Below are 57,671 nucleotides of genomic sequence, written 5' to 3'. Positions count from 1 at the left end.
GGAAGCAATTCAGAAATCTGCACATGTGATCAGCCGTCATTTTGAAACACCCTGGACAGAGCATGCGTTTCTGGAACCGGAATGCGCAGTTGCCTATATGGAAGACGATGGCTTTGTAAAAATTATCTCGACTGATCAGTCTGCCTACTGTACGAAGAACGAATGCAGTATGGTGCTTGGCACAGACGATGTGAGATGTGAAAATGCCCTGGTCGGCGGAGGGTTCGGCGGGAAAGAAGATATGACCGTACAGCATCATGCGGCGCTGCTGGCTTATCATACCAGAAGACCGGTAAAGGTACGCCTCACCAGAGCAGAATCCATTCTGATCCATCCCAAGAGACACCATTTTGAGATGGACTTTACCATGGGCTGTGATGAGAATGGAAAAATCATGGGAGTAAAAGCAAAAGTACTTTCCGATACAGGTGCATTTGCGTCTCTCGGGGGACCTGTACTGGAACGCGCCTGTACCCACGCAGCAGGACCGTATGCTTATGAAAATTTTGAAATAGAAGGAATTTCCTATTATACGAACAATCCGCCTGCCGGAGCGTTCCGTGGCTTTGGTGTAACACAGACCTGTTTTGCCACAGAGACGCTTCTGGATATGATGGCAGATGAAATCGGGATCAGTCCGTGGGAAATCCGATGGAGAAATGCGATCAGACCGGGAGGCGTTCTGCCGAATGGACAGATTGTTGATGAATCCACAGGACTTGCCGAAACTCTTCTGGCAGTCAGAGATGAATATGACAGTGCCACAAAAGCCGGAAAACCGGTGGGCATTGCCTGTGCTATGAAAAACGCAGGTGTAGGTGTTGGAATCCCTGACTGGGGGCGCGTAAGGCTGCTGGTGGAAGAAGACAGAAAATTACATATCTATTCCGGTGCCTCCTGTATCGGACAGGGACTTGGGACGGTTCTTGTGCAGATGGTGGTCACGAATACGGATCTGAAAAGAGAAGAAGTGGTTTATGAACGAAGCAATACCTGGCTTGCCCCGGATTCCGGAACGACTTCCGGTTCCAGACAGACTCTGGTCACTGGTGAAGCCTGCAGACGGGCCTGTGAAAAGTTTATGGAAGCAAGAATAGAAGGAAAAACTCTGGAAGACCTGGTCGGAACAGAATTCAGAGGCGAATATCTTGCAAAAACAGATCCTCTGGGTGCGGATGTGCCGAATCCGGTTTCTCATGTTGCTTACGGATATGCAACGCAGATGTGTGTCCTGGATCCGAAGACAGGAAAAATTGAGAAAATGGTTGCTGCGCATGATGTGGGAAAAGCAATCAATCCCCTGTCTTGTGAAGGGCAGATTGAAGGCGGCGTTGTGATGTCCATGGGATATGCATTGCGGGAACGGTATCCGATTGATGATAATTTGAAACCAACAGAAAAATACGGTGTTCTTGGTCTGTTCCGTTCTCATGAGATTCCGGAAATCAAAGCAATCGTGGTCGACAAACCGGGACTGAATGTGGCCTGCGGTGCAATCGGGATTGGAGAAATTACTTCCATCCCAACAGCGCCTGCCATTGCGGATGCTTATTTCCGGCTGGATGGTCAGCGCAGAACCAGTCTTCCGATTCACGGTACACCCTATGAAAGAAAGGGGGAGTGAGCATGGCGAAGAAGAAATTCCCTTTTCGGGCAGCCGTAGTGGCATGTAATGGAGGATGCCGTGTAAAAGAATCTTCCGGATGTGAGTATGGATGTATCGGATGCGAGAAATGCCAGGAGGCCTGCAGACTGCATGCTGTTCATATCAATGAGATTGGTGTGGCAGAAATCGATGAAAATATCTGTATTGCCTGCGGGAAATGTGTGAAGGTCTGTCCGAGACAGGTGATCAGGATTCATGACTGTGCGAATTACATGGTAGTGAAATGTTCCAATAAAAAACCGGGAAAAGAAGCGGGAAAGCAGTGTGCGGTCAGTTGTATCGGCTGCGGAATCTGCAAAAAAATCTGTACGGCGGAAGCAGTTACAGTCCGGGAAAATCTTGCTGTGATTGACGAAACCCTCTGTCTGAGCTGCGGGATGTGTGCAGTGAAATGCCCTCGTCATGTAATTATTGACCAGAGAGGGATTCTGACTGCGAAATATTGAAAGAGAAGGTGGGTATATGGTTGGAAAAAGTGTTCCAAGAGTTGACGCATATGACAAGGTCACGGGACGTGCAAAATTTACCGATGACCTGATTCCTGACAAATGTCTGACAGCAAAAGTTTATCATGCAAAGATCGGAAACGGGATTGTGAAATCCATTGATACAACGGAAGCAGAAGCTCTGGACGGGGTTGTAAAAGTAGTGACTTTTAAAGATGTACCGGATCATTGTTATCCTACTCCCGGACACCCCTGGTCAGTGGAACTGGCGCATCAGGATATTGCAGACCGAAATCTTCTGACAGGAAGAATCCGCTATTACGGCGATGATATTGCGGCAGTCGTGGCAGAGGATGAAGTGACTGCCTCCCGTGCGCTGAAACTGATCAAAGTAGAGTATGAAGAATACCCGGTGGAGATTCATCCAAGAAAATCCATGTACGGAAGCCGCCCGCCGATTCATTTTGACAAAAAAGATAATGTTCTGGCGCGAAGCAATTATTTTATCGGAAATGTAGAAGAAGGGCTGAAGCAGTCAGATACGGTGGTAAAACGCAGTTATAAGACTCCGATCGTTCAGCACTGTCATATTGAAAATCCCATTTCCTATGCCTATATGGAAAAGGGAAGAATTGTAGTAGTTACCTCCACTCAGATTCCTCACATTGTACGGCGGGTCATCGGTCAGGCTCTGGGCATCCCATGGGGAAAAATCCGGGTCATTAAGCCATACATCGGAGGAGGTTTCGGCAATAAGCAGGATGTTCTTTATGAGCCTTTGAATGCATTTTTGACAACACAGGTAGGCGGGCGTCCTGTAAAACTGGATGTCAGCAGAGAAGAGACGTTCTGCAATACGCGGACCCGTCATTCCATTGAATATGACCTGACTGCAGGTGTCGATCAAGAAGGGCACCTTCTGGCAAAAGATATGATGGCCTATTCCAATCAGGGTGCCTATGCATCCCACGGTCATGCGATTGCGGCAAATGGTCTGACTGCATGGCGGCTTCAGTATGCATGTCCCAATATCCGGGGAGAAGCATACACGGTTTATACCAATACTCCTGTTGGCGGTGCAATGAGAGCTTATGGAATTCCACAGGCTGCGTTTGCCATAGAATGCTTTATGGATGATATTGCCGCAGAGATTCATATGGATCCGCTGGAATTCCGGCGAAGGAATCTGATCGAGGGATATTATGAAGATGCTTATCTGAAACCGATTGCAGCGAATACCAATGGTATTTTTGAATGTCTGAAAAAAGGTGCGGATTACATTCACTGGGATGAAAAGCGAAAGGAATATGCCAATCAGACAGGATTTATCCGCAGAGGAGTCGGAATGTCTCTGTTTTGTTATAAAACCGGAGTTTGGCCGATCTCTCTGGAAATTGCAGGCGCCCGTCTGGTACTCAATCAGGATGGAAGCATGCAGCTTCAGCTTGGTGCAACAGAAATCGGACAGGGAGCAGATACGGTATTTTCCCAGATGGCGGCAGAAACACTGCATATGGATGTGGAAGATATTCATATCCAGTCTTTCCAGGATACCGATGTTACACCGTTTGATACTGGTGCTTATGCTTCCAGGCAGTCCTTTGTGACAGGTACTGCGGTCCGTCAGTGTGCGGAACTGATGTATCAGAAAATCCTGGATTATGCCAGAACACTTCTGCCAAATGAAAAAAGAGCACTTTCTCTGGATCACGGTTATATTTATGCGGAGAAGGAACCGGTGATCTCGCTGGAGGAAGTGGCACTGGAGAGTTACTACAGTCTCACAAATTCTTCCGCGATCACAGCAGAGGTTTCCACGCAGGTGAAAAAAAACACAATCGCCACAGGCTGCTGTTTTGCCGAAGTGGAAGTGGATATCAAGCTCGGTAAGATCAGGATTCTGAATATTATCAATGTGCATGACAGCGGAAAGCTGATCAATCCGCAGCTTGCCGAGATGCAGGTTCATGGAGGAATGTCCATGGGAATGGGCTATGGACTCAGTGAACAGCTTCTTCTTGACGAAAAAACAGGAAGACCGTTAAACGGAACACTTCTGGATTATAAATTGATGACTGCCCTGGATACACCGGATCTGAAGTCGGATTTTGTGGAACTGGAGGATCCGATGGGACCTTATGGAAACAAAGCGCTTGGAGAACCACCTGCTATTCCGTGTGCACCGGCAATCCGAAATGCAGTTCTACATGCAACCGGAGTTGCATTTTCTGAAATTCCGCTGACTCCGCAGAGACTGATCGAAGGATTTCAGAAAGCCGGATTACTGTAGAGAGGAGGAAGTTTTCATGTATGATATCGAAAATTACTATAATGCAGGGACCATTGCAGAAGCAGTGGAACTTCTGAAAGAGCATCCGGATGCCAGAATTATTTCCGGTGGAAGTGATGTACTCATAAAGATCCGTGAAGGAAAATTTGCCGGGACTTCTCTCGTATGTATCCGTGATATCAGGGAAATCAAAGGTATCGAACGGATGGAATCCGGGGATATTTATATTGGAGCAGGAACCGTCTTTTCTCACATTACGAATGATCCTGTTATTCAGAGATGGATTCCTGTACTTGGTGAAGCAGTAGATCAGGTAGGCGGTCCGCAGGTGCGCAATATCGGGACGCTTGGAGGAAATATCTGTAATGGAGCAGTGAGTGCAGACAGTGTGCCGACTCTTTTCTCTCTGAACGCTATGCTTCGTCTGTCTGACGGAAAAGGGGGAAGAACCGTTCCGATCAGACAGTTTTATCTCGGACCGGGCAGAGTAGACCTTCAGCCGGGTGAGATTCTGACGCATATTGTGATCCCTGAACGGGAATATATGGGATATTATGGGCATTACATCAAGTATTCCATGAGAAACGCCATGGATATTGCTGCATTGAGCTGCAGTGTTGTGAGTAAAACAGATGTTTCTCAGGGAATTCTGGAAGATATCCGGATTACGTTCGGTGTGGCGGCTCCGGTTCCTTTCCGCTGTGAAAAAACAGAGGCTGCTTTGAAGGGAATGCCTGTTGGAGAAGAACTGTATGACACAATTGAAAAAATGGTACGTGAGGAAATCCATCCGAGAGATTCCTGGAGAGCATCCAGAGAATTCCGCCTTCAGATTGGCGGAGAAATCGCCAGACGTGCGCTGATTCGTACCATAGAACTTGCAGGAGGTGATCCGTCATGAAAAAGCAGATGCAGCTGGTACAATGTACCGTTAATGGAAAAGAAGTGGCAGAGTATGTGGATGTGAGGGAATCTCTTCTGGAAATGCTGCGCAATCGTCTGGGCCTGACATCCGTAAAAAAAGGCTGTGAAGTCGGGGAATGCGGCGCATGTACAGTCATTGTTGACGGGGAAACTATAGATTCCTGCATTTATCTTGCTGTCTGGGCAGAGGGAAAAAATATCAGAACGCTGGAAGGGCTGGAAAAAAACGGAGAATTAACGAGAATTCAGGAAGCTTTTATTGAAGAAGGCGCCATTCAGTGTGGATTTTGTACGCCTGGTTTTGTAATGTCTGCGACGGTTCTTCTTGAAAGAGGAGAAAAACTGTCCAGAGAAGCAATAAAAAAACAGATGTCCGGTAATTTATGCCGCTGCACCGGATACCATAATATTATCAATGCAGTGGAAAAAGTGATGGATGAAAACTTTGAGAAAAAGGATGAAACATAAAAATGGAAGGGACAGAGGTATGAGACAGCAGAATCTGGTAATTGTCCGCGGCGGCGGAGACCTGGCCAGTGGAGTAATTTATAAATTATATCAGTGTGGTTACCGTATACTGATTCTGGAATGTGAAAAACCAAGTGCGATCCGACGTGAGGTCGCCTTTTGCGATGCTGTGTATGACGGAATAAAAGAGGTAGAAGGAGTTGTCTGCCGGAGAATCTCAGGCACGGAAGAATGTGAAAAAATATGGGAGCAGGGAGAAATCCCATTGCTTGTCGATGAAGATGCTTCTGTCATTCCGGCTCTTCATCCGGCAGTTGTGATTGATGCGATTCTTGCCAAAAAAAATCTGGGAACTTCAAGAGAAATGGCTCCATTGACCATTGCGCTGGGGCCGGGATTTGAAGCAGGGAAGGATGTCGATTTTGTCGTGGAGACAAAACGAGGACATCAGCTGGGGCGAATAATTCGAAACGGTGCTGCAATTCCCAATACCGGAATCCCGGGAATCATAGGAGGCTACGGGAAAGAGAGGGTGATACATGCTCCGGTTTCCGGCAGAATCCGGAATCTTTCAAACATTGCGGATCTGGTGGAAAAAGGACAGACGATTGCCATGATCGGAAATACTCCCGTTGCTGCTTCTCTTACAGGCGTTCTTCGGGGAATCATTCATGATGGTTATGAAGTGTTTCAGGGCATGAAAATTGCAGATATTGATCCGCGAAAGGAAGAAAAACAAAACTGTTATACGATATCTGACAAGGCACGCTGTATTGCCGGCGGAGTGCTGGAAATTATCATTTCTAAGGGGGTGCTGCCCGGATGAAACATCTGGAGAGTTTTCTGGAACTATTGCAGTTAGATGTTGACAGATACCCTGTGATTGCTGTCGTAGGAGGCGGAGGAAAGACCAGCCTGATTTTTCGGCTGACTGAAGAACTGACAGAACAGGGCAAAACGGTCATTGTTTCTACAACGACTCATATGGCTTATGAACCTCATCGTCCTTTTGCTCCGGATGGTGTTTCGGAAACTGTTCGTGAAAATCTTGAAAAATACGGATACACGGTTGCTGCGCACAGAGAGGAAAACGGTAAGATCAGCAGTCTTTCGGAAAATAAATTGATGGAGTTGAAGCAATTCTGTAATGTGATGCTCATTGAAGCAGATGGCGCAAAACATATGCCGATCAAGGTTCCTGAGGAATGGGAACCGGTCATTCCGGAATTCGCAGATGTTGTGATCAGTGTGGTAGGGTTGGATTGTCTTGGGAAACCCATTCGTGAGACAGCTCACCGGATGGAACGTACGGCGGAATTTCTCCGAAAAAGTATGGAGGCACCCATTACGCAGGAGGATATCGTGAAGATTACTTCCTCTATCTGCGGACTTTTGAAGAATGTGGAAGATCGTGTTTACCGGGTGTATCTGAACAAAGCAGACATTCTTGATAACCCGGAGATGGCAGAGGACATTCTGGAAGAACTGGAGCAGAAAAAGATTGTTGCATCCTGTGGAAGTATTGAGGAGGCAGAGGAATGAATATTGCACTGATTATGCTGGCTGCAGGAAACAGCCGACGTTTTGGATCGAATAAATTGCTGTTTCCTGTGGATGGAAGACCGATGTATCAGATTACGCTGGATCGTCTGAAACAGATAAAAGCTGATCTTTCACAGGAGTTTGAATGTAAGGTGATTGTTGTGACACAGTATGAAGAAATCCGGAAATATGCGTCGGAGGAAGAAATTCAGGTACTCATCAATCCACATCCTGAGGAAGGAATATCCTCTTCCATACAAATCGGACTGAGAGAAAACCAGGATGCAGATGCCTGTCTGTTTGCGGTTTCGGATCAGCCATGGATGACAGCCCGGACCATAGAAAACATGATCCGGGCATTTTTCCGTTCAGGAAAAGGAATTGGCTGTCCTGCTTCTGGACAGGAAGGACAAACAGGAAATCCCTGTATATTCAGGAAGACATATTATCGGGAACTGATGGAGCTTGAAGGAGACACAGGAGGAAAAAAAGTGATCAGACAGCATTTGGATGATACCTTTGTTTATGAATTAAAGGACGAAAAACAACTGGAAGATGTAGATGTTCCGCTCATGGAAAAAGGCTGTTATGAACGGAATGGACAATAACAATATGTCCGTGTATTTTTTTATATTACAGGAAAGTGCTCCGCATTTTCCTGTAATATAAAAAAATAATGAATGAAAAAATGGAAAACAAATGAAATAAAAATTTTTGTACAATAAATAAATGCGAAAACAGATTGACAATATAAAAAATCATGATATAATAAAAACAAACATATGAATACATGTTCATATAAACACGAAGGGAGAACAAGAATCATGAAAAAAACTTACAAAATTGAGGTAGACTGTGCGAACTGCGCGAACAAAATGGAAGAAGCAGCAAAGAAAACAGCAGGTGTAAAAAATGCAACGGTGAATTTTATGACTCTGAAAATGATTGTAGAATTTGAGGAAGGTCAGGAGCCCAAGACAGTTATGCAGGAAGTTCTGAAAAACTGTAAAAAAGTAGAGGATGACTGTGAAATCTTCCTGTAAGAATCTGTACAGGGAATGCCTTACGATCTGACGTGCATTCTTTTCTGTACCATTACACGATAGAAAGCCCTGCCATGCAGGAGAGAAGGTGTTACTGTGAATAAGAAACAGAAAAAAGTTTTGATACGCATTATTGCGGCAGCATTTTTTGTGGTCGTATTCTCAATGCTTCCAGTTGATGGATATCTGAAATTCGGTTTGTTTATGATACCGTATTTCGTCATCAGTTACGATATACTGAAAAAAGCAATCAAAGGAATCCGAAACAGACAGGTATTTGATGAGAATTTCCTGATGGCAGTAGCTACTGTCGGTGCGATACTTCTTGGTGATTATAAAGAAGGCGTTGCGGTTATGCTGTTTTATCAGATCGGAGAACTGTTCCAGAGTTATGCGGTGGGAAAGAGCCGGAAGAATATCAGCGAACTGATGGATATCCGCCCTGATTATGCCAATATTGAGAGAGAGGGACATCTGGAGAAAGTGGACCCGGATGAAGTAGAAATTGGAAGTATGATTGTGGTACAGCCTGGCGAAAAGATTCCGATTGACGGAGTTGTGACAGAGGGAAGAACGACTCTGAATACAAGTGCTCTGACAGGAGAAAGTCTTCCGCGTGATGCAGAGCCGGGAGATGAGGTTATCAGCGGCTGTATTAATATGACAGGAGTGCTCAAGATCAGAACAACAAAAGAATTTGGCGAATCTGCAGTATCGAAGATTCTCGATCTGGTTGAAAATTCCAGTTCCAAAAAATCAAAATCTGAGAATTTTATTTCCAAATTTGCCAGATATTATACACCGGCTGTCTGCTGCAGCGCACTGGCACTGGCTGTCCTGCCTCCTTTGGCAAGGCTGTTCCTCGGAGCTTCTCCGCAATGGGGGGACTGGGTTTACAGAGCCCTGACATTTCTTGTAATCAGTTGTCCATGTGCCCTTGTGATCAGTATTCCTCTCAGCTTTTTTGCAGGAATCGGAGGTGCCAGCCATGCCGGGATTCTGGTGAAGGGTTCCAATTATCTGGAGACACTTGCCAGAACCAAATATGTAGTATTTGATAAAACAGGAACCCTGACCAGGGGAATTTTTGAGGTGAGCGGTATTCATCATAATACCATGGAACAGGAAAAGATTCTGGAATTTGCCGCACTCACGGAAAGCTTCTCCAGTCATCCGATCAGCAGAAGTCTGAAACAGGCTTATGGAAAGGATCTGGATTCATCCCGTGTGTCGGATGTGGAAGAGCTTGCCGGAAAAGGAGTAACAGCAAAAGTTGACGGGATCTCTGTTGCTGTTGGAAATACCAGATTAATGGAATATCTGAATCTGTCCTGTAAAGAATGCCATCAGGCAGGAACAGTGGTGCATGTAGCTATTGACGGAGCCTACGCAGGACATATTCTTATTTCGGATGCAGTAAAAGCAAATTCAGAAGAAGCAATCAGGCAGCTGAAAAAATCCGGTATCAAAAAGACAGTGATGCTGACCGGAGATGCAGACAGAGCAGCACAGCAGGTTGCTGCTGATCTTGGAGTGGATATGGTATACAGTGAACTTTTGCCGGCAGACAAAGTCACAAAGGTAGAAGAATTACTGAACAGCAAAAGTGACAAAGAAAAACTGGCTTTTGTGGGTGACGGAATCAATGATGCGCCGGTTCTTTCCAGAGCAGATATCGGCATCGCCATGGGTGCTCTTGGGTCGGATGCAGCAATTGAAGCAGCAGATATTGTTCTGATGGACGATGATCCGCTGAAAATCGTAAAGGCAATCCGAATTGCAAGAAAATGTCTTCGAATCGTATACGAAAATATTTATTTTGCAATTGGAATCAAAGTAATCTGTTTGATCCTCGGAGCTTTGGGAATTGCCAATATGTGGGTGGCGATTTTTGCGGATGTAGGTGTTATGGTCATTGCGGTTCTGAATGCCATTCGTACATTGTTTGTAAAGAAGCTGTGATAGTCAGCAGGTATGAATCCATTCATTTTTATATTTCAGGAAAGCAGGTATCAGATTGACAGAGATAACAAAAACAAACGGAAAAGAAACGATGTGCTGTGATACGCTGGAAGTTCATGAAGAACTTCTGAAAGTTGTCAATGAAACCATGCCGGAGGAAACGGAGCTATATGATCTGGCAGAATTATTTAAGGTGTTTGGTGATTCGACAAGAATCCGGATACTTTTTGTACTGTTTGAGGCAGAGGTCTGTGTCTGTGACCTGGCGAATGTGCTGAATATGACACAGTCTGCCATTTCCCATCAGCTGCGTATTCTGAAGCAGAATAAGCTTGTGAAAAGCCGCAGAGACGGAAAATCTATTTTTTATTCCCTTGCAGATGATCATGTACGCACGATTATTGCACAGGGACGTGAGCATATAGAAGAATAGGATTGTATCACCCACAGGAAATCGCCTTTCTTTTTCAGGAATGGTATTTTCTGTGGGTGAATTTGTCATGAACACGAAGGAGAAAAGATATGATATACAGCGGATATGAAATTTTGTGGCTCTTTTTTGTCTGCTCATTTCTTGGGTGGGTTCTGGAAACCGTGGCAGGAGCTCTGAAACAAAAGCATTTTGTCAACAGAGGTCTGGTGAATGCGCCATTTTGTGTGATTTATGGAACCGGTGCGGTGCTGATTACGATCGTCTGTCAGGAATTGACCGGATTCTGGCTGTTTGTTTATGCCGTCATACTGACAACGGTGCTGGAATGGACGGCAGGGCACCTGATTGAAAAAATGTATCATGAACGATGGTGGGATTACTCAGATCTGCCGTTAAATATAGACGGTTATGTTTGTGCGCCGGCTTCAGCAATCTGGGGTGTTCTTTCCCTGCTTATGATGAAATGGGGAAATGAACTGTTAATAAAGCTTTTTCATTTGATGCCGGATTTACCGGGAATAATTCTGATCTGGATTCTTGTGGCAATACTTGGCCTTGACATGGCGGCGACCCTGATCATTATGTCCGGTCGAAGCAGACGGATGGAACAGTGGGAGGCGGTAGATGAATGGCTGAGCGGAATCAGCTCCACCCTTGGAAGAAAGATTTATTCGAAGGTGGATGCCCGTATTCGCAAAGCTTATCCGGAAGCACATATTACGAAAAAAGAGGAAGCAAAACCGGATGTTTTTGCGTATGGATGCAGCTTTGAAAAAATCATCTGGCTCTTTGTGATCGGGGCTTTTCTCGGGGATATTACGGAAACGATTTTCTGCAGGGCAACGATGGGAGTCTGGATGAGCCGCAGCAGTGTCGTGTGGGGACCTTTCAGTATTGTCTGGGGTCTTGCGATTGCTGCCGCCACGCTGCTTCTTTATAAGTACCGGAATCGTCCGGACAGTTTTTTGTTTATTGCAGGAACTCTGTTAGGAGGTGCTTACGAATATCTCTGCAGTGTGTTTACGGAAATCGTCTTTGGAAAAGTATTCTGGGATTACAGCAAGATTCCATTTAATCTGGGAGGAAGAATCAATCTGCTGTATTGTTTTTTCTGGGGCATTGCAGCGGTGGTATGGATCAAACTGCTGTATCCACGTTTTTCTTTCCTGATTGAGAAAATTCCGGTAAAATGCGGAAAAATCCTGACGTGGATCCTGATTGTCTTTATGTGCTGTAATGTGATCGTTTCCTGTATGGCTCTGGTGCGGAGTGATCAGCGTACGCAGGGAGTGGAGGCACAGAGCGGATGGCAGAAGACGATGGATGAGCGGTTTGATGATGAACGCCTGCAGAAAATTTATCCAAATGCCATTAATGCAGGATAATCATGCGAAGCCGTCAACTCCCATTGTTACAGAAGGAAATACTGATACTGTTTCCAATAACAGGCAGAATGCGATGGAGTCAATTCTTCAGGAGGAACTTGACAATTTCATAGATAAGAGATATACTCTCATTTGATAAAACCTATTTACCCAATAGGAATAAAGGGAAGGAATGCAGAGTATCCTGCAGATGAGAAATTCTATGAAAAAAGCTTTGATTGCAATGAGCGGAGGCGTGGATAGTTCGGTAGCGGCTCTGCTTACGAAAGAATCCGGTGACGACTGTATTGGTGCCACGATGAAATTGTTCCATAATGAAGATGTGGGGATGGAAAGGGAAAAAAGCTGCTGTTCTCTGGATGACGTGGAAGATGCCAGAAGCGTCTGCTATCGGATCGGAATACGCTATTATGTGTTTAACTTTTCGGAACGATTCAGAGAAGACGTGATGGAGCGGTTTGTACAGGCGTATGAACATGGCTGTACGCCCAATCCATGTATTGACTGTAACCGGTATCTGAAATTTGAACAGTTTTATCAGCGAATGCAGGAACTGGGAATGGATTATATGGTGACAGGACACTATGCCCGGGTGGAATATGACGGGGAAAAGAAGCGTTATCTGCTGAAAAAAGCCATGGACAGCAATAAGGATCAGAGCTATGTTCTTTACACCTTGACACAGGAGCAGCTGGCACATGTATCCTTTCCTCTTGGAAACCTGACCAAAGATCAGGTACGGGATATTGCTGAGAAACACGGATTTGTCAATGCGCACAAGCATGACAGCCAGGATATCTGTTTTGTTCCGGATGGAGATTATGCCGGGTTTATCGAATCGTATACGGGACACCGGGCAGTTCCGGGAGATTTTGTGGATACATCCGGTCATATCATGGGGAAGCATAAAGGAATTATTCATTATACCCTTGGACAGCGAAGAGGACTTGGCATACCGGCAGACACACGCCTGTATGTATGTAGGATATCACCGGAAACCAATCGGGTGATCCTGGGAAAAGAAGAGGAGCTTTACTGTCAGGAACTGACAGCCGGTGAAGTAAATCTGATTTCCTGTGATTCCATGCCGGAACCTGTCCGTGTCAGAGCAAAGATCCGCTATCGTCATACAGAAGAGCCTGCCGCTGCATGGCAAACCCCGGACGGCAAACTTCATGTAAAGTTTGACCAGCCGCAGAGAGCCGTAACAAGAGGGCAGGCAGTGGTTTTATATGATGGCGATGTTGTAGTTGGAGGCGGAATTATTGAATGATTCCGCAATCGTGATTATTTCAGGAAAAAATGAATCAGTTTGTCGTTGAATTTCTTATATGGCTGGTATCTCATTGGCAGATCCAGCCATGTTTTTTTATCTACCATACTTTTTTCATGGGAGAAGGTGCAAAAACCGTCTCTGCCGTGATAAGAGCCCATACCGCTTTCTCCGAATCCGCCGAAGCCCATTTCGCTGGTTGCGAGATGGATAATGGTATCATTGATACAGCCGCCGCCGTATCCGCATCGGGAAGTGACTTTCTGAATATTCGCCTGATCCTTTGTAAACAGATAAAGGGCGAGCGGATGAGGCATGGAATTGATTTTTTCGATAGCTTCGTCCAGATTTCCATAGGTGAGTACAGGAAGAACGGGACCGAAAATTTCCTGTTGCATGACAGCATCCTCAAAGGTTACAGCATCCATGACCGTTGGCTCGATTTTCAGGGAATCCAGGCTGCTCTTTCCGCCGTATACGATTTTTTGCGGATCCATAAGCCCGGTGAGCCGTTCGAAGTGTTTTTGGTTAATGATTTTTCCGTAATCATCACTGGTCAGCGGAGAAGGTCCGAATTGTTTAGCAATCTGGATTTTGATTTCTTCAATCAGCTGCTCTTTGATTGAAGCATCACAGTAGATATAGTCGGGAGCCACACAGGTCTGCCCGCAGTTCAGATATTTGCCGAATACGATTCGTTTGGCTGCCAGTTTCAGATTCGCGGTTTTGTCCACGATACAGGGGCTTTTGCCTCCAAGCTCCAGTGTGACGGGAGTGAGGTATTCCGATGCATGCCGCATAACTTCACGTCCGACTGCCTGGCTTCCTGTAAAGAAGATATAGTCAAAATGTTCATTAAGAAGGCAGGTATTTTCTGCTCTGCCGCCCGTGACCACAGCTATATATTCTTCGGAAAAACATTCGGAAATGATACATCGGATCATCTCGCTGGTATGAGGAGAATAGGCACTGGGTTTGAGCACTGCCGTATTTCCTGCAGCGATGGCATCAACGAGTGGCTCAATGGTAAGAAGAAACGGATAATTCCACGGACTCATGATCAAAACGGTTCCGTAGGGAGAAGGTTTTTTGTAGCTTCTGGAATGAAACTGCGCCAGTGGGGTGTAAACAGTTTTTTCACGCGAAAAAGATCTGGTATGGCGGAGCATATAGGTGATTTCGCTGAGTACGATTCCTGTTTCGCACATATAGCTTTCGAAAGCACTTTTCCCAAGATCCTCCCGGATAGCCTGACTGATTTCATCCTGATGTTTCCGGATGGAAGCCTGTAAGCGTTTCAGTGCCGCCAGACGGTAGGATACGGGCAAGGTCGTTCCGGTATAAAAGAAGGAACGCTGTCGGGATACGATTTGTCTGATTTCCGATTCATTCATAGCTGTTTTCCTTTCTGTTCAGTAGGTAATGATGCCGGAACCAAAAGTCTTCTATAAAACTGCTCCAGTTCAGAAGCATCCATGAGAACCGGGACAGGGTAAAGCGGATTGGCTACTTTATCTGCATAATGAGCCAGCTTGGGAATATCTTCTTCCCGGATTTCCTTTACCGTATCTCCGATGTGAAACCGCTGTTTCATTTCTTTGACAGCCTGGATAAAAATCTGTGCCCCTTCTTCCGGAGAGGTGTTTCTGTCTGCAAGACCGGCTTCGATGGCAAGACGGAGAAGTTTTTTATGGATTGTTTTGCCGTAAGCCTCCAGTACAAACGGAAGGAGAATGGCATTGGCCAGTCCGTGAGGAACATTATATTCACCGCCGAGAGAATGTGCTACTGCGTGTACACATCCCACATAAGATTTTGTCCAGATTGTTCCGGCAGATGCCTTGAAAACACACTGTTTTTATTTTATACAAATTAGTTTGAAAATCAAGATAATTTTACACAATTTTAAAAATTCTCTTCCATCCATGTTTCCAGCATATCCAGATTATTGTCGGAATGCTCCACCTCTCTTGCAAAGCGCCATGCAATCTCTGTAATGTCAGAAAAGGAGAGGGAATGGCCCTGATCCAGCCAGCGGTACATGCAGAATTCCTGGATCCACAGTGTGGAAAAGAGGGCAAGTCCCATTTTTGTGCTGACCATATCATCATAAACAGAACCACAAAAATAGGTATACACAAAAAACATCATAAGCTGTTCCCCGATACATTCCCATTGTTCCCGCAAAGGACTGTCATAGCCGCAGGCAGTCTGGAAATCATGGCAGATCTTGAGATACGCATCTTCTCCTTTGGCATAAAGAAGGCTTCTGGTATTGGCGAGAATTATATTCCATTCCGGACGAAGCCGTTCCAGATGTTCCAGAAGAGCAATGGATTCCAGATGCCAGTGATAGGATGAGATTTTTTGCCTGGCAGACACGGATGGGAGAAGATCATCATCTCCGCACAGTATTTGCACAAAAGTATGATCGGAATTTTTTATCAGATTTGGAAGAAGATTTCCTGCATTTGCTTCTTCGTATCTGGCCAGTATGGTATCTATTTCAAAGGAAGTCTGATGGTCAATACAATCCTGAAATTTATCTGCAAGTGCACAGACAGACGCCATTCTGATTCGAAGATCAGTGCTGCGGTTCTGAAGGATATGAAAAATCACGTCCCGTGCATCTTCCAGCTGAGAGAACATGAGAAAATCAAAATCTTCAAAATCATCTTCTTCATCCGTAAACGACTCCTCAAAAATTACCTTTTCCTGACATCCGAGAATCATTTCTGCGGCAGTCGGGCAGGAAAGACTGAGAGAAAGTTCTCGAAGCCCATCATATTCTTCCACATGTCTGGGATACATACGACAGGTATCGCAAAGACTGTCCGGTCCAAGCTCCTGAATAAGATCACAGAGATTCTGTTCATTCAAAAAAGAACATCGTCTGTCATACTGGCAGAACACTCCTTCTTCCCAGTCAATGGAATTTTTCAGTCTGCTTCCAAAAGCACCGTTTACAGCGGCATACTTCTCAAGTGATTCCTCATCAATCACAATCTGCCATCCCGCACAACAGGTATCCGGGCATTTGTCTGCCGAACAGACGAAACGGTCATAATAATGTGGTTTTAAATAACGCATGGTATTCCTCCTTTACAGCTGGGGTAATCATAGCACAGAAGAAAGAGACTGGCAAGAAATGAGAAGAAATCCGGTACATCGAATAACAAATTCTGATTGTGAAAAAACATTTTCTGGAGAAATGAAATCAGAATTACTGATAATAAGGTTCTATGAGATTACTTAAAAATCGGGTTTTCCATGCGGAATTATTATCGTATAATGAAACTTACAATAACAAATAAAATGGTCATTTTCACATACAGACAATTCTGACGGAAAAATGAGAAAAGAGGAATGATATGGATATCATGATAAAAGAACTTTTTCAATTGCAGGATAAAGATTATCAGGCATTTCACTCAAAACTGATCCCGAATGTAGAATCAGACCGTGTGATCGGTGTACGGACACCGGTTCTTCGGAAGTATGCAAAAGAACTGGCAAAAAGACCGGAGGCAGCAGGATTTCTGAAAGAGCTGCCTCATTACTATTATGAGGAAAACAATCTTCATGGTATTCTGCTGACTTTATTATACAAAAATGTTCCGGAACTGCTGGAACAGCTGGAGGTATTTCTGCCCTGTGTAGATAACTGGGCCACCTGTGATCTGCTGTCACCAAAAGTGTTTAAAAAAGACCTGCCGCTTGTTTATGAGAGCGTAAAAAAGTGGCTGAAGAGTCCGTATACCTATGAAGTGCGTTTTGGAATTGTGACTCTTCTGGGATTTTATCTGGATGATGCTTTTGAGCCGGAGATGCTGGAACTTGTAACAGAGGTAAAATCAGAAGAATATTACATAAAGATGGCGGTGGCCTGGTATTTCAGTATTGCTCTGGTCAAGCAATATGATACCGCGATTGGCTATATCGAAAACCACCGCCTGGAAGTATGGACCCATAATAAAGCAATCCAGAAAGCCATAGAAAGTTATCGGATCGATGATGATAAGAAACAATATCTTCGAGGTTTAAAGATAACGCATAAATAAATCACAAATGCAGCATAAATCTCCCATAAATGTGACGCACATCTGTCGGAAAGTAATTTCAAACACGCTCTATAGCACAAACGAAGCGGCAAATGCCACAAGCGGAATCGTGACAATCGACAATACAGTCGTAAATGAAAAAATTTCTGAAGCATAAGTGTAGTTATCATTCAGTCGAATGCACATCATAGTGGTTGTAGCGGAAACCGGACAGGCAGCAGCAATGAGAGTGGTATATGCAACCGTATAGTCGAGATGAAAGAATCCCAAAAAAATCAGTACTGCAAAAGGAACTGCCAGTAATTTGACAAAGCTTACCCAGTACAGACGCACATGGGTGAATGTTTTTTTCAGATCTGTCTGCGCAAGGGAAAAACCGGCGATCATCATGGCAACCGGAGTATTCATATCTGCAACATAGGTCATGGAATCCAGCAGTACATCCGGGATTCTGATCTGAGCGAAAAACAGTGCCATAGCAGCAAGAGTCGCCAGCACAATGGGGGACAGAATACCTTCTTTCAGACATTTGGGATCGAATTTTTTGGTAAGAAGGGTAAGTCCGTGTGTCCATGCAAGGATATTAAAGACTGTCATATAAGCAGTCAGATAAAAAACTCCTTCGCTTCCCAGTACACTGTTGATCAGTGGAATTCCGATAAATCCGCAGTTGGAATATACAGCAGCAAACCGTTCAATGGCATAATTCCGGTTGTCTTTTGCACGGATCAATACCCGTGCAATCGCAATCGCAAGGATATGAGCAATGACTGCAGCGGCAAAGGAGATCAGAAGACCTTTGACCAGACGCGGTTCATAATCCGTCTGATACACCGTAAGAATCACACAGGGATTGATCACCATCAAAAGCAGATTGGAAAGATTCCGGTTGCCTTCCTGATTGATCAGTCCGATTTTGAAGCAGATCACTGCAAGAAGCATGATAAAAAGCATTTTTAACAGTTGGTTGAAAATCAGCAAAAACATGATGCAAGTCCTTTCTATAGATGGTTTTATGACGGATGGCAGGACAAAAAGAACCACTGCGTGTTTTCTGTAAAATACGCAGTGGCTGGTGTTCCTTTTTCGTACATCGTAAATAAAATGCCTGATGCATCTTATTCATTATTTATTTTTCGATGCACCTAAGCAATTTTCAAACACACTTTAGTTAAACTTGTGCTTCGCAGCATCCTCTTCCACAAGACGTACGGTCTCGCCGGAAGGATTGGAGATGACTGCGGCTGCGATAACCTCACATGGCGGATTCTGACGGATACTGTCAACTGCGGCAGTTACCGCTGCAACGTCTCCGCTTAAAAATACGGTGGCATGTCCGCCGCACTTGGTATTCCAGGTACGGAAGGATACATCTGAGGTCTTCAGCATCTGATCCACAACAAGAATAGCATTGCTGCTTCCGAGAACCTCCACTAATCCAAAAGCTCCATAAGTCATAGTTATTTCCTCACTTTGTCCTAAGATTTGGTGTGCCGATGAACATCAGCAGCAATTATTTGTTGATCGTCATATTCAGCGCGATTTCCGTATCTTCTGTCGGAGATGCGATGACTGTATGATGGACGATTTTTGCCAGCGGTCTGGCTGTTTCCAATGCGACTTCCATTGCTGCATTGACGTCAGAAACAGAACCTCTCATTTTTACACAGGCACCGCTCTTGAGACGGTTACGTTCCACACTCTGGATTTTTACATTTGCCGCCTTGGATGCGGCATCAAGTGCTACAAAGCAGGCAACCAGATTATCCAGTTCAAAAACACCTACTGCCATACCATTATAATTCTCTGCCATAATACCTCCCAATTACACATTCGTGCAAATCTTTATTTCTTTCAGTATAACTGCTTTGCTGCAGAAAAACAAGAAAATATCTAAAATCCGCCCTATAAAATTTGTAAAAAACGTCAAATAAAAAACTCGCAAAAAAAAATAGAGGTGCTATAATAAAGAAGATTGGAAAAAGATTGGATGGAGAAAAGAAATGAGAGTACATAAAACAGATTTTTCAACAGGAAGTGTTTATAAAAATATCCTGGAAGTTGCAGTTCCGATGATGATCGCACAACTTCTGAATCTTTTGTACAATATCGTTGACCGCATGTACATTGGAAGAATTCCCGAGGTGGGGACGCTGGCTCTGACAGGAGTGGGACTTTGCTTCCCTATTATTACGCTTGTCACGGCTTTTACCCTTCTGTTCGGGAATGGCGGCGGACCTTTGTGCGCCATGGAACTGGGACGCGGCAATGAAGAAGAAGCAGAAAAATTAATGGGTAATACCTTTTCTATGCTGATAGGTACAGGCATTATTCTGATGGGAATCGGATTTACGTTTTATAAACCGATCCTTTATCTTTTCGGAGCAAGTGACGTAACATTTCCCTATGCAGGTGCGTATATCCGGATTTATCTTCTGGGAACGATTTTTGTGATGATCTCACTTGGCATGAATCCGTTCATCAATAATCAGGGCTTTGGCAATATGGGAATGCTGACTGTCCTGATCGGAGCTGTGCTGAATATCTTGCTGGATCCGCTTTTTATTTTTGTATTTCATATGGGTGTAAGAGGTGCTGCAGTGGCTACGATTATTTCACAGTTTTTTTCGGCAGTATGGGTGCTGAAGTTTCTTACCGGGCCGAAGGTTTCGCTGCGTTTGAAACGAAGTGCCATGAAGATTCAGTGGAAGAAAGTTCAGAGCATTATGGCACTTGGTGTTTCCGGGTTTATCATGGCATTTACCAACAGTCTTGTACAGGTGGTCTGCAATGCCACTCTGCAGGTGTATGGCGGTGATCTGTATGTGGGAGTAATGACAGTTTTGAACTCTGTTCGGGAGATTTTTACCATGCCTGTGAACGGACTGACCAACGGAGCCTCTCCGGTGATGAGTTTTAATTATGGTGAAAAGGCATTCGGCAGGGTCAAAAAAGCCATTGGTTTTGTGACTGTCGTATGTGTCAGCTATACGATCCTTGCGTGGGGGATACTGAAGGTCATTCCGGAAGTCTTTATCAGGCTGTTTAACAGTGAACCGGGACTGATCGCAAAAGGAATTCCGGCACTGCATATTTATTTCTTTGGATTTTGCTTTATGGCACTTCAGTTTACAGGACAGTGCGTATTTGTTGCACTTGGAAAATCCAGAAAAGCCACGTTTTTTTCTCTGTTTCGAAAAGCAATCATTGTGACGCCCCTTACCATTTTGCTGCCGCGGATACCTGCGCTGGGCGTAGACGGTGTTTTCTGGGCGGAACCAATCTCCAATCTGATCGGCGGGTGCGCCTGCTTTATTACCATGCTTCTGACGGTGCTTCCTGAATTGAAAGAAACGGATGGAATAACCGTCCGTGTAACTGAAAAAAATAAGTAATCCGAAAAGTTATCAGTAAAGTTTGCTTATTATTCTTGTGGCAGAGTAAATGAAATACATGATTGAAGCAGAGTGAATGAAATCTTGCGGTTAAAAAAAGAATATGCTAAAATGAAAATGTTTTTTGGAAAAGATCTGTAGAAACAGATACCGATGAGAGGAGAAAATTATGGCAGTTTTTCAAGCATTTTGTGCATTAAGACCAACTCCGGAAATGGCAGAAAAAGTTGCTGCGCTTCCCTATGATGTGGTGAACAGGGAAGAAGCCAGGGCAATTGGGGAGGAAAATCCGTATTCCTTTCTTCATGTAGATCGGGCAGAAATGGATTTAAGCCCTGAAATAGATCTTTATGATGCACAGGTTTACGAAAAAGCCCGTGAAAACCTGCAGAAGATGGAAGCGGACGGCATTATGACACAGGATGAGGAGTCCTGTTATTATATTTATGAGCTCACCAGAAAGGGAAAAACACAGACAGGGATTGTCGGCTGCAGTTCTATTGACGATTATCTGAACGGAATCGTCAAAAAACATGAACTGACAAGAGAAGATAAGGAACAGGACCGCATCCGCCATGTGGATGTCTGCGATGCGAACACAGGTCCGATCTACCTTGCCTGCAGATATCCTGATACGCTGCTGGAGCTTCTGGCATCATGGAAACAGGATCATGCACCGGTTTATGATTTTATCGCTGATGACGGCATCGGACACCGGGTATGGGTGATCGATGATGCGGACAGAATCGCAGCAATTCATCAGGAGTTTGAAGGAATTTCGTCTATTTACATTGCGGATGGTCATCACAGAGCAGCTTCCGCTGTCAAAGTGGGCCTGAAAAGAAGAGCAGAACATCCGGATTATACCGGAAAAGAAGAGTTCAATTATTTTCTTTCCGTGGTATTTCCTTTTGATCAGCTGACAATTCTGCCATATAACCGTGTGGTTCATGATCTGAACGGACTTACGGAAAAGGCTTTCCTTGGAAGTCTGAAATTTAATTTTGAGCTGATGCTGATGCCGGGCTTTCCATGCAAGCCTGTAGAAAAACACTGTATGGGAATGTATGTGGGCGGAGAATGGTATCACCTGAAAACCTGGCCGGATGTGTATGAGAAAGAAGATGTTGTCGGCCAGCTGGATGTATCTGTTCTTCAGAAAAAAGTATTATCTACCGTTCTGGGAATTGAGGATCCGAGAACCGACCAGAGAATCAGCTTTGTAGGTGGAAGCCATAAACTGCAGGAGCTTGCGGAAATGGCGGACAAAACAGGCGGCGTGGCATTTGCCATGTATCCTACTTCCATGGAAGACCTGATGAAAATAGCGGATGAGAACAAACTGATGCCGCCAAAATCCACCTGGTTTGAACCAAAGCTTCGAAGCGGACTATTTATACATAAACTTTCCTGAGATAGCCAGAAAGAATAAAAAAATCCCGGGTTCCTGTTTTACTGTATGGCGCAGTAAAAAAAGAACCGGGATTTTTTCGTCTATTATGTATTTGATTTCTCTGGTATTGTGAAAAGTAATGGAACGGACTTCCGTCAGGAAAAATCCGCAAACTTTTTATACTTCTACAATATGTCCTGTTTCCTGATCATAACGGCAGAATTTTCCGTTGGAAGAAATGAACGGCTGATAACTGTCGTTTCTGACATCTTTAACATAAACAATTCCGGTACCGATCATCTGAACCAGAGAAAAACGTTCGCTCAGACTGGAAATCCAGGAAAATGTTTTGTTTTTGGGAGAATCTGCCATGATAAGGTTGTACCCGTCTTCGCATCTGGAAAGAGAAAAATACACTTTTTCCGCTTTTCCGGGAGCATCGAATACCTGACTTGTGATATAGGAAGAGAAGTTTTTCTTCACAAATTCATAAAATGTTTCGTTGGTATAGGTGATGCCGGACACTTCATCGGTGATTCTGTCCCCTCTGTCGAGACGTGTCCTGATGATACGAAGTACGTCAACGGACCAGTTGATAAAAGAAATGCTGTTGTATTCCATGCATTCCAGAAGTGTGCTGATCAATTGTCTGGACAGCACGTTTGACTGCGTTGCTTCATTGTACAGTTCCTGATTCATAATATCCCTCCGCTTATATAATTTAGCTGTAATGTAAAAAACCTATCTCCGATTTACGGATGTATTTTATAATCCTATTATAGTTCCCGCATCCGTTATTTGCAAGGAAAATAAAGACGGAATAAAGCCGGAGGATTGCTTGAAAAAAATGTCAGGATATTGTATGCTTTTCATAGTGTATTTTACAGATTAACTCGGGAGGAAGAAAAGATGGAGATTCAGGAAGAATTTATTTCCGGTTTCTGCCGTACATGCAACGGGACACAGACGGTGTACTGCGAGTATGAGGAGAAAGACGGATACAAAATATTACAGTTTATGGATTGTGCGCATGATCAGTGCCTGCACCATGCTGCATGTGAAATCTATAAAGAAGCCCACAGGATAGAAAGAAAGGACAGAGATATATGAGCGGAGAGGAGCGCAGAAAGGAAATCGTCAAATTTATTACCGGAAGCAGTCAACCGGTTTCCGGCTCAAAACTGGCAGATTATTTTTGTGTAAGCAGGCAGGTGATTGTGCAGGATATCGCCCTGATCCGTGCAGAGGGTACAGAAGTGTTTTCTACCAATCGCGGATATATCTGCAGGATGCATGACAGAGTAAAAGGAGTTTTTTACGTTCATCATGACAACAGCAGAATCCAGGAGGAACTGAATTTGATCGTGGATAATGGCGGGAGCGCGGAGGATGTCTTTGTGCATCATGAAATTTATGGAGAACTGCGCGCTGAACTTAAAGTCGATTCGAGGAAGAAGGCATCAGAATTTATAAAAGAAATTGCTTCCGGGAAATCCAGCCCTCTGAATACGATTACATCAGGATATCATTATCACACAGTAACTGCTGAATCGGAGGATATTCTGGATGCAATTGAAGCAGAACTGAAAGAAAAAGGATTTCTGATCGGATAAAAATCCGAAAAAAGAGCCATTTTTGCAGAAAATCAGGAGGATTACTCTGCAAAAATGGCTCTTTTGTACTGTTACGGAGTTATTTATTGACATCAATATAACTGTAAAGTGTATATTTGGAAATTCCAAAATAATTGGCAACTTTGTCTCCGGATTTGGTGATCAGGAACGCACCGGAGTCATTGAGAAACTGAATGGCTGTCACTTTGTCTTCTTTGTTCATCAATGCAACCGGTTTCCCAACCAGAGCTACAGATTCTTCAATCAATTGTTCCAGCAGATCATTGACACTGTGAGTGATCTCCTTGGGTTTTTCTTTTTTGTCCAGCGGAGTAACGAGAGCATGAAGAGCACCTTCAATCATAGTGAGACGTGTAATATCATAATTGATACCAAAAACATAATGCAGAGAACCGTCATCATCATGGATATAGGACGTGCTGCATTTCAGAATTTTCCCATCGGATGTTTTCATCAGGTATCCGGCACGGTCTTTGATATCCTCGGGATTTTTATTCGTTTTTCGAATGGCGTCGAATACGGCATCCGACGGACCATCACCTTCAGAACGGTTGGTGACATGACCGTTTTCAATGTGTACGATCGAATGTTCGGGATCCTGTGTTTTCAGATCATGAATGACAATTTCACAGTCCGGACCGAACTGGGCTGCCAGAGCGTGTGCAATCTGCTTTAAAATATCGAGTCGTTTCATGGAACTCCTCCTTGTCAGTATTGGAAATCTTCTATATCTGTTCTTTGCTGGATATATTTGACAGATAGGTCTGTTATTAATATAGCATATTTGGAAACAGAGAAAAAGTTTTTTTTACAAAAAAAATATGCGATACTAAATTAATTTCTGAAAAATGGAAACATACCGTTGTGAGAAAAGAAAATAGGTGCTATATTGATAAATAGAAAAGAAAACGGTGTGAGAGGTTTCACAAAAGAAAGGAGGAGCCTGTGAAATATTTATTAAAAAACGGTACGGTCGTTTCAGGAGAAAAAACAGAAAAGCTGGATGTTCTGATAGAAGGGGAAAAGATCATCGATGTGGGAGTGAATCTTCCGGAAGAGGATGCCCGGATTCTGGATATGACCGGCAAATTACTGTTTCCGGGGTTTATTGATGCCCATACGCATTTTGATCTGGAGGTTGCGGGAACCGTAACTGCTGATGATTTTGAAAGCGGTACAAAAGCTGCCATTCTTGGAGGAACGACACTGGTGATCGATTATGCTTCTCAGGATAAGGGAGGCGGTACTTTGAAACAAGGTCTGGATAAATGGCATAAAAAAGCAGATCAGCGGTGTTCCTGCGATTATGCATTTCATATGTCCATTGTAGAATGGAACGAAGAAACAGAGCGTGAGATTCCGGAAATGATCCACGAGGGAATCACCAGCTTCAAACTTTATATGACTTATCCGGCAATGATGGTAAATGACTGTGATTTATATAAAATCATAAAAACACTCAGGGAATATGACTGCTTTGCAGGGGTGCACTGTGAAAATTCCGGAGTCATCGATGCTCTGATCGCAGAAGCCAAAAAAGCCGGAAGAATAGGACCGGAAAATCATCCTCTGGTAAGGCCGGATGATATGGAGGCGGAAGCGGTCCATCGTCTTCTTGTCATTGCACGTCAGGCGGAGGCCCCTGTGATGATCGTGCATCTGACAAATGAAAAAGCATACCGGGAAGTCCTTCAGGCCAGAGAAGCGGGACAGACCGTGTATGCAGAAACCTGTCCGCAGTATCTTCTTCTGGATGACAGCGTTTATGCAAAACCGGATTTTGAAGGGGCCAAATTTGTCTGCGCACCGCCGATCCGAAAGAAAAAAGATCAGGAATGTTTATGGAACGCATTGTCAGAAGACCGGATACAGACAGTGGCAACAGATCAGTGCAGTTTTACTATGGCACAGAAGGAACTTGGAAAAGATGACTTTACAAAAATCCCTGGAGGATTGCCGGGAGTGGAGACACGCGGAACACTTCTCTATACCTATGGCGTGAGGGAAGGCAGGATCACACTGGAACAGATGTGCCGGCTGCTCAGTGAAAATGCAGCAAAGCTTTATGGTGTATATCCGCAGAAAGGGGCAATCCTTCCCGGAAGTGATGCTGATATCACAGTCCTTGATCCTCAGAAGGAGAGTGTGATTTCTGCAAAAACCCATGCGTATCGGACAGATTATAATCCGTTTGAAGGTTTTTCGATTCACGGGGGAATTGATCAGGTATTTTTAAGAGGTAATCTGGTTGTTGATCAGGGAAAACTTGTTATGGAAAAACAGGGAAAATATATTTTCCGTGGAAAGAAACAGATGTAACTGACAGATTTTTTGTAAGTGTAATAGCAGGGGTGCCCGTATATGCGGACACCCCTGATGTATTGCAGGAAAGAATCCTGCAGAGCTGCATTCTCCTCTTGTTGTATATTTTTTCAGCCAAAGAATTTTTTCGATATTATAAATTCACATTGATTTTCTGCTCTGCAATTTTGTGTTTTTTGGCGTAACCGGTCAGAATCAAAGTAAGTGCACCGTCACCTGTTACATTGCAGGCTGTACCAAAGCTGTCCTGAAGAGCAAAAATGGTAAGCATAAGAGCAGTACCTGCATCGTCAAATAACAGAATACCTGTAATAATACCAAGAGAAGCCATTACCGTGCCGCCGGGAACTCCAGGCGCTCCAATTGCAAAAATACCCAGGAGTACGCAGAAAAGAATCATGGTTCCCGGTGATGGAATGGAGCCATACAGGATTTTGGAAATGGTCATGCAGAAGAACACTTCTGTTAATACAGAACCGCAAAGATGAATATTGGCAAACAGCGGAATACCGAACTGTACCATATCTTTGCGAAGTGGTTTCGCTTTTCCGGCACACTGGAGAGCAACCGCAAGAGTTGCCGCGGAAGACATGGTTCCTACAGCAGTAAGGTATGCGGGACCATAGTGCTTCACAATCTCAAGAGGATTTTCTCCGGAATAAATGCCTGCAATTACATAAAGCAGGGTCATCCAGATAAAATGTCCGATAAGAACGATCACGATTACCTGAAGGAATACCGGAAGCTGTCTGGTAATGGAGCCTTCGTATGCGAGAGCACAGAAGGTAAAGCCAATAAATACCGGAAGAATCGGAATGATGATTCTTGTTACAAGCTCCAGCACGATTTTCTGGAATTCATCCAGAAGACTGGTGATGACTTTTGCCTTGGTCCAGGTAGCTGCGAGCCCGATCATAGCGGAAAATACCAGAGCGCTCATGACAGGCATGATCTGTGGAATGGCAAGTTCAAAAACAAGTTCCGGAAGTTCTTTCAGCCCTTCGACATCTGTTACGATGGAAAGGTGCGGAATCAGACCGTATCCTGCTGCCATGGAAAACAGAGCAGCCCCAAGAGAAGAGACATATGCGATTACAATGGCAACACCAAGCATACGGGATGCGCTGCTTCCCAGTTTGGTGATGGATGGGGCAATAAAACCGATGATGATCAGAGGCACACAGAAAGTGATGACCTGACCAAGTATGTATTTCAGAGTTACTACAACATTCAAAATAGCGTTTGTGATACCGGAACCATCCGTCGCATTCAGAATCAGACCGGCAATGATGCCGAGTACAACGCCTACCAGAAGTCTAAATGGCAGACTGGTAAAAAAACTGTTCTTTTTCATAAAGAAATCCTCCTTTGTTTACACATGTGCATTTATTATAGTATAAGCCTTTGAAAAGCACAACCTTTTATTTATTATTACAATAGTTGTTTTGCCGGATAAGATTGCTGAGAACGAAAGGAACAGATAACTGATAACAAAGGGGACAATAATGGCTTATTGACAGAAACAATCGAAACGCTTAAACTGAAATATTATATGAGAACGCAGGAGTGAAGAATATGTATCAGGAAATATATCAGACTCTTGAAGAAACAGGAAAAGTGAAAACGGCAGTCATGCTTTCCGGCGAAATGACAGGAAAGCGCTGTATGAAAAAAGACGGGCAGTGGATTACGGATGGAGATGTCTGGACCCCATATCTGGAACAGCTTGATGAGATTGAGGAAACGAAAGTGATACAGACCGGCGGAGTACGGATTCTGACGGAAGTATTTCAGAAAAGCCCGCGCCTGATCATCCTTGGTGCGGGGCATGTGTCCTGTCCGACAGCGAAAATCGGCAAAATACTGGGCTTTCATGTAACTGTAATGGATGACCGGGAAGAATTTCTGACAAGGGAACGTTTTCCGGATGCAGATTTACTGATTCAGGGAAGCTTTGAAGAATTATCTGAGAGAATTCCTGTTTATGAAAACGCGTATTATGTAGTAGTCACACGGGGACATAAAGGAGATTCCGTATGTGCGCGTCAGATATTAAAACGTCCCTATGCCTATTTTGGAATGATCGGAAGCAGAACGAAAGTCAAACTGACCAGAGAACGTCTGCTAGAGGAAGGGTTTACAGATGAACAGCTTGACACCATCCATGCGCCAATCGGACTTCCCATCGGAGGGCAGCTTCCGGAAGAAATTGCTGTCAGCATTATGGCGGAGATCGTACAGGAGAAGAATCGCAGACAGACGTCTTTTGCAGACGAAAAAATTGCGAAGGAAATTCTCGGCGGAAGAAGAGGAGTGATGATTACGATTACAGAGAAACAGGGTTCCTCTCCGCGCGGAACAGGAAGCAGAATGCTGGTAGAAGAGAATGGCTGTGTTTATGGAAGCATAGGAGGGGGAAGCGTAGAGTATGAAGCAATCAGGCATGCAGCTTCCGTAAAATGTGCGGAAGTGCAGAAGTACAACCTTTCTGTAAGTGATAACAGGAATCTTGGAATGATCTGCGGAGGAACAGTGGAAGTGCTGTTTGAAAGAACCGGGTGCCTGTGAACGGACGGAACAGCGTCTGACAGGTGATGAAAATGGAAGTAACAAAAAAAGTACTTGCACAATGTGGTAGATATAAGGTATAGTGAATAACAGGAATGTAATTATCCGGGAGAACGACCGGACAATTGCGGATGAATTTTGCTTGAAAGACAGCGATGTGTTTTCAAAGGAGGAAATATCATGAAGAAATATGGACTGCTGATTTTGCTTCTGGGAATGATGCTGTGCGTTCCCGGATGCGGTTATGATACCGGCGGAGAAGATTCTACGGTTACGATTATCAAGGCAACCCCGACACCGGAACCGACGCCGACACCAGAAGTAACTCCAACACCGGAAGTGACACCGACACCGGAACCTGTGATTGAACAGACAGCAAGCGGTGTGAATATTACGAAACAGGATGGCGTATATGTTGCGGCAACAGATCTGAATCTTCGTGACGACTGCAGCGCAGAGGCCAATTTTGTTACATCTGTACCGGCCGGAACGGAACTTACCAGTACCGGTGTCAGTGACAATGGATGGATTCAGATTTCCTATAATGGAACAACCTGTTATGCAAGCGGTGATTATGTGACTGTGAAGGATGCATCGGCAGAAGCAGCACAATAATATACCGGGATGAGAGAAAAATCATACAGCGTGAAATAAAAAGAGATTCCTGTTATCCGACGGGCAGAGAAGGAAGAACGATACTTCCTTTCAGCACCGGGATAACGGGAATCTTTTTTGTATCAATATCATAGGAAATTGCTTTGCGTTTTCCTATGATATAATAAAGCCTTCCTGGCAGGATTCTTTTTCATATCCGATGGAATCATACAAAAGTAGATTCTTACTTATTCAGGATAGACCAGACGTTCCGGCCGGATATCATAAAGCACCTCGTTCAGGTATTTTGCGGCAAGATATTTTGCCATGGGAAGATTCATATCCAGATAATTGCCGCAGTCCTGTGCAGAAGCACCGGGAACTTCCCCTTCAAAATCACGGATAAATTCAAAGGTTTCGGTCATGAGCGGAACAATGTCAGCAGATTCGTAATCACCGTTCAGAAGAAGATAATTGCCGGTCCGGCATCCCATAGGTCCCCAGTAGATCATTTTTGGACCAAATACCGGATGATTACGCAGATAAGTGGCGGCAAGATGCTCGATAGCATGAAGCTCGGCAGTATTCATTACAGGTTCTTCATTAGGAGAAGTCATACGGATATCAAAAGTAGTAATGACAGAATCTCCGACTGGGTCTTTGCGTGAAACGTAGATACCTGGCTGAAGCTTCAGATGGTCTATGGTAAAGCTTGTGATTTTTTGCATAAAAAAATTCCTCTCTTTCTGTTTCTTTCTTTGTTCAGTAATCATTTCCATTCTAACAGAGGTATGGACAGGATGCAAGTAATTGACTTTCTTTTAACAGAGTGATAAACTGTTTATATGGTTACTGTTCACAGGAAACATCCCGTGAAGCGTGCTTCTGAGAATGGAATGAACAGTAATTTTACATGACTTATCGCAGGAGGAAATAATCATGATTGACGGAAAGAAAATTTTGTTCAGTGGGATGCAGGCAACAGGAAATCTGACACTTGGAAATTATCTTGGTGCACTGAAGAACTGGCTGACTTTAAGTGATGAATATGAATGTTTTTACAGTGTGGTAGATATGCATTCCATTACCATCCGGCAGGATCCTGCAGAGCTGCGCAAACGTGCCAGAAATCTTCTGACTCTTTATATTGCAGCTGGACTTGATCCGAAGAAAAACTGCATTTATTATCAGTCTCATGTTTCCGGACATGCCGAGCTTGCCTGGATTCTGAACTGTTTTACTTATATGGGAGAACTGAACCGTATGACTCAGTTCAAGGATAAGGCGGCCAAACATGCGGATAATATCAACGCCGGACTTTTTACCTACCCTGTTCTGATGGCAGCGGATATTCTTCTGTATCAGGCAGATGTGGTTCCGGTTGGTGTAGACCAGATGCAGCACCTGGAGCTTACCAGAAATATTGCGGAACGATTCAATAATATTTACGGCGAGGTATTTACGGTTCCGGAAGCCTATATCGGCAAAGTAGGAGCAAAGATCATGAGCCTCCAGGATCCGACTAAGAAAATGTCCAAATCGGATGAAAATCCAAACGGAAGCATTTATCTGATGGATGATCCGGATACCATCATGCGTAAATGCAAACGTGCAGTGACCGATTCGGAAGGATGTATCCGTTACAGCGAAAAACAGCCGGGTATCAAGAACCTGATCGACATTTACAGTGCATGTACCGGCAAGACACCGGATGAAACGGTTCGCGAATTTGACGGCAAGGGTTACGGAGAACTGAAACCGGCAGTTGGGGAGGCTGTCATCAGTCTTCTGAAACCTCTTCAGGAAGAATATGCACGTCTTTCCAAGGATAAGGCGTTTATCGATTCCGTTATCAAGGAAAATGCGGAAAAAGCCAATTATTATGCAATGAAAACACTTCGTAAGGTGCAGCGCAAGGTTGGTTTTCCGGACAGAATCCGATCATAATTCTGAATTTTCTGTGAAAAGAATTGAATTTTTGCAGTGACTGCATATAATAAAAACATGGTAAAAAAATGCGGAGAAATCTGTAGATGGATGGGGTCAAAATTTTTTTGGCCCCAGCATTGTATTATTCAGAAATTGGAGGAATATATCATGAAACATAAAATGCTATCTCTTTTTCTTGCATCAGTAATGACAGCGGGAATCCTGGCAGGATGCGGGAGCAGTGCAGATACCGGAACATCTGCAGGGAGCGGAGAACCGGTAAGTGAAGAAGAGGCAGAGGCAGCCGGTTTTACGGACGGTGAAGAAGCCGGTACAGCGGAAGAGCCTGCGGAAACAGAGGATGCGGAGACGTTTGGAAATACGGAGGAGGAAAGTTCTTCCGGAGCAGAAACAGCCATACTGGATACCAGTACAGAACTCAGCGGCATGCATCATGCAGAAATCATAATTAAAGATTATGGCGAGATTGATGTGGAACTGAATGCAGATGAAGCACCAATTACGGTTACAAATTTTGTGAAACTTGCTCAGGAGGGATTTTATGATGGTTTGACATTTCACCGGATCATCGATGGCTTTATGATGCAGGGTGGAGACCCTCTTGGCAACGGAACCGGCGGTTCGGAAGAAACCATTAAGGGAGAATTTTCCGATAATGGAGTGGAAAATACACTTTCTCATACAAAAGGCGCCATTTCCATGGCACGTTCTTCCAATCCGGACAGTGCAAGCTCCCAGTTCTTTATTGTACAAGCTGACAGCACATTCCTGGATGGGCAGTATGCAGCTTTTGGCTATGTAACGGAAGGACAGGATATTGTAGACAAAATCTGTGCCAAAGCCCAGCCTACAGATGATAACGGAACAATTCCGGCAGATGCGCAGCCGGTAATAGAAAGTATTGCCATTATTGACTGATGATGAAAAGTATTCTGGAAATTAAAACAGAGATCGCGTCTGCATCTGTAGATGAATACGGGAAATTTTATCAGGAATATGGCAGTGATGCCAGAACCGGTGTGCGCAGACTCCTGGAACAGTGCAGAAAAAAAGAAGCGGCTCTCAGCAAAGAAAAGCAGCGGACCGAAAAGATGAAAACGTATGAGCATCAGTACGAACATCTCGGTTACCTGTGCGGGATTGATGAGGTTGGCCGCGGACCTCTGGCGGGTCCTGTGGTTGCCTGTGCGGTAATCCTCCCCAGAGACTGTGATATTTTATATTTGAATGATTCCAAACAGTTGACAGCCAAAAAGAGAGAAGAACTTTATGATGTGATTCTTCAGAAGGCCGTGTCTGTAGGAATTGGTATGGCAAGTCCGGCACGAATTGATGAAATCAATATTCTGCAGGCTACTTATGAAGCCATGCGTGAGGCTGTCAGCAGATTATCGGTTGTCCCGCAGCTCCTTTTGAATGATGCGGTGACGATTCCGGGAATACAGATTCCGCAGGTACCGATCATTAAGGGGGATGCGAAAAGTGTTTCCATAGCTGCAGCCAGTATTGTAGCAAAGGTAACCAGAGACCGGATGATGATGGAATACGACGGGGTGATGCCGGAGTATGGATTTGCGTCAAATAAGGGGTATGGTTCGCAGTCTCATATTGAAGCGATACGGAAATATGGTCCAAGCCCCATACATAGAGCTTCTTTTATCAAAAATTTTATCTGAGGAAGACGGGTTTGATCTGAATGAATAAACGAAGAATCGGCGGGATTTTTGAGAATATGGCGGCAGATTATCTGGTGTCTCAGGGTCTCCTCATCCTTGAGAGGAATTACCGGTGCCGGATGGGAGAAGTGGATCTGATTGCAAGAGACGGTAATTATCTTGTGTTTGTGGAAGTGAAATACAGAAACAGCAGCCGGAACGGAAATGCAGCAGAAGCAGTTGACTGGAGGAAACAGCGGGTAATCAGCCGCGTTGCCTCCTTTTATCTGATGAGCCATCATGATACAACGAATCATCCCTGCCGTTTTGATGTGATTGCCATCGATCAGGGTACCATACACTGGTACAGAAATGCATTTGAGTACTGTCCTTAGAGCGTGTTTGAAAATGCGGTGCACGTTTGCCGGTAAACCCTTGTCAAACACGCTTTAGCAGAATTTCAGGAGGAATGAATGAAAATCAACTGGCACAACAGAGACTGTGAACATATGACTGTTCATGAAACAAACGGCGTTACCTATCTGACTTATCCGAAATTCGATCATCTGAGTGACTATATTCACTGTTTCAGTACAAGACTTGGAGGGGTCAGTGAGGGAATCTATTCTTCGATGAATCTGAGTTTTACCAGAGGGGACAGAGAGGAGGCTGTTGCGGAAAATTACCGCAGAATATCCACAGCTCTTGGATTTTCTCCGGAGGATATTGTGACATCCAACCAGACACATACCACAAATGTTCGTGTGGTTACAGAAAAAGACAAAGGATGCGGCGTGGTCAGACCGCGGCAATTTGAAGATGTAGATGGGATGATTACGGATATTCCAGGTGTTGTTCTGTCTACTTTTTATGCAGATTGTGTTCCGCTGTATTTCATTGATCCGGTTCACAGAGCGATTGGCCTTTCTCATTCCGGGTGGAGGGGAACCGTTGGTAAAATCGGTCAGGTTACGGTAAATAAAATGATACAGGAATACGGCTCCGATCCGCTGCAGATTTACGCTGCCATAGGGCCTTCCATCTGTCAGGACTGCTATGAGGTCAGCGAAGATGTGATTTTGGAATTCCAAAAATCCTTTCTGCCGGAACAATGGGAAGCCATCTATTATGAAAAAGGCGGCGGAAAATATCAGCTGAATCTTTGGCAGGCAAACAGGATTATTCTCATGGAAGCGGGAATACCGGAAGATCATATTTCCATGCCGAATCTTTGTACCTGCTGCAATCCGGATTTCCTGTTTTCGCACAGAGCTTCCAAGGGAAGACGCGGAAACCTGGCTGCTTTTCTCGCCATCAGACCATAGATAAAAATGACAGAGTAAGAGAAAAAAGAAGTTCCCTGATCGATGGGAACTTCTTTTTGCGATAAAATATTGAAGTCAGAATTGACAGCTGTTTTGCCGGATCAGAGAAGACCGGCGGATATGGAATCAGCGCCGATTGACTTTTTTCATTAATTCCATAATCTTTTCGTTACTGGAACGAACTTTCTCAACAGACACATCATGATTGATGATATCGATGATACTTGCAAGGTATTTGCTCATATTTGCCTCTACATAATAAGGTTTGGTAAGCAGTTCCGGCAGACGATAGTTCAGATTGGTAGTGATTACCTTATCCAGCCATCCCTTGTTGTAGTAATCGTCAAATTTGTCCAGGCCATCTGTGAAAAGACCATAAGTAGTGCAGATGAATACACGATTGGCCTTGCGTTCCTTGATCTGCTTTGCAACGTCCAGCATGCTCTCTCCGGAAGAAATCATGTCATCGATGATGACAACATCCTTGCCTTCTACAGAGTCGCCCAGGAATTCGTGAGCGACGATCGGGTTCTTGCCGTTGACAATCGTGGAATAGTCGCGTCTCTTGTAGAACATACCCATATCCACACCGAGAATATTGGAAAAATAAACTGCTCTGGACATTGCTCCTTCATCAGGACTGATGATCATCAGATGGTCATTATCCAGTTTAAAATCCGGTACACTTTTTACAAGGGCCTTTAAAAACTGATAAGTCGGGAAGAAGTTATCAAATCCGTTCAGAGGAATTGAGTTCTGCACGCGTGGGTCATGGGCATCAAAAGTAATGAAATTGGATACACCCATATCACTCAGTTCCTTCAGGGCAAGCGCACAGTCAAGGGATTCTCTTTTGGTACGTCTGTGCTGACGTCCTTCATAAAGGAATGGCATAATGACATTGATTCTGTGTGCTTTTCCGGTAGCTGCGGAGATGATTCGTTTCAGATCCTGATAGTGATTATCGGGAGACATATGATTCTCATGACCGCATACGGTATAGGTCTGGCTGTAGTTGGTAACGTCTACCATAATAAACAGATCCGTTCCGCGGACAGATTCCTTGATGTAGCCTTTTCCTTCACCGGTTCCGAAACGAACGCATTCACATTCGACAAGAAAAGAATCTTCACTGTAACCCTGTGGAATGGAGCCGGGCTGTTTTTTTGCAACAAGCTCTTTGCGGAATTTGACCAGCTTTTTGTCAACTTCCTGAGCCAGCTCCTGACAGCCTGCCAGTGCTGCGATACGAATAGGTGCAACCGGAAGAGATTTTTCGAGTAACTCTATATTCGGCATAATAATCCTCCTCAAGTAAACAAGTTATATATAGATATTTGAAATCATATATAATACATTTATAACATTCGCCCTAAATCTCGTCAAGGAATTTATTGATTTTTACATCTAAAATTGGTATGATAGTTGCTGTGAACGGAATAAACCGTAGTATATGTGGAGAATAGAATGAAAAAATATAAACATATGATTTCCAGAGTTCTGCCCGGAAGTATCGGGGAAGAACTGGAACTTGAAGCAGGAGATATCCTGCTGTCGATGAATGATACAAAGATAGAAGATGTATTTGATTACCGTTATCTTCTGAATGATGAAAACATTATCCTTCTTGTCCAGAAAGCAGATGGAGAGGTCTGGGAACTGGAGGTGGAAAAGGACTATGAGGAGGATCTGGGGCTGGAATTTGAGAACGGACTGATGGACGATTACCGTTCCTGTTCCAATCACTGTATCTTCTGTTTTATTGATCAGATGCCGCCAGGCATGAGAGAAACTCTTTATTTTAAAGATGATGATTCCCGTCTTTCTTTTTTACAGGGGAATTATGTAACACTGACTAATATGAGTGATCATGATATTGAACGAGTGATTCATTACCATCTTTCGCCGATCAATATATCTTTTCAGACCATGAATCCGCAGCTGAGATGCCAGATGCTTCACAACCGTTTTGCTGGTGATGCACTGAAAAAAGCAGACCGGCTGTATGAAGCGGGGATTACGATGAATGGGCAGATTGTTCTGTGCAGAGGAGTGAATGACGGAGAGGAATTGGAATATAGTCTTGAGAAGCTTTCTTCTTATGCACCGGTACTGGAAAGTGTCTCTGTTGTACCGGTGGGGTTGACAAAATACCGGGAAGGGTTGTATCCTTTACAGGCATTTACCAGAGAAGATGCCCGCAGAGTCATCAGCCAGATTGAACGATGGCAGGATAAAATGATGGCGCAGCATGGTATCCATTTTGTCCATGCATCAGATGAGTGGTATATTCTCGCAGAAAAAGAACTTCCGTCAGAGGACTCCTATGATGGATATCTTCAGCTTGAGAATGGTGTGGGTATGCTGCGCCTGCTGGAGAACGAGGTGAAAGAAGCTCTGGAGAAAAGAACAGGGGACGACCGCCGGATTCATGTGACCATTGCCACAGGAAAGCTTGCTGGTCCGCATCTGAAACAGTTTATGGAGCAGATCCGTGAGAAGTATCCGAATGTCCGGGCCGATGTCCGGGTGATCATCAATCATTTTTTCGGTGAACAGATTACCGTATCCGGGCTGATCACCGGACAGGATCTGAAAGCGCAGTTATCAGAGATGGAACTGGGAGAACGGATTCTTCTTCCCTGTACGATGCTTCGTGACGGTGAAAATGTTTTTCTGGATGATGTGACTGTAGAAGAACTGTCCGGTGCGCTGGGCAGAGATATTGTCATTGTAAATGAAAGCGGTGAGGATCTGGTATCTGCCGTTCTGGAACCGCAGGAACATAAAATACTCAGAAGGAGACAAATGTATGAGCAAACCAGTAGTTGCCATTGTGGGCAGGCCTAATGTCGGCAAATCAACGTTGTTTAACGCTTTGGCAGGTGAAATGATTTCCATTGTAAAAGACACGCCGGGTGTGACAAGAGACAGAATTTATGCCGATGTTACGTGGCTTGATAAATCTTTTACCATGATTGATACCGGAGGCATTGAGCCTGACAGCAGTGATATTATTTTATCTCAGATGAGAGAGCAGGCACAGATTGCCATTGACACGGCAGATGTGATTGTTTTTATCACAGATGTCCAGCAGGGCCTTGTTGATTCGGATTCCAAGGTGGCTGACATGCTTCGCAGAAGCGGTAAGCCGGTGGTCCTGGTTGTAAATAAAGTGGATAGTGTTCAGAAATATATGATGGATGTTTATGAGTTTTACAATCTTGGAATCGGAGAACCCTTTGCGATCTCAGCAGCGAACCGTATGGGATTGGGAGATATGCTGGATGAGGTGGTCAAGTATTTTCCCGAAAATGCAGAATCCGAGGAAGAAGATGATATTCCGAGGATTGCTGTAGTAGGTAAGCCTAATGTGGGAAAATCCTCCCTGGTCAATAAACTGCTCGGAGAGGACCGCGTGATCGTATCCGATATTGCGGGAACTACCCGTGATGCCATTGATACCAGAGTGAAATGGCAGGGAAAAGATTATATTTTTATCGATACAGCAGGACTGCGCCGTAAGGGAAAAATCAAAGAAGAAATTGAACGATACAGCGTGATCCGTACAGTGACTGCAGTGGAACGTGCGAATGTTGTTGTGATTATGATCGATGCAACAGAGGGTGTTACAGAACAGGATGCCAAAATTGCCGGTATCGCACATGAACGTGGCAAGGGTGTAATCATTGCCGTGAATAAATGGGATGCGATCGAAAAGAACGATAAAACAATCTACAAGCATACCAACCGTATCCGTGAGGTGCTTGCATATATGCCTTATGCGGAGCTTGTATTTATTTCAGCAAAAACCGGTCTTCGTATCAATCGTATGTTTGAGACGATTGATGCTGTAATAGAAAATCAGACGCTCCGTATCCAGACAGGTGTTCTCAACGAAATCCTGTCCGAAGCAGTTGCCATGCAGCAGCCGCCTTCTGATAAAGGCAAACGACTGAAAATTTATTACATGACACAGGTGGGAGTCCGTCCCCCGACATTTGTTATTTTTGTAAATGACAAAGAACTGATGCATTTTTCCTATACACGATATATTGAGAATAAAATCCGCGAGGCGTTTGGTTTCGGCGGTACGTCGCTGAAGTTCATTATCCGGGAACGCGGGGAAAAGGAAGGATTATAATGGTACGTTTTTTTTGTATGGCTATCGGTTACCTCTGCGGTCTTTTTCAGACATCCTATATCATCGGACGGATACACAAAACAGATATTCGTGAGCATGGAAGCGGAAATGCAGGTACAACCAATGCGCTGCGTACTTTTGGCAAAAAGGCCGGTGCAATGACTCTGCTCGGGGATTTACTGAAATGTATGATTGCAATCTGGATTGTCAGGGTGGTATTCGGGAAAACTTACGGGGATATTCTCCCTCTTCTGAGTCTGTATGCAGGCGCAGGATGTATTCTTGGCCATAATTTTCCGTTTTATCTGAACTTTAAAGGAGGGAAAGGCGTTGCTGCGTCTGTGGGAATGATTCTGGCGTTTGACCTGAGAATCTTTCTTCCCTGTGCAGTTGTGTTTTTTGGACTGTTTTTCTTAACACATTATGTTTCTCTGTGTTCGCTGTGCGCATATGCGTCTGCACTCCTTATGATTGTCGTACTTGGTCAAATGGGCTGTTATGGCATGGACGTTCCTCATACGATAGAAATGTACATTGTTATGGCCGCTCTTACAGGTTTGGCATTTTACCGCCACAGAGCCAATATCCAGCGTTTGCTGAATGGAACAGAAAATAAAATTTTCCTGGGAGGAAAATCCGGGAAAAAGAAAGATTAAGAGGTGATTTTATGGCAAAAATCAGTGTACTTGGAGCAGGAAGCTGGGGAACTGCATTGGCTTTTCTTCTTCATAACAATGGGCATCAGGTTCTGCTCTGGTCTGCGCTGGAAGAGGAAGTGAAGATGCTTCAGGAAAAACGGGAACATGAGACAAAGCTTCCTGGCGTCAGACTCCCGGAGGAAATTGAGATTACCACAGATCTTGAAGGTTCTCTGCAAGATCCTGATATCGCGGTTCTTGCAGTACCGTCACCGTTTACAAGAAGTACTTCCCACCGGATGTCCCCGTTTGTTCAAGACGGACAGATCATTGTGAATGTAGCGAAGGGAATTGAAGAGCATACCTTAATGACTTTGAGCGATATTATCGAGGAAGAAATCCCGAATGCGAATGTGAGTGTTCTTTCCGGCCCGAGTCATGCAGAGGAAGTTGGAAAAGGACTTCCGACTACCTGTGTGGTAAGTTCCCATGACAGGGAAACGGCAGAATATATCCAGTCTGTTTTTATGAGTCCTGTATTTCGTGTTTATACAACTCCGGATATGCTTGGCGTGGAACTTGGCGCAGCACTCAAAAATGTAATTGCACTTGCGGCAGGAACAGCAGACGGGCTGGGATACGGTGATAACACCAAGGCAGCGCTGATTACGCGCGGTATTGCAGAAATTGCAAGACTTGGCATCAAAATGGGTGCGAAACTGGAGACCTTCTGCGGACTTTCCGGTATTGGCGATCTAATCGTGACCTGTGCCAGCGTACACAGCCGTAACCGCAAGGCCGGTTATCTGATCGGTAAAGGATATACCATGCAGGAAGCAATGGATGAAGTTAAAATGGTGGTAGAGGGCGTTTATTCCGCAAAAGCAGCCAAGGGACTGGCTGAGAAATATGAAGTGGAAATGCCAATCATTGAAGAGGTAAATAAAGTATTATTTGAAGGAAAAGCTGCATCAGAAGCAGTCATCGATCTGATGCTCCGTGATAAAAAACTGGAATCTCCGGATCTGCCGTGGGAATAGCAGGAACAAATTCTATAAAGCGGAATTCTCCGCCTGAGATGGATTACTTCAGTAACAAAACAAGCCGCGAATCAGCAAAAAAACTGTTTCGCGGCTTGTCTGCTGTTCGCGGCTTTTTCTGGCTCTGGAATTCAGTACAGTAAAAAATGTATACATCAGGAATGTTTAAAATTTGATGTCCCGGAGATCCTCCGGGATGCTGGCACTTCTGAAATTCTGGTTGAGAGTATCCAGAATCGCCATATCTTCTTCTTCAATGGAAAAATCGAAAATCTGACTGTTACTGATGATACGGGAAGGATGTACAGACTTGGGAATTACGGAAATCCCCTTCTGGACAGCCCACCGAAGTCCGATCTGAGCAGGCGTGCGTGCATATTTGGTGCCAAGAACACACAGGACATCATGATCAAGGTAGGCGCCTCGTGCAAGAGGAGCATAGGCCTGTACCTGAATGCCATTTGCCTGACAGTAGTCAATCAGCTCTTTATTATAAAAAAGAGGGTGGCATTCAATCTGGTTGACAGCAGGTACGATTCCGGAAATTTTTTTCAGTTCTTCCAGATGCCGGATTTCAAAATTGCTGACGCCAATGGAAAGGGCACGACCGGATTCCTGAATTTCTTCCAGTTCCTTCCAGGTACTCAGATAGCATCCGGGAACCGGCCAGTGAATCAGATACAGATCCACATAATCAAGGTGAAGGCGCTCCAGGCTCCGTTCGAAAGCCCCCTTCACATCTCCGAGCCTCTGGGCGGTATTCCAGATTTTTGTTGTTATGAAAAGATCCTTACGCGGAATTCCGCAGGATGCAATACCGCGTCCTACATCTTCTTCATTTTTGTAAACAGAAGCTGTATCAATAAGACGATAACCGGCTTCGACAGCTGATTGGATTGCAGATTCAGCTTCGCCGGCTCCGGTTGCCTTATACATTCCAAGCCCAAGGAGGGGCATTTCTCTGTCTGTGTTTAAAAAAATAGAGTTTTTCAAATTCGTTCCTCCTCTTAAAACATTGTTTCGGAATTGAGGATATCAGGCTTATACGGACTTTCCAGCTGATATCATCCAATATTTGTACATTATACCATGAAATTATGAAAGAAGAACATCATTTATATTAAAAATTTGCTACAGAATGACATTTATTATTGAGAATGAAAGAACAGTACCCTGTATTTCCTCGGGAAGATAATTGATACCGAATATTGTTAAAAACTAAACGAACAGGTTATTTCTTTAGCAATTTAAAGGAAAAAAAGACGAAGATTATGGAATTCTACATAAAATAATTGGTGTTTTTTTATGATAATTACCTTGATAATCCAAGGGAAAAGATGTATAATGAGATAAATTGATAAAATATTGTCATTAATCATCGATTTATAAAAGATAAACCGTGAAAAGAAAGGAGAGATTCCAATGCATCTGATTAAAGACGAAAATGGAAATCTTGTTCAGCATGGACATGAACATACTCATGAACATACACATACAGACGGTGTAACTCACAGCCATTCCCATTCCCATCATGCAGGCCAGGAAGAAATGCACGACCATACACATGGCGATACATCTTGTAGGGACCATCAGCATTGCGGCTCCTGCAGCGGCGGTGACTGCAAGAACGAAACAGTTGCTCTTCTCACCTATATGCTTCAGCATAACGAGCATCATGCGGCTGAACTTGACCAGATGGCTGACAACCTGAATAAAATGGGCATGACTGCTGCATCAAAAACAATCAAAGAAGCGGTGGCTGATTTCCAGAAGGGTAATATGCGTCTTGGTCTTGCACTTACTCTGGTAAAAGAAGAACTGAAATAATTCGATTGAAAAATAGGAGGCGACACAAATGTGTCTTGCAACTGTATATAAAGAAAGCGACAATTCCGTGATTTTCAAAAATGTCAGCAGAATTGATGTGGATGGCGAAAAAGTAATCCTTCGCGATATTATGGGCGATGAAAGAACAGTAGAAGGCAGAATCCTTATGGTGGATCTTGCTAACAGCATTGTGAAACTCTGCTGCGAATGATTGCGGGGCAAGTGAAGTATGGCAGCAGTGAAACTGACAGACATCATGAAAAAAAGACAGCTTCTTTCTTTTGAGCTCTTTCCGCCGAAGACAGAGAAAGGCATGTCTAATCTTTCGGGTACAATCGAACATCTCCGTGAATTTCATCCGGATTATATTTCTGTTACATACGGAGCAGGAGGTGGCAATGTCGGCGCCAACCGTGAAGTGTGCCGCATGATCCAAAAGGCGGAAATGGTTCCAGTTACTCATTTCACAGTGATCAGAAATACAAAAGAAGGAATCAAAGAACAGCTGAAAGCTTATCTTGATGAAGGAATCGATCATATCCTTGCACTTCGGGGCGATTTTCCGCGTGGAGAAAATTCAACAGGCGGCGATTTTAAATATGCAACAGATCTTGTCCGGTTTATTCGAAACGAATTTGGAGACCGTTTTGAAATTGCTGTAGCCGGTTCTCCGGAAGGGCATATCGCATGCCGCAGCCTGGAGGCAGATATCGCAGTTTTGAGGCAGAAACAGGACAATGGCGCGGATTACATTATGACTCAGCTTTGCTGGAATATGGAACAGTTCAAGTACTGGCTGGATGCAATCCGTAAAGCCGGTATTACAATGCCTGTCGATGTCGGCATTATGCCTGTTCTCGATCAGGCAGCTACTATCAATATGGCACTTTCCCGAAATGGATGTGTGATGGAACGGGAACTTTCCAGAATCATTTCCAAATACTGGATCTTTCCGAATCCGTTTGATAAGGAACCTTTTGACGACGCGCTGGAACAGAAAAAAGCTGATTTCAAGAAAGCTGGTATGGAATACACAATCAGGCAGATTGATAAATATCGTTCTCTTGGTGTAGATGGAATTCATTTGTATGCACTGAACAAATGGAAAGATGTTACAGAAATCATCAATGCATGCGGTATGTGTACGCGTGTCTGATTGATTTTCAGACCGCCTGTGATGGTGAAAACATCCAGCCGGTCAATATATTGATTTAGGAGGTGCCCGTTTTATGGCACATGTAATTGCAGTCGCCGGAAAAGGCGGCGTAGGTAAGACAACATTATGCGGAATGCTGATCCGTTATCTCTGCGAACAGGGTAAGGGACCGATTCTTGCGGTAGATGCCGATGCCAATTCCAACCTGAACGAAGTTCTCGGAGTAAAGGTGGAAACAACTCTTGGAGATGTACGGGAAGAAATCGCCCGCGCAGAAATGGCTTCCGAAAATCCGATTCCTGCAGGGATGAGTAAAGCGGATTATGCAGAACTTCGTTTTGAAGATGCCATTGTTGAAGATGATGATTTCGACCTTCTCGTTATGGGACGTACACAGGGCAAAGGATGCTACTGTTACGTTAATGGACTCCTTCAGGCACAGCTTGCAAAATATCAGAACAGTTATCCGTATTTTGTAGTAGATAATGAAGCTGGTATGGAACATATCAGCCGTGGGGTTCTTCCTTCCATGCAGACCGCAATACTGGTAAGCGATTGTTCCAGAAGAGGCATTCAGGCAGTCGGCAGAATCGCGGAACTGATCAAAGAATGTGATATGCGTCCGAAGCAGGTCGGACTGATCGTCAACAGAGCTCCAAAAGGAGAACTGAACGACGGAATTAAAGAAGAAATTGAGATTCAGGGACTTCATCTTCTTGGCGTTGTTCCGCAGGATGAAACTGTATATGAATATGACTGTGAGGGAAAACCGACATCTTCCCTTCCGGATGACAATCCTGTGAAACAGGCACTTCGTGAGATCGTTGCCAAACTCGAACTATAAAAAGGCTGCACTCCCTTGGCGTTTTCACGGCAGGGGATGTTTAGCGCAAAGGAATATTTGGATTTCTGTATTTTTTTACCTGTAAATAACCCATGGGAGGGGATGGGTTCCTTCCGGTGGGATTATTATAAAATTTTAAGAAAGACATTCGTGCATAGTATTTATGCACAAAATTAAAGGAGGTCTATAATGAGTGAATTCAAATTAACTACAGTGGAAGAATTTGAAGCTGCCACTAACCGACTGTTAGAGACTGGTGCCAAAGTAGGTGCTGACTCCTGGCAGATGAGAGTTAAAAATCAAACTCCACACTGTAAATTTGGTGAGTCCGGTGTCTGCTGCCGTATCTGTTCCATGGGTCCGTGCCGTATCACACCGAAAGCACCGAGAGGAATCTGCGGATGTGATGTTCATGGTATCGTAGGAAGAAACTATCTTCGTTTTACAGCAGGTGGTGCAGCAACCCATTCTGATCATGGACGCGAAATCGCACACACACTTCATGAGGCATCACCGGATGGCAACTACAAAGTAAAAGATCCAGAGAAGCTTCTTCGCCTTGCTGCAGAATTCGGTGTAGAGACAGAAGGAAGAGATATCTATGATATCGCACACGAAGTATCTGAAGTTGGTCTTATGGAATATGGTAAACCATTTGGTTATCAGGTATTTACCAAACGTGCTCCGGAACATACTCAGGAAATCTGGAAGAGAGAAGAAATTCTTCCGCGCGCAATCGACCGTGAGGTTTCCTGTGCAATGCATATGACTCATATGGGTTGTTCTTCCAAACCGGAAGCTCTGATTCGTCAGTCTTTAAGAAATGGTCTTTCTGATGGATGGGGCGGTTCCATGATGGGTACCGAATTCTCTGATGTCCTTTTTGGAACTCCGAAGGAAGTCGAGACAGAAGCCAACCTTGGCGTAATGGTAGAAGAAAACGTAAACATCGTTGTTCATGGACATGATCCGAGCCTTTCTGAGATGATCTGCGAATATGCAGACAGCAAGGAAATGATCGACTATGCAAAATCCATGGGTGCACAGGGAATTACCGTATCTGGTGTATGCTGTACTTCCAACGAAGTAGCAATGCGTCGTGGTATCCCGATGGCAGGTAACTTCCTGCAGCAGGAAAACGTTGTACTGACCGGTGCCTGCGAAGCAATCGTAGTAGACGTTCAGTGTATTTTCCCGGCATTGGGACCTCTGTCTAAGTGCTTCCATACCAAATTTATCACAACTTCTCCGATTGCTCAGATGCCGGATTCTGAATTTATCAGATTCAATGCAAAGACAGCAGGAGAAAATGCGAAGCTTATTGTTAAAACAGCAATTGAAAACTTCAAGAACAGAAATAAAGATCTGGTATACATCCCACAGCTGAAACAGAAAGCAGTTGTTGGTTTCTCCGTAGAGCAGATTGAAAAGAAACTTGACGGTGTAACAAACAGCCATGTTGATGTAACAGGTACCATGATGCCTCTCGTTGACTGTGTAAAATCCGGTGTACTCCGCGGTGCAGTTGCAATGGTTGGATGCAACAACCCGAAGGTTCGTCCTGACGCAGCTCACATCGAACTGATGAAGAAACTGATCGCAAACGATATCATTCTGGTAGTTTCCGGATGTTCCGCACAGGCTGCTGCAAAAGCAGGTCTTATGGATAAGAGAGCAAAAGAGCTTTGCGGTGCAGGTCTGAAACGTGTCTGCGAACTTGTAGACATTCCTCCTGTATTACATATGGGCTCCTGTGTTGATATCAGCCGTATGATGGTACTTGCAGCAAGAATCGCAAAAGATTCCGGCTGGAATATCTCCCAGATTCCGTTAGTAGGATGTGCACCTGAGTGGATGTCTGAAAAAGCGGTTTCCATTGGTAACTATGTAGTAGCAACCGGTATCGATACATACCTTGGTGTTGAACCGTATGCATATGGTTCTTCCGAAGTTGACGGCCTTCTCAAAGGCGGCGTAAGAGACTGGGTAGAAGCTGCTTATACTGTAGAACATGATATCGACAAACTTGGCGATATGATGATTGAAAGAATCGAAGAAAAGAGAACTGCATTAGGTATCTAAATTGCATCGCAATTTTGAGACGGATGCATTTCTGACAGAAAGGCGCGATAACTTATGAAAATTGCAGTAACCGGCAAAGGCGGAGTAGGAAAGACAACATTTGCGGCAACGCTTGCCAGATTGTACGCAGACGAAGGGAAGCATGTCCTTGCAGCGGATGTGGATCCGGATGCAAACCTCGGACTTGCGCTGGGCTTTGATGAGGAAACACTGGATTCCATTGTTCCGATTTCAAAAATGCGTAAACTGGTGGAGGAGAGAACCGGTGCCAACAGCCAGAATCAGTTTTATAAGCTGAATCCCAAAGTAGATGATATTCCGGATAAATTCGGTAAAGTCTGCAATGGAGTCAGGCTTCTGGTTCTCGGAACGGTAGAAACCGGCGGCGGCGGTTGTGTCTGTCCGGAACATGTGATGCTGAAGCGCATCATCAATAACCTTGTTCTTCACAGAGATGATGTTGTGATCCTGGATATGGAAGCAGGACTGGAGCATCTGGGAAGAGGGACAACAGAGAGCATGGATGCTTTTGTGGTTGTCATTGAACCGGGGGCAAGAAGCGTTCAGACATACAAAAATGTCAAACGCCTTGCAAAGGATCTTGGCGTAAATCAGGTAATGGTTGTAGCCAATAAGGTCCGCAATGAAGATGATGAAGAATTTATCAGAAGCAGGATTCCCGAGGAAGATCTGCTTGGCATGATTCATTACAATACGGAAGTTATTGATGCCGACCGTCAGGGGAAATCTCCTTATGATTTCAGCCAGACAGTTACCAGAGAAATAATCAAAATCAAAGAGAAAATCGATCAGAAATAAGATCTGTAAATTAGGAGGTATGACAGTGCTTTTATTTGATATCGTATTTAACGGAAATGATACCATGTATGCAGAAGCAGTGGAAGCCGTAAATGCTGCAGTTGCCGAGTATGGCGAAGACATGGCAGTAGGTTTTCCGGAAACCGCATACTCCCTGGCTTGCTTTTACGCAGAGACAGGTAAAAAGATTGAAACATTAAAAGATGCGAAAGAAGCTCTTACATATATTAAATCCCAGATGACACGTGAAAGACGTCTGGATTCCGGATTTAAATCCGGTGTTGCTACTGCATTATCTGCAGAGCTCATCGAAGCCATGAAATATGTTGGCGGCAAACAGCCATATGAAGAGCCGTATCTTGGACATATGACCGATGCTCAGATCCGTGAGCTCGGTGTTCCGCTTGTAACTGGTGATATCCCTGGTATCGCAGTTATTATCAATGCAGCTCCTACCGTAGAAGAAGCATGTGCTCTGGTTAAGAGCTATCAGGCACAGGGTAACTTTGTATGTCTCGTAGGAGGCATTATTGAACAGTTAAAAGAAGCAGGATATAAGACCGGCTTTAATGTACGTGTATTCCCGATCGGTGAAAATATTTCCTCTGTTGCTCATGCAGTATCTGCAGCATGCAGAACAGCTATGATCTTTGGTAATATTACACCTGGTGATAAAGCAGCTCTTCAGGAGTATACTTTCAACAGATTCCGTGCTTTTGTCAATGCATTTGCTCCTCTTGATGAGAAGACTGTTGCATGTGGTGCAGGCGCAATCTACTATGGCTTTCCGGTAGTTACCAATGACATGGACTATACCCCGTCAGTACCGAAGAGCCTGATCAAACAGCCGAAGGTAGAAGAGTTCAATGCAACTTCTCTTGAGGCTCGTGATATTAAGATCAAGATTACAAACGTTGATATCCCTGTTGCATTTGCATCTGCATTTGAAGGTGAAATCATTCGTCGTAAAGACATGCGTGTAGAATTTGACGGTTCCCGTGTAGACTGTGCTGAGCTTGTTCAGACATGTGAGCCTTCTGAAGTAGAAGACCACAAGATTACTGTTGTGGGACCGGAAGTAGATGACATGGCAGACGGAAGCAAGAACAGCATTGTTTACCTGGTAAAAGTTGCCGGAAAGAACATGCAGCCTGACTTTGAATCTGTTATCGAGCGTAAATTCCACAACTACATCAACTGCATTGAAGGTGTATATCATACCGGCCAGCGTGATATGCAGCGTATTCGTATCAGCCACGATGCATATAATGCAGGATTCCGCATCAAACATATCGGTGAAGTTCTTTACACACAGGTTAAGAACGAATTTGATGCAGTCGTAGATAAATGTGAAGTTGTAATCTACACCGATCCGGCTGAATGTACCAGAATGCGTCATGAAGTAGCAATCCCGATCTTTAATAAACGTGATGAGCGTCTTGACAATCTGACAGATGAGTCTGTAGATGTTTACTACAGCTGTATCCTGTGCCAGGCATTCTCTCCGTCTCACGTATGTGTGGTTACTCCGGAAAGACTTGGTCTGTGCGGTGCTGTTTCATGGCTTGATGCAAAAGCTACCAACGAGCTTGATCCGGCTGGTCCGTGTCAGGTAATCACCAAGGAAAGAGTAATCGATGAAAACCTTGGTGCATACGAAGACGTTGATGAAGCTGTTCAGAAATACTCTCAGGGTGCTCTGGAGCACGTTACTCTGTACTCCATCATGCAGGATCCGATGACTTCCTGCGGATGCTTCGAGTGCATCTGTGGTATCGAACCGTTCTCCAACGGTGTAGTTATCGCAAACCGTGAATATGCAGGAATGACTCCTCTTGGAATGACCTTCTCTGAAATGGCATCCATGACCGGTGGTGGTGTTCAGACACCTGGTTTCATGGGACATGGTAAACATTTCATCGCTTCCAAGAAATTCATGAAAGCAGAGGGCGGTATTGAACGTATCGTATGGATGCCGAAAGAACTGAAAGAATTTGTAGCTGAAAGACTGAATAAAACCGCAAAGGAACTCTACGGAATCGAAAACTTCACAGATATGGTCGGTGATGAGACCATCGCAGAAGATCCGGAAACACTGGTAGCATTCCTTACAGAAAAAGGACATCCGGCTCTTGCACTGGATCCGATGATGTAATATTCAGACAGCGTTATCCTATTCGCACCGGGTTATGCGGAGACCCGGTGCGAAAAGAATCAGTAACAAACCATATAAGAAGAAATAAACAAAATTGGAGATGTGCATATGTTGATCAACAGAATTTTTAACGGAAATGATGCCGTGTTTGGTCTGACTGAACAGGCAGTAGAAGGCGCAATCCAGCAGCATGGGGAAGATCAGGCAGTAGGATTTCCACATACCGCATACTGTCTCCCGTGCTACTACGCTGTTACTGGTGTTAAGGTAAAGACACTTGGAGAGTTAAAAGCAGCTCTTGGTGTTGTAAAATCCCTGATGACAAGAGAACATGAACTGAATGATGCTCTGATGTCCGGTGTGGCTACGGCCCTCTGTGCGGAATTTATCGAGGCACTGAAATATCTGAACGGGGCAGAACCATACAGTGAACCCTGCTACGGACATCTTCCGGATTCCATTATCCGTGAACTTGGTGTTCCGCTTGTAACCGGAGATATTCCCGGTGTTGCTGTTATTCTTGGCTCAGCGCCGACTGCAGAAGAAGGTGTGGCGCTGATCAGAAGCTATCAGGCACAGGGCATTCTTGTTACGCTGGTTGGAGGAATCATCGACCAGGCACAGGAACTGGGACTGAAGATGGGATATAATCTCAGAATCGTTCCGCTGGGCAAAGATGTAACATCAGTCATTCATGTAGTATCTGTTGCACTTCGGGCGGCATTGATCTTTGGCAATGTAACTCCTGGTGATGCGGCAAGTCTTATCACATATACTTCTGAGAGAGTTCCTGCATTTGTAAATGCATTTAAACCGATCGACGATGTGATTCTGGCTGCCGGCGCTGGAGCAATCAAACTGGGCTTCCCGGTAATATCCAATGAGAATGAAAATATTGTGGAGGTTCCGGGCGCACTGATCGCATGTCCGGATGTGGCAGACTTTAATAAGGTTTCCCTGGAAGCAAGGAATATTAAGATTAAAATTACCAATATTGATATTCCTGTTGCGTTCGCATCAGCATTTGAAGGTGAGATCATCCGCCGTAAAGATATGCAGGTAGAGTTCGATGGTTCCCGTGTGGACTGTGCAGAACTTGTGCATACCAGACCGATGGAAGAGGTTGAGGATCATAAAATCACTGTGATCGGACCGGATGTTGATACGTTTGAAGTCGGCAGCAAACATAGTCTTGCCTACGTGGTAGAAGTGGCAGGAAAGAAAATGCAGCCGGATTTTGAACCGGTTATCGAACGTAAATTCCATAATTATATTAACTGTATTGAAGGTGTATACCATACCGGTCAGCGTGATATGCTCCGTATCCGTATCGGTAAGGAAGCATTTCAGGCCGGATTTAGGATCAGGCATTTCGGAGAGGTTCTGTACGCTCAGGTGAAGAATGAATTTGAAGCCGTTGTAGACAAATGTCAGGTGACAATTTATACAGATCCGGCAGAATGTACTAGAATTCGTCATGAAGTGGCAATTCCGACGTTTGACAAACGTGATGCACGTCTTGAAACATTAACAGATGAATCTGTTGATGTATATTACAGCTGTATTCTCTGTCAGGCATTTTCACCGTCCCACGTATGTGTAGTTACGCCTGAAAGACTGGGCCTTTGCGGAGCAGTATCCTGGCTTGATGCAAAAGCAACCAATGAGCTGGATCCTGCAGGTCCGTGTCAGGTAATCACAAAAGAGCGTGTGATCAATGAAGATCTTGGCGCTTATGAAGATGTAGATGAAGCCGTACAGAAATACTCGCAGGGCGCACTGGAGCATGTGACACTGTATTCCATTATGCAGGATCCTATGACTTCATGCGGATGTTTTGAGTGTATCTGTGGTATTGAGCCGTTTTCCAATGGTGTTGTCATTTCCAACCGTGAGTATGCGGGTATGACTCCTCTTGGAATGACCTTCCCGGAAATGGCTTCCATGACCGGAGGCGGTGTACAGACTCCAGGCTTTATGGGACATGGGAAACACTTCATTGCTTCCAAAAAGTTTATGAAGGCAGAAGGCGGTATTGAACGTATCGTATGGATGCCAAAGGAACTGAAGGACACAGTAGCAGAACGTCTGAACAAAACTGCAAAAGAACTCTACGGTATCGACAATTTCACTGATATGATCGGTGATGAAACAATTGCGACAGATCCGGAGACTCTGGTGGCATTTTTGACAGAACATGCGCATCCTGCCTTGTCAATGGAACCAATGATGTAGTATAATATATTTATACATATGTAATACTAAATTTTTAAGAGGAGGCTAATTAACAATGCCGTTTAATCAGAAACCACATAAGTTTAATGCAAAGATTAACACAGTCACCATCGGCAGCGGAGATAAGACAGTTGCTATTGGAGGAAACAGCACATTTCCTTTCTATACTTTTGATGCTCCGACAGAAAACACTGCTAAAGTAGGTGTTGAGATTTCCGATATGGGCCTTGAAGGCGCATCTGAAGGAATCAAAGCATACTATGAAGGCGCTTCCACAATGGCTGAAATCGCTAAGAAAGCAGCTGCAATGGAAGGTGCTGATTTTGTTGCTCTTGTTCTGGAAGGCGGAGACCCGAACGGTGAGAACAAATCTGTAGAAGAACTGATCGCAGTAGTAAAAGAAGTGGCAGATGCAATTGACTGTCCGTTAGTAGTTGAAGGATGCAAGAACGTAGAGAAAGATGCAGAGCTTCTTCCGAAGGTTGCAGAAGTTCTCCAGGGAAGAAACGTTCTGATCCTTTCCGAAAAAGAAGAGAACTACAAGGCAATCGGTGCAGCAGCAGGTCTTGCATACAACCAGATCGTTGGTGCTGAGTCTGCAGTTGATATCAACCTTGCAAAACAGTTAAACGTTATTACCACTCAGTTAGGCGTAAATGCACAGAAGATCGTTATGAACGTCGGAAGTGCATGTGCAGGATATGGATATGAATATGTTGTATCCACTATGGACCGTATCAAAGGTGCAGCTTTATCTCAGAACGATAATATGCTGCAGATGCCTATTATTACACCAGTTGCTTCCGAGACATGGGGCGTAAAAGAAGCATCCGCTTCCGAAGCTGACATGCCGGAATGGGGTCCGCAGGACGAACGTGGAATTGACATGGAAATCATGACAGCAGCAGCTGACCTGGCAGCAGGTTCTGACGCAGTCATTCTGAGACATCCTCAGTCTGTGGCAACAATTTCCAAAATGATCAAAGCACTTGCGTAATTGAATAGGAGGAAGAAAAGATATGGCACTGAATGGTATTCAGATCTTTAAATTAACACCAAAGAAAAACTGTAAGGAATGTGGATGCCCGACATGTATGGCTTTCTCTATGAAAGTTGCTCAGGGCGCAATGAAAATTGAACAGTGTCCGCATATGTCTGAGGATGCACTGGCTTCCCTGTCTGAGGCTACTGCACCGCCAATGAAGAGCATTAAGATCGGAACCGGCGATGGTGAATTTACACTTGGCGGAGAAACTGTTCTTTTCAGACATGAAAAAACATTCGTAAGCAAAACCAGATATGCAGTTGCTCTCTGCACATGCATGGATGATGCTGCAGTAGAAGCAAAACTTGCAGAAATTCCGAAGGTTGATTACGAACGTATCGGTGAGAGAATGTATGCTGAGCTTGTATATGTAAACTGCAGCGAAGGCGCTGATGCAGCAAAATATACAGCACTCGTAGAAAAAGCAGCAGGTCTTGGCAGAACTCTGGTTCTTGGATGCGCAGATCCGGAAATCGCAAAAGCAGCTCTTGCAGTATGCAAGGACAGCAAACCTGTACTGAATGGTGCAAATGCTTCCAACTATGAAGCGATGAATGCAGTAGCAACAGAAGCTGGTGTTGTTCTCGGTGTATCCGGCAAGGATCTTAACGAACTGTATGATACTGTTGCAGCTCTTGAAAAACTTGGCAACAAGAATCTTGTACTTGATGTTACAGGCGCTGACATTAAAGAAACCTTTGCTAACGCAGTTCAGGTTCGCCGTGCAGCTCTGAAAGATCAGGACAGAACTTTCGGTTATCCATCTATTGTAAACACTGTAAAAGTTGCTCAGGGTGACTTACATATGCAGGCAGCACTTGCTTCTCTGTTTACCATGAAATATGGTTCCATTATCGTTATGGAGCAGATGACTTATGCAGAAGCGCTTCCGTTATACGGACTTCGTCAGAACCTGTTCACAGACCCGCAGAAGCCAATGAAAGTAGAACCGGGCATTTATCCTCTGAATGGTGCAGACGAGAATTCTCTCGTTGTTACCACAGTAGACTTTGCTCTGACTTATTTCGTAGTTTCTGGCGAGCTGGAGCGTTCCGGTGTTCCGCTTAACCTGGTAATCAATGATGCAGGCGGACTTTCCGTTCTGACATCCTGGGCTGCAGGTAAATTTACCGGCAACAGCATTTCCAAATTCATCATTGAAAATGTTGAGCCGAAGGTAAAATGCAGAAAACTTCTGATTCCTGGTAAAGTTGCCGTTCTCAAGGGCGATCTGGAAGCAAAACTTCCGGGCTGGGAAATCATCGTTGGACCGAGAGAAGCTGTACAGCTTGTAAAATTCTTAAAAGATATGCAGGCATAATTCATTTTTAAAGTTAAAGGAGAACATGAGTATGGCAAAATTTGTAACAATTGGGGAAAGACTTTCCACTACTGCACCTGCAGTAAACAAAGCATTTACAGAAAGAGATCCTGAGCCGATCTTAAAAAGAGCAAAACAGCAGCTTGATGCAGGCGCTACATATCTTGATGTAAATATCGGACCTGCTGAGAATGATGGAGAAGACCTTATGAAATGGGCAGTACAGCTCCTTCAGAGTGAATTCGACAATGTTCCGCTTGCTCTTGATACTACAAACAAAAAAGCTATTGAAGCTGGTATCTCTGTATACAACAGAGCAAAAGGCAAACCGATCGTAAACTCCGCAGATGCAGGAGACAGAATTGAAAACATCGACCTTGCAGCAGCAAATGATGCAATTGTTATCGCTCTTTGCTCTTCCGGTATGGTTGCTTCTGACAATGATGAGCGTATGATGCATTGCCAGAACATGCTTGAAAGAGGTATGATGCTTGGTATGGATACTTCCGATCTTTGGTTTGATCCGTTATTCCTTGTAGTAAAAGGAATGCAGGAAAAACAGATGGAAGTTCTGGAAGCCATCAAGATGTTCTCCGATATGGGTCTGAATTCCACAGGCGGTCTTTCCAACAACAGTAACGGTATGCCGAAACATATCCGTCCGATCATGGATTCTGCACTTGTAGCAATGGCTATGATGCAGGGATTAACTTCTGCTATTGTTAACCCGAATGACCTTCGTCTGATGGAAACAATCAAATCCTGTGATATATTCAAGAACAATACTCTGTATGCAGACTCCTATCTGGAGATCTAATCTTACAGAAATTATCTGAATATACAAAATCAGAGGCTGGAGGCTTCGCGGCCTTCAGCCTTTTTATTACAACGGATATTCCAGAAATCTCCTTGTAATGATGGAAAGCTGCTTTTGCAGTATTTAGCACATACCATAAGGCTATGAGAAAGGTGGTTGCCGGATGTTTAAGGTAACGTTTGCATTCGAAGATGGCAGTGCGGTAGAAACTTATGCCAATGCGGGGGATAATTTATTGGAAATTGCACGGGAGGCCAATGTTGCCATTGATGCTCCCTGTTCCGGAAATGCTTCCTGCGGGAAATGCCGGGTGCAGTTAAAAAGTGGAGAATTAAATTCCAAAAAAACACTTCATATTTCCGACGAAGAATTTCAGGCAGGATGGAGACTTGCCTGTGTCAGTACAGTATGCGCGGACGTGACTGTAGTGGTACCGGATATTGCATCTGCGTACAAGAGCAGAATGAAGGTTGCGGACTTAAGCTCCAGAGAAGAAATCGCGATATTTGAAAAAGCCAAAAGAGAAATCGAACTTACTGGCATTGTATTAAACAACAGTCTTGATGTTGTAGAAGTGGTTATGGATCCTCCTAGTCTGGATGATACCATGCCTGACAATGAGCGACTCACGAGAGCGCTTCGTAAATTTCTGAATATCAAACGCGTGCGTATTCCATATGCAGTATTGAAAAAACTGCCGGATGTGCTTCGTGAAAATGATTTTAAAGTAAAATGTATTCTGCGAACGACTCCGAATGATATGTTTGTCTATGATGTATTCGGAATAGAAGAAAAGGTAGTTGTCGGAGGTCTTGCAGTTGATATTGGAACAACAACTGTCTCTGCCGTGATCATTAATATGGAGAACGGAGAGATTCTGGCAAAAGGTTCTGCAGGCAATGGACAGATCCGGTATGGCGCAGATGTCATCAACCGTATCATTGAGTCCCAGAAACCTGGCGGAAAGAAGAAGCTTCAGGACGCTGTGATCAAGGAAACCATTAATCCGATGATCCACGAAATGTGCCGAAACGCAAATATACCGAAAAACCAGATTTACCGGATGTGTGTCGCATCCAATACAACGATGAATCATCTGTTTGCCGGAATTAATGCCGATCCGCTGCGTACGGAACCGTATATTCCAGCATTCTTCAAAACCAATTCCCTGTTTGCTTCCGATGTGGGAATTGATATTAATCAGGATGCTCATATTATTATGGCACCGAATATTGGAAGCTATGTGGGCGGTGACATCACTGCCGGAACATTGGTAAGTATGATCTGGAACAGACCTGAGTTTTCTCTGTTCATTGACCTTGGTACCAATGGTGAATTAGTATTTGGAAATTCAGATTTCATGATGAGCTGTGCATGTTCTGCAGGACCGGCTTTTGAAGGCGGAGATATCAGCTGCGGTATGCGTGCGACAGATGGTGCAATCGAGGCATGCACGATCGATAAAGAAACCATGGAACCTACATATAAAGTAGTCGGTGAGCCGGGTACAAAGCCAATCGGTCTTTGCGGTTCCGGTATTATTGATGTAATCAGTGAATTATTTGTCTGTGGAATCATCAATCCGAAAGGAAAGTTCGTACGGGAAGGAAAACGTATCCGTCATGACCAGTACGGTATGGGAAGCTATGTCCTTGCATTTGAGGATGAGGCAGGTTCCGTAAAAGATGTCGAAATCACAGAAGTAGATATTGACAACTTTATCCGTGCAAAAGGAGCTATTTTCTCTGCAATCCGTACCATGCTGAGTTCTCTTGATTTTGATGTTTCCATGATTGATGATGTTTATGTTGCCGGTGGAATCGGAAGCGGAATCAATATGAAAAATGCGGTGAATATTGGTATGTTCCCGGATATTCCGCTTGAAAAGTTCCACTATATTGGAAACTCTTCCCTGTCCGGAGCATATCTGATGCTTCTTTCCACACAGGCAGAGAAGAAAACTTATGAACTGGCATCCAATATGACTTATATGGAGCTTTCTACAGTTCCTACCTATATGGATGAGTTTGTGGGAGCATGTTTTATCCCGCATACAGATACCGGTCTGTTCCCGGATGTTATGGAACAGGTGAATAACCGCGTATAATAGACAGCGGTTTTTGAGAAGTAACTATTTTTGACAGAGGTGGCACATGGCTTTGGAAAAGAATGATTTAAACGGTAGTGCAGGCAGTACTTTCCAGAAAGGGACGCCTGTCGGACAGCAGCTGGGATATGAAAAAGACAGCAAGGAGAGAATGCCCTGGGAACATTATCTGGAACAGTATCGAAATGCAGATCCTGAGGAAATATCCGGACGCCTGAATATTCCGTTTCACAAAGAAACCGGATGTTTTACACTGGAGTTTCTCGGAACAGTCTATGAGATTTCTCATCCTGATTTTCAGGTGACTCATCATGTGGATGATCTGGGCTTTTATCCTCTGGAAGAGATGATTTATGCAAAAATCCTGACAATCCGTTTTCTTCTTGGCGGAACAACATCTTCAGGCAGCGGCAGATTCAAAACATACAGGGAAATGCCCTGGGGGGAAGTATATCTGCGTCAGTTTGATGGAAGATGTATCAAACGTCTTGCTTTTTCCTATGGAAACAGGCTGAATGATTTTACCGCGATCATGGAACATATTCACGCGGTACCGGTAAAACATGGAGACGTGGCTTTTCAGGTGGAAATTTATCCGGGATATCAGATTCAGATGATTCTCTGGGAGGGAGATGACGAATTCCCGCCATCCTCACAGATTCTGTTTTCCGATAATTTTCCTGTATCTTTCCAGGCAGAAGATATGGCCGTTATGGGAGACGTCATCATCGGTTCTCTGAAGGCATTTGCAAAAGTCATCTGATCACTGTCGTAGATATGTCTTTTAAGATTTACATATTTTTGAGATATACATACTTTTTTGAAAGAGATATGTATGATTACCATGATTAAAACAGGAGAGTGCCTGTTTTAAATAAAAGCGAAAGCGTATAGAAAAGAAAAGGAGGTAATTTTCTATGGGATTCAAATCCGACATCGAAATCGCTCAGGAGTGTGAGATGCTCCCTATCACAGAAATTGCAGAAAAGGCAGGTATTGAGGACAAATATCTGGAGCAGTACGGAAAGTACAAAGCAAAAATCGACTACAATCTTCTGAAAGAAACCGATAAGGAAAACGGAAAACTGATCCTCGTTACCGCGATCAACCCG

Annotated in this window: 56 protein-coding genes (1 of these 56 running past the window's edge); 44 read left to right on the top strand and 12 right to left on the bottom strand. The window is 44.2% G+C overall.

What is annotated here, in order from left to right; all coding sequences use genetic code 11:
• The 13 genes from xdh to mnmA all read left to right on the top strand — a co-directional run.
• A protein-coding gene (xdh, locus tag ACTNEW_RS06440; protein ID WP_441059200.1) for a selenium-dependent xanthine dehydrogenase crosses the window boundary here: on the top strand, positions 1-1,624 show its 3' portion. It extends 962 nt beyond the left edge of the window; the window shows 1,624 of its 2,586 coding nt (coding positions 963-2,586); its start codon lies off the left edge, out of view; it ends in the stop codon at positions 1,622-1,624.
• A gap of 2 nt (positions 1,625-1,626) precedes the next feature.
• Positions 1,627-2,112 (top strand): 4Fe-4S binding protein, encoded by a 486-nt coding sequence (locus ACTNEW_RS06435; protein WP_441059198.1) that lies wholly within the window; start codon positions 1,627-1,629, stop codon positions 2,110-2,112.
• 16 nt (positions 2,113-2,128) lie between these two features.
• A complete protein-coding gene (xdhA, locus tag ACTNEW_RS06430) occupies positions 2,129-4,402 on the top strand; it encodes a xanthine dehydrogenase subunit XdhA (protein ID WP_441059196.1) in 2,274 nt (757 codons plus the stop codon).
• A 16-nt stretch (positions 4,403-4,418) separates the two neighbouring features.
• A complete protein-coding gene (gene xdhB / locus ACTNEW_RS06425) occupies positions 4,419-5,303 on the top strand; it encodes a xanthine dehydrogenase subunit XdhB (RefSeq protein WP_441059194.1) in 885 nt (294 codons plus the stop codon).
• Entirely contained in the window at positions 5,300-5,794 is a 495-nt protein-coding gene (gene xdhC, locus ACTNEW_RS06420) for a xanthine dehydrogenase subunit XdhC (protein ID WP_441059192.1), read from the top strand. The genes xdhB and xdhC overlap by 4 nt, the downstream gene beginning before the upstream one ends.
• 19 nt (positions 5,795-5,813) lie before the next feature.
• Complete coding sequence (yqeB, locus tag ACTNEW_RS06415; protein WP_441059190.1) at positions 5,814-6,620, top strand: selenium-dependent molybdenum cofactor biosynthesis protein YqeB; 807 nt, start codon at positions 5,814-5,816, stop codon at positions 6,618-6,620.
• Complete coding sequence (gene yqeC / locus ACTNEW_RS06410; protein ID WP_441059188.1) at positions 6,617-7,336, top strand: selenium cofactor biosynthesis protein YqeC; 720 nt, start codon at positions 6,617-6,619, stop codon at positions 7,334-7,336. Before yqeB ends, yqeC begins: the two co-directional genes overlap by 4 nt.
• Positions 7,333-7,944 (top strand): nucleotidyltransferase family protein, encoded by a 612-nt coding sequence (locus tag ACTNEW_RS06405; protein WP_441059186.1) that lies wholly within the window; start codon positions 7,333-7,335, stop codon positions 7,942-7,944. Before yqeC ends, ACTNEW_RS06405 begins: the two co-directional genes overlap by 4 nt.
• Before the next feature lie 216 nt (positions 7,945-8,160).
• Positions 8,161-8,379 (top strand): cation transporter, encoded by a 219-nt coding sequence (locus ACTNEW_RS06400; RefSeq protein ID WP_441059184.1) that lies wholly within the window; start codon positions 8,161-8,163, stop codon positions 8,377-8,379.
• A 96-nt stretch (positions 8,380-8,475) separates the two neighbouring features.
• Positions 8,476-10,341, top strand: coding sequence for a heavy metal translocating P-type ATPase (locus ACTNEW_RS06395; RefSeq protein WP_441059182.1), 1,866 nt, complete (start codon positions 8,476-8,478; stop codon positions 10,339-10,341).
• Positions 10,342-10,432: 91 nt separating this feature from the next.
• Entirely contained in the window at positions 10,433-10,774 is a 342-nt protein-coding gene (locus tag ACTNEW_RS06390) for an ArsR/SmtB family transcription factor (RefSeq protein ID WP_441059354.1), read from the top strand.
• 89 nt (positions 10,775-10,863) lie between these two features.
• Positions 10,864-12,159: a putative ABC transporter permease gene (locus ACTNEW_RS06385; RefSeq protein ID WP_441059180.1), complete on the top strand. Its 1,296-nt coding sequence runs from the start codon at positions 10,864-10,866 to the stop codon at positions 12,157-12,159.
• A 202-nt stretch (positions 12,160-12,361) separates the two neighbouring features.
• On the top strand, positions 12,362-13,432 hold the full coding sequence (mnmA, locus tag ACTNEW_RS06380; RefSeq protein ID WP_441059178.1) for a tRNA 2-thiouridine(34) synthase MnmA: 1,071 nt from the start codon (positions 12,362-12,364) through the stop codon (positions 13,430-13,432).
• A 14-nt stretch (positions 13,433-13,446) separates the two neighbouring features.
• Here mnmA and ACTNEW_RS06375 read toward each other — a convergent pair whose 3' ends face one another.
• The 3 genes from ACTNEW_RS06375 to fliB all read right to left on the bottom strand — a co-directional run bounded on the left by ACTNEW_RS06375 (position 13,447) and on the right by fliB (position 16,522).
• Complete coding sequence (locus ACTNEW_RS06375) at positions 13,447-14,826, bottom strand: aldehyde dehydrogenase (RefSeq protein ID WP_441059176.1); 1,380 nt, start codon at positions 14,824-14,826, stop codon at positions 13,447-13,449.
• Positions 14,823-15,257: a hypothetical protein gene (locus tag ACTNEW_RS06370; protein ID WP_441059352.1), complete on the bottom strand. Its 435-nt coding sequence runs from the start codon at positions 15,255-15,257 to the stop codon at positions 14,823-14,825. The genes ACTNEW_RS06375 and ACTNEW_RS06370 overlap by 4 nt, the downstream gene beginning before the upstream one ends.
• Positions 15,258-15,337: 80 nt before the next feature.
• The gene (fliB, locus tag ACTNEW_RS06365; protein WP_441059174.1) at positions 15,338-16,522 is read right to left on the bottom strand and encodes a flagellin lysine-N-methylase; all 1,185 of its coding nucleotides are present in this window, start codon (positions 16,520-16,522) and stop codon (positions 15,338-15,340) included.
• Positions 16,523-16,803: 281 nt separating this feature from the next.
• Here fliB and ACTNEW_RS06360 point away from each other — a divergent pair, with 281 nt between their 5' ends.
• Positions 16,804-17,493, top strand: a complete 690-nt coding sequence (locus tag ACTNEW_RS06360; protein ID WP_441059172.1) for a DNA alkylation repair protein — start codon at positions 16,804-16,806, stop codon at positions 17,491-17,493.
• A 69-nt stretch (positions 17,494-17,562) separates the two neighbouring features.
• Here the strand turns inward: ACTNEW_RS06360 and ACTNEW_RS06355 are convergent, their stop codons facing one another.
• The 3 genes from ACTNEW_RS06355 to ACTNEW_RS06345 all read right to left on the bottom strand — a co-directional run bounded on the left by ACTNEW_RS06355 (position 17,563) and on the right by ACTNEW_RS06345 (position 19,306).
• Positions 17,563-18,480, bottom strand: a complete 918-nt coding sequence (locus tag ACTNEW_RS06355) for an AEC family transporter (RefSeq protein ID WP_441059170.1) — start codon at positions 18,478-18,480, stop codon at positions 17,563-17,565.
• Between the two features lie 180 nt (positions 18,481-18,660).
• Entirely contained in the window at positions 18,661-18,951 is a 291-nt protein-coding gene (locus ACTNEW_RS06350) for a BMC domain-containing protein (protein ID WP_441059168.1), read from the bottom strand.
• Positions 18,952-19,006: 55 nt separating this feature from the next.
• A complete protein-coding gene (locus tag ACTNEW_RS06345) occupies positions 19,007-19,306 on the bottom strand; it encodes a BMC domain-containing protein (protein WP_441059163.1) in 300 nt (99 codons plus the stop codon).
• A 190-nt stretch (positions 19,307-19,496) separates the two neighbouring features.
• Here ACTNEW_RS06345 and ACTNEW_RS06340 point away from each other — a divergent pair, with 190 nt between their 5' ends.
• Together ACTNEW_RS06340 and ACTNEW_RS06335 are read left to right on the top strand one after the other, a co-directional pair.
• On the top strand, positions 19,497-20,888 hold the full coding sequence (locus ACTNEW_RS06340) for an MATE family efflux transporter (RefSeq protein WP_441059161.1): 1,392 nt from the start codon (positions 19,497-19,499) through the stop codon (positions 20,886-20,888).
• Positions 20,889-21,057: 169 nt separating this feature from the next.
• Positions 21,058-22,302 (top strand): DUF1015 domain-containing protein, encoded by a 1,245-nt coding sequence (locus tag ACTNEW_RS06335; RefSeq protein ID WP_441059159.1) that lies wholly within the window; start codon positions 21,058-21,060, stop codon positions 22,300-22,302.
• A 156-nt stretch (positions 22,303-22,458) separates the two neighbouring features.
• Here the strand turns inward: ACTNEW_RS06335 and ACTNEW_RS06330 are convergent, their stop codons facing one another.
• Positions 22,459-22,980 (bottom strand): hypothetical protein, encoded by a 522-nt coding sequence (locus ACTNEW_RS06330; RefSeq protein WP_441059157.1) that lies wholly within the window; start codon positions 22,978-22,980, stop codon positions 22,459-22,461.
• 210 nt (positions 22,981-23,190) lie between these two features.
• Between ACTNEW_RS06330 and ACTNEW_RS06325 the strand changes: the two genes are divergently transcribed.
• Complete coding sequence (locus tag ACTNEW_RS06325; protein WP_441059155.1) at positions 23,191-23,391, top strand: hypothetical protein; 201 nt, start codon at positions 23,191-23,193, stop codon at positions 23,389-23,391.
• Positions 23,388-23,894 (top strand): transcription repressor NadR, encoded by a 507-nt coding sequence (locus ACTNEW_RS06320; protein ID WP_441059153.1) that lies wholly within the window; start codon positions 23,388-23,390, stop codon positions 23,892-23,894. Before ACTNEW_RS06325 ends, ACTNEW_RS06320 begins: the two co-directional genes overlap by 4 nt.
• Before the next feature lie 79 nt (positions 23,895-23,973).
• Here ACTNEW_RS06320 and ACTNEW_RS06315 read toward each other — a convergent pair whose 3' ends face one another.
• Positions 23,974-24,609 (bottom strand): helix-turn-helix transcriptional regulator, encoded by a 636-nt coding sequence (locus tag ACTNEW_RS06315; RefSeq protein ID WP_441059151.1) that lies wholly within the window; start codon positions 24,607-24,609, stop codon positions 23,974-23,976.
• A gap of 251 nt (positions 24,610-24,860) precedes the next feature.
• Between ACTNEW_RS06315 and hydA the strand changes: the two genes are divergently transcribed.
• Complete coding sequence (gene hydA / locus ACTNEW_RS06310) at positions 24,861-26,234, top strand: dihydropyrimidinase (RefSeq protein WP_441059149.1); 1,374 nt, start codon at positions 24,861-24,863, stop codon at positions 26,232-26,234.
• 136 nt (positions 26,235-26,370) lie between these two features.
• On the opposite strand, the gene ACTNEW_RS06305 is transcribed toward hydA, so the two are convergent.
• Positions 26,371-27,591 carry a dicarboxylate/amino acid:cation symporter gene (locus ACTNEW_RS06305; RefSeq protein WP_441059147.1) on the bottom strand — a complete coding sequence of 407 codons (1,221 nt, stop codon included), beginning with the start codon at positions 27,589-27,591 and terminating at the stop codon, positions 26,371-26,373.
• A gap of 221 nt (positions 27,592-27,812) precedes the next feature.
• Here ACTNEW_RS06305 and ACTNEW_RS06300 point away from each other — a divergent pair, with 221 nt between their 5' ends.
• Both ACTNEW_RS06300 and ACTNEW_RS06295 read left to right on the top strand, forming a co-directional pair.
• Complete coding sequence (locus ACTNEW_RS06300; RefSeq protein WP_441059145.1) at positions 27,813-28,805, top strand: XdhC family protein; 993 nt, start codon at positions 27,813-27,815, stop codon at positions 28,803-28,805.
• A gap of 180 nt (positions 28,806-28,985) precedes the next feature.
• On the top strand, positions 28,986-29,420 hold the full coding sequence (locus ACTNEW_RS06295; RefSeq protein WP_441059143.1) for an SH3 domain-containing protein: 435 nt from the start codon (positions 28,986-28,988) through the stop codon (positions 29,418-29,420).
• 227 nt (positions 29,421-29,647) lie between these two features.
• Here ACTNEW_RS06295 and ACTNEW_RS06290 read toward each other — a convergent pair whose 3' ends face one another.
• Complete coding sequence (locus ACTNEW_RS06290) at positions 29,648-30,127, bottom strand: S-ribosylhomocysteine lyase (protein WP_441059141.1); 480 nt, start codon at positions 30,125-30,127, stop codon at positions 29,648-29,650.
• Positions 30,128-30,338: 211 nt separating this feature from the next.
• On the opposite strand from ACTNEW_RS06290, the gene trpS reads away from it, so the two are divergent.
• The 5 genes from trpS (at position 30,339) to pgeF (ending at position 34,329) form a co-directional block, all read left to right on the top strand.
• Positions 30,339-31,346 (top strand): tryptophan--tRNA ligase, encoded by a 1,008-nt coding sequence (trpS, locus tag ACTNEW_RS06285; protein WP_441059139.1) that lies wholly within the window; start codon positions 30,339-30,341, stop codon positions 31,344-31,346.
• Between the two features lie 150 nt (positions 31,347-31,496).
• Positions 31,497-32,267 (top strand): peptidylprolyl isomerase, encoded by a 771-nt coding sequence (locus tag ACTNEW_RS06280; RefSeq protein ID WP_441059137.1) that lies wholly within the window; start codon positions 31,497-31,499, stop codon positions 32,265-32,267.
• A gap of 2 nt (positions 32,268-32,269) precedes the next feature.
• A complete protein-coding gene (locus ACTNEW_RS06275; protein ID WP_441059350.1) occupies positions 32,270-33,025 on the top strand; it encodes a ribonuclease HII in 756 nt (251 codons plus the stop codon).
• Positions 33,026-33,045: 20 nt separating this feature from the next.
• Positions 33,046-33,399: a YraN family protein gene (locus ACTNEW_RS06270; protein WP_441059135.1), complete on the top strand. Its 354-nt coding sequence runs from the start codon at positions 33,046-33,048 to the stop codon at positions 33,397-33,399.
• Positions 33,400-33,477: 78 nt separating this feature from the next.
• On the top strand, positions 33,478-34,329 hold the full coding sequence (gene pgeF / locus ACTNEW_RS06265; protein ID WP_441059132.1) for a peptidoglycan editing factor PgeF: 852 nt from the start codon (positions 33,478-33,480) through the stop codon (positions 34,327-34,329).
• A gap of 126 nt (positions 34,330-34,455) precedes the next feature.
• Here the strand turns inward: pgeF and ACTNEW_RS06260 are convergent, their stop codons facing one another.
• A complete protein-coding gene (locus ACTNEW_RS06260; protein WP_441059129.1) occupies positions 34,456-35,628 on the bottom strand; it encodes a ribose-phosphate pyrophosphokinase in 1,173 nt (390 codons plus the stop codon).
• A 168-nt stretch (positions 35,629-35,796) separates the two neighbouring features.
• Here ACTNEW_RS06260 and ACTNEW_RS06255 point away from each other — a divergent pair, with 168 nt between their 5' ends.
• Genes ACTNEW_RS06255 through ACTNEW_RS06240 form a run of 4 tightly spaced genes read left to right on the top strand, consistent with a single transcriptional unit; the run spans position 35,797 to position 40,151 of the window.
• The gene (locus ACTNEW_RS06255; protein WP_441059126.1) at positions 35,797-37,179 is read left to right on the top strand and encodes a DUF512 domain-containing protein; all 1,383 of its coding nucleotides are present in this window, start codon (positions 35,797-35,799) and stop codon (positions 37,177-37,179) included.
• Positions 37,142-38,473, top strand: a complete 1,332-nt coding sequence (gene der, locus ACTNEW_RS06250) for a ribosome biogenesis GTPase Der (protein ID WP_441059123.1) — start codon at positions 37,142-37,144, stop codon at positions 38,471-38,473. The genes ACTNEW_RS06255 and der overlap by 38 nt, the downstream gene beginning before the upstream one ends.
• Positions 38,473-39,129, top strand: coding sequence for a glycerol-3-phosphate 1-O-acyltransferase PlsY (plsY, locus tag ACTNEW_RS06245; RefSeq protein WP_441059120.1), 657 nt, complete (start codon positions 38,473-38,475; stop codon positions 39,127-39,129). The genes der and plsY overlap by 1 nt, the downstream gene beginning before the upstream one ends.
• A gap of 11 nt (positions 39,130-39,140) precedes the next feature.
• Positions 39,141-40,151 (top strand): NAD(P)H-dependent glycerol-3-phosphate dehydrogenase, encoded by a 1,011-nt coding sequence (locus ACTNEW_RS06240; RefSeq protein WP_441059117.1) that lies wholly within the window; start codon positions 39,141-39,143, stop codon positions 40,149-40,151.
• Between the two features lie 165 nt (positions 40,152-40,316).
• On the opposite strand, the gene ACTNEW_RS06235 is transcribed toward ACTNEW_RS06240, so the two are convergent.
• The gene (locus ACTNEW_RS06235; RefSeq protein ID WP_441059114.1) at positions 40,317-41,144 is read right to left on the bottom strand and encodes an aldo/keto reductase; all 828 of its coding nucleotides are present in this window, start codon (positions 41,142-41,144) and stop codon (positions 40,317-40,319) included.
• Positions 41,145-41,573: 429 nt separating this feature from the next.
• Here ACTNEW_RS06235 and ACTNEW_RS06230 point away from each other — a divergent pair, with 429 nt between their 5' ends.
• The 14 genes from ACTNEW_RS06230 to ACTNEW_RS06165 form a co-directional block, all read left to right on the top strand.
• Positions 41,574-41,978, top strand: a complete 405-nt coding sequence (locus tag ACTNEW_RS06230) for a cobalt transporter (RefSeq protein WP_441059111.1) — start codon at positions 41,574-41,576, stop codon at positions 41,976-41,978.
• A 28-nt stretch (positions 41,979-42,006) separates the two neighbouring features.
• Complete coding sequence (locus tag ACTNEW_RS06225) at positions 42,007-42,189, top strand: CooT family nickel-binding protein (protein ID WP_441059108.1); 183 nt, start codon at positions 42,007-42,009, stop codon at positions 42,187-42,189.
• A gap of 18 nt (positions 42,190-42,207) precedes the next feature.
• On the top strand, positions 42,208-43,134 hold the full coding sequence (locus ACTNEW_RS06220; protein ID WP_441059105.1) for a methylenetetrahydrofolate reductase: 927 nt from the start codon (positions 42,208-42,210) through the stop codon (positions 43,132-43,134).
• Positions 43,135-43,207: 73 nt separating this feature from the next.
• A complete protein-coding gene (locus ACTNEW_RS06215) occupies positions 43,208-43,978 on the top strand; it encodes a nucleotide-binding protein (RefSeq protein WP_441059102.1) in 771 nt (256 codons plus the stop codon).
• 189 nt (positions 43,979-44,167) lie between these two features.
• Positions 44,168-46,060: an anaerobic carbon-monoxide dehydrogenase catalytic subunit gene (gene cooS / locus ACTNEW_RS06210; RefSeq protein ID WP_441059099.1), complete on the top strand. Its 1,893-nt coding sequence runs from the start codon at positions 44,168-44,170 to the stop codon at positions 46,058-46,060.
• Between the two features lie 54 nt (positions 46,061-46,114).
• Positions 46,115-46,879: a nucleotide-binding protein gene (locus tag ACTNEW_RS06205; protein WP_441059096.1), complete on the top strand. Its 765-nt coding sequence runs from the start codon at positions 46,115-46,117 to the stop codon at positions 46,877-46,879.
• Between the two features lie 25 nt (positions 46,880-46,904).
• The gene (acsB, locus tag ACTNEW_RS06200) at positions 46,905-49,034 is read left to right on the top strand and encodes an acetyl-CoA decarbonylase/synthase complex subunit alpha/beta (RefSeq protein WP_441059093.1); all 2,130 of its coding nucleotides are present in this window, start codon (positions 46,905-46,907) and stop codon (positions 49,032-49,034) included.
• Between the two features lie 108 nt (positions 49,035-49,142).
• A complete protein-coding gene (gene acsB, locus ACTNEW_RS06195; RefSeq protein ID WP_441059091.1) occupies positions 49,143-51,269 on the top strand; it encodes an acetyl-CoA decarbonylase/synthase complex subunit alpha/beta in 2,127 nt (708 codons plus the stop codon).
• A 55-nt stretch (positions 51,270-51,324) separates the two neighbouring features.
• The gene (gene acsD / locus ACTNEW_RS06190) at positions 51,325-52,266 is read left to right on the top strand and encodes an acetyl-CoA decarbonylase/synthase complex subunit delta (protein ID WP_441059088.1); all 942 of its coding nucleotides are present in this window, start codon (positions 51,325-51,327) and stop codon (positions 52,264-52,266) included.
• Between the two features lie 22 nt (positions 52,267-52,288).
• Positions 52,289-53,635, top strand: a complete 1,347-nt coding sequence (acsC, locus tag ACTNEW_RS06185; protein WP_441059085.1) for an acetyl-CoA decarbonylase/synthase complex subunit gamma — start codon at positions 52,289-52,291, stop codon at positions 53,633-53,635.
• Positions 53,636-53,666: 31 nt separating this feature from the next.
• Entirely contained in the window at positions 53,667-54,452 is a 786-nt protein-coding gene (gene acsE, locus ACTNEW_RS06180) for a carbon monoxide dehydrogenase/acetyl-CoA synthase methytransferase subunit (protein ID WP_441059082.1), read from the top strand.
• A gap of 163 nt (positions 54,453-54,615) precedes the next feature.
• Complete coding sequence (gene acsV / locus ACTNEW_RS06175; protein WP_441059079.1) at positions 54,616-56,559, top strand: corrinoid activation/regeneration protein AcsV; 1,944 nt, start codon at positions 54,616-54,618, stop codon at positions 56,557-56,559.
• Positions 56,560-56,710: 151 nt separating this feature from the next.
• On the top strand, positions 56,711-57,322 hold the full coding sequence (locus ACTNEW_RS06170; protein ID WP_441059348.1) for a DUF3786 domain-containing protein: 612 nt from the start codon (positions 56,711-56,713) through the stop codon (positions 57,320-57,322).
• Between the two features lie 154 nt (positions 57,323-57,476).
• On the top strand, positions 57,477-57,671 hold a 195-nt coding region (locus ACTNEW_RS06165; protein WP_441059077.1), incomplete at its 3' end, for a formate--tetrahydrofolate ligase.

Source organism: Blautia sp. HCP3S3_G3, from assembly GCF_052063365.1.
Taxonomy (GTDB): domain Bacteria; phylum Bacillota; class Clostridia; order Lachnospirales; family Lachnospiraceae; genus Blautia_A.
Note: the sequence above shows the minus strand (reverse complement) of the source record. Positions and strands in the feature narration are given on the sequence as shown.

What these genes read in the sequence shown, in the direction of transcription:
- ACTNEW_RS06435 (WP_441059198.1), top strand. Translation starts at nt 1,627, where the DNA reads ATGGCGAAGAAGAAATTCCCTTTTCGGGCAGCCGTAGTGGCATGTAAT.
- xdhA (WP_441059196.1), top strand. Translation starts at nt 2,129, where the DNA reads ATGGTTGGAAAAAGTGTTCCAAGAGTTGACGCATATGACAAGGTCACG.
- xdhB (WP_441059194.1), top strand. Translation starts at nt 4,419, where the DNA reads ATGTATGATATCGAAAATTACTATAATGCAGGGACCATTGCAGAAGCA.
- xdhC (WP_441059192.1), top strand. Translation starts at nt 5,300, where the DNA reads ATGAAAAAGCAGATGCAGCTGGTACAATGTACCGTTAATGGAAAAGAA.
- yqeB (WP_441059190.1), top strand. Translation starts at nt 5,814, where the DNA reads ATGAGACAGCAGAATCTGGTAATTGTCCGCGGCGGCGGAGACCTGGCC.
- yqeC (WP_441059188.1), top strand. Translation starts at nt 6,617, where the DNA reads ATGAAACATCTGGAGAGTTTTCTGGAACTATTGCAGTTAGATGTTGAC.
- ACTNEW_RS06405 (WP_441059186.1), top strand. Translation starts at nt 7,333, where the DNA reads ATGAATATTGCACTGATTATGCTGGCTGCAGGAAACAGCCGACGTTTT.
- ACTNEW_RS06400 (WP_441059184.1), top strand. Translation starts at nt 8,161, where the DNA reads ATGAAAAAAACTTACAAAATTGAGGTAGACTGTGCGAACTGCGCGAAC.
- ACTNEW_RS06390 (WP_441059354.1), top strand. Translation starts at nt 10,433, where the DNA reads ATGTGCTGTGATACGCTGGAAGTTCATGAAGAACTTCTGAAAGTTGTC.
- ACTNEW_RS06385 (WP_441059180.1), top strand. Translation starts at nt 10,864, where the DNA reads ATGATATACAGCGGATATGAAATTTTGTGGCTCTTTTTTGTCTGCTCA.
- mnmA (WP_441059178.1), top strand. Translation starts at nt 12,362, where the DNA reads ATGAAAAAAGCTTTGATTGCAATGAGCGGAGGCGTGGATAGTTCGGTA.
- ACTNEW_RS06375 (WP_441059176.1), bottom strand. Translation starts at nt 14,826, where the DNA reads ATGAATGAATCGGAAATCAGACAAATCGTATCCCGACAGCGTTCCTTC.
- fliB (WP_441059174.1), bottom strand. Translation starts at nt 16,522, where the DNA reads ATGCGTTATTTAAAACCACATTATTATGACCGTTTCGTCTGTTCGGCA.
- ACTNEW_RS06360 (WP_441059172.1), top strand. Translation starts at nt 16,804, where the DNA reads ATGGATATCATGATAAAAGAACTTTTTCAATTGCAGGATAAAGATTAT.
- ACTNEW_RS06355 (WP_441059170.1), bottom strand. Translation starts at nt 18,480, where the DNA reads ATGTTTTTGCTGATTTTCAACCAACTGTTAAAAATGCTTTTTATCATG.
- ACTNEW_RS06350 (WP_441059168.1), bottom strand. Translation starts at nt 18,951, where the DNA reads ATGACTTATGGAGCTTTTGGATTAGTGGAGGTTCTCGGAAGCAGCAAT.
- ACTNEW_RS06345 (WP_441059163.1), bottom strand. Translation starts at nt 19,306, where the DNA reads ATGGCAGAGAATTATAATGGTATGGCAGTAGGTGTTTTTGAACTGGAT.
- ACTNEW_RS06340 (WP_441059161.1), top strand. Translation starts at nt 19,497, where the DNA reads ATGAGAGTACATAAAACAGATTTTTCAACAGGAAGTGTTTATAAAAAT.
- ACTNEW_RS06335 (WP_441059159.1), top strand. Translation starts at nt 21,058, where the DNA reads ATGGCAGTTTTTCAAGCATTTTGTGCATTAAGACCAACTCCGGAAATG.
- ACTNEW_RS06330 (WP_441059157.1), bottom strand. Translation starts at nt 22,980, where the DNA reads ATGAATCAGGAACTGTACAATGAAGCAACGCAGTCAAACGTGCTGTCC.
- ACTNEW_RS06325 (WP_441059155.1), top strand. Translation starts at nt 23,191, where the DNA reads ATGGAGATTCAGGAAGAATTTATTTCCGGTTTCTGCCGTACATGCAAC.
- ACTNEW_RS06320 (WP_441059153.1), top strand. Translation starts at nt 23,388, where the DNA reads ATGAGCGGAGAGGAGCGCAGAAAGGAAATCGTCAAATTTATTACCGGA.
- ACTNEW_RS06315 (WP_441059151.1), bottom strand. Translation starts at nt 24,609, where the DNA reads ATGAAACGACTCGATATTTTAAAGCAGATTGCACACGCTCTGGCAGCC.
- ACTNEW_RS06305 (WP_441059147.1), bottom strand. Translation starts at nt 27,591, where the DNA reads ATGAAAAAGAACAGTTTTTTTACCAGTCTGCCATTTAGACTTCTGGTA.
- ACTNEW_RS06300 (WP_441059145.1), top strand. Translation starts at nt 27,813, where the DNA reads ATGTATCAGGAAATATATCAGACTCTTGAAGAAACAGGAAAAGTGAAA.
- ACTNEW_RS06295 (WP_441059143.1), top strand. Translation starts at nt 28,986, where the DNA reads ATGAAGAAATATGGACTGCTGATTTTGCTTCTGGGAATGATGCTGTGC.
- ACTNEW_RS06290 (WP_441059141.1), bottom strand. Translation starts at nt 30,127, where the DNA reads ATGCAAAAAATCACAAGCTTTACCATAGACCATCTGAAGCTTCAGCCA.
- trpS (WP_441059139.1), top strand. Translation starts at nt 30,339, where the DNA reads ATGATTGACGGAAAGAAAATTTTGTTCAGTGGGATGCAGGCAACAGGA.
- ACTNEW_RS06280 (WP_441059137.1), top strand. Translation starts at nt 31,497, where the DNA reads ATGAAACATAAAATGCTATCTCTTTTTCTTGCATCAGTAATGACAGCG.
- ACTNEW_RS06275 (WP_441059350.1), top strand. Translation starts at nt 32,270, where the DNA reads ATGAAAAGTATTCTGGAAATTAAAACAGAGATCGCGTCTGCATCTGTA.
- ACTNEW_RS06270 (WP_441059135.1), top strand. Translation starts at nt 33,046, where the DNA reads ATGAATAAACGAAGAATCGGCGGGATTTTTGAGAATATGGCGGCAGAT.
- pgeF (WP_441059132.1), top strand. Translation starts at nt 33,478, where the DNA reads ATGAAAATCAACTGGCACAACAGAGACTGTGAACATATGACTGTTCAT.
- ACTNEW_RS06260 (WP_441059129.1), bottom strand. Translation starts at nt 35,628, where the DNA reads ATGCCGAATATAGAGTTACTCGAAAAATCTCTTCCGGTTGCACCTATT.
- ACTNEW_RS06255 (WP_441059126.1), top strand. Translation starts at nt 35,797, where the DNA reads ATGAAAAAATATAAACATATGATTTCCAGAGTTCTGCCCGGAAGTATC.
- der (WP_441059123.1), top strand. Translation starts at nt 37,142, where the DNA reads ATGAGCAAACCAGTAGTTGCCATTGTGGGCAGGCCTAATGTCGGCAAA.
- plsY (WP_441059120.1), top strand. Translation starts at nt 38,473, where the DNA reads ATGGTACGTTTTTTTTGTATGGCTATCGGTTACCTCTGCGGTCTTTTT.
- ACTNEW_RS06240 (WP_441059117.1), top strand. Translation starts at nt 39,141, where the DNA reads ATGGCAAAAATCAGTGTACTTGGAGCAGGAAGCTGGGGAACTGCATTG.
- ACTNEW_RS06230 (WP_441059111.1), top strand. Translation starts at nt 41,574, where the DNA reads ATGCATCTGATTAAAGACGAAAATGGAAATCTTGTTCAGCATGGACAT.
- ACTNEW_RS06225 (WP_441059108.1), top strand. Translation starts at nt 42,007, where the DNA reads ATGTGTCTTGCAACTGTATATAAAGAAAGCGACAATTCCGTGATTTTC.
- ACTNEW_RS06220 (WP_441059105.1), top strand. Translation starts at nt 42,208, where the DNA reads ATGGCAGCAGTGAAACTGACAGACATCATGAAAAAAAGACAGCTTCTT.
- ACTNEW_RS06215 (WP_441059102.1), top strand. Translation starts at nt 43,208, where the DNA reads ATGGCACATGTAATTGCAGTCGCCGGAAAAGGCGGCGTAGGTAAGACA.
- cooS (WP_441059099.1), top strand. Translation starts at nt 44,168, where the DNA reads ATGAGTGAATTCAAATTAACTACAGTGGAAGAATTTGAAGCTGCCACT.
- ACTNEW_RS06205 (WP_441059096.1), top strand. Translation starts at nt 46,115, where the DNA reads ATGAAAATTGCAGTAACCGGCAAAGGCGGAGTAGGAAAGACAACATTT.
- acsB (WP_441059091.1), top strand. Translation starts at nt 49,143, where the DNA reads ATGTTGATCAACAGAATTTTTAACGGAAATGATGCCGTGTTTGGTCTG.
- acsD (WP_441059088.1), top strand. Translation starts at nt 51,325, where the DNA reads ATGCCGTTTAATCAGAAACCACATAAGTTTAATGCAAAGATTAACACA.
- acsC (WP_441059085.1), top strand. Translation starts at nt 52,289, where the DNA reads ATGGCACTGAATGGTATTCAGATCTTTAAATTAACACCAAAGAAAAAC.
- acsE (WP_441059082.1), top strand. Translation starts at nt 53,667, where the DNA reads ATGGCAAAATTTGTAACAATTGGGGAAAGACTTTCCACTACTGCACCT.
- acsV (WP_441059079.1), top strand. Translation starts at nt 54,616, where the DNA reads ATGTTTAAGGTAACGTTTGCATTCGAAGATGGCAGTGCGGTAGAAACT.
- ACTNEW_RS06170 (WP_441059348.1), top strand. Translation starts at nt 56,711, where the DNA reads ATGCCCTGGGAACATTATCTGGAACAGTATCGAAATGCAGATCCTGAG.